This window comes from Xanthomonas maliensis (assembly GCF_009192945.1).
GTDB classification, from domain to species: Bacteria; Pseudomonadota; Gammaproteobacteria; order Xanthomonadales; family Xanthomonadaceae; genus Xanthomonas; species Xanthomonas maliensis.
The window spans coordinates 1-46,293 of the sequence record NZ_NSET01000001.1; the positions used below are offsets into that span (position 1 = coordinate 1).

Below are 46,293 nucleotides of genomic sequence, written 5' to 3' on the forward strand. Positions count from 1 at the left end.
GAGGCGGTGCGTACCAGGCGGCACGCGACAGCCCGACGCATGCACAGGACCGGCGCAACGGCCGCGCGTGGACCTCGATAAGGAACCGCACCGCCTCGCGCTTACGCGCCGGCCCTAGAGTTTTTTTGCGATCAGGTCCTTCATTGCCGCGTTGTCGAGCGCCAACTCGGCGTACATCCGTTTGAGCTTGGCGTTCTCGGACTCGAGCTCCTTGACCCGCCGCAGCTCGGACGCCTCCAAGCCGCCGTACTTGCTCTTCCACTGGTAATAGGTCGCCGTGCTGATGCCGACTTGGCGACAGATGTCTTTGACTGGAACGCCTGCTTCGGCCTGCTTGAGCGTGGCGATGATCTGTGTCTCGGTGAACTTCGATGTGCGCATGGAACCTCCTGACTTGGGAACGATGCCAGAAAGATCTGCTTATGCGGTGTCTGCGGATCGGGGGAGCTTACGGAAGGCTGCAAGCATGCCGGCACAACGAAGGCGAGGAGGCGGTCGTTCCCTCGTCATGCAGGAGCGCACCCTGGACGAGATGCGGCTCCGCGCTATGGTCGAGCGCCCATCGGGCAGACCAGCGCTGTGTCGTCTTCGCGGTCGTCCTGGGAAGGGGCGGTCGGTCCACTTGCCACCGTCAGCTGACCTTCCTTGGCCTCAGTTACAGACTTGGTTTGTTCGGCGATTAGTGCAAATTTATATAATCCCCTGAAGTAATAAGGTAAACCTTGAGGTTATATCCATATCTAGCGGGGAATTATTTTTGTGACTATGGCTGCATTTCAACTGTAATTATTAAATACGTCATCGTCTGCAAGGTCAATCTGGTGCATGCTCACAACGCGACTCGGATCATGCTGTATTCACCGCAACTGCCAAACAGGTCGCATCCCCTTCAAATTTAGAAGATAATCATGACAACACATTCAAAGATTGATTGTTTCCGTAGATCCGTCTTCTGTCTTGTGCTCGTTGCAGCTGCTGGCCTGGCCACATCGGCTAGTGCACAACAGACCCCCATACCCGTACCCGTGACGCTCTACACGGTAAATTACAACCCCAATGTAAGGGCCGTTTATATACAGAACGTCAATAATCCTGGTGGGTGGGCGTGTGTTCCGGTGGGCGCAGCGAAGTCGGATGGGAACTACCAAACCGGCCCCTCCCTCTTATACGGATTCACATATAGCGTGCGTGGATTCGGTACATCCGACTGTAGAGCCGGGAGTGCTTTCCCAAGTTTATATGTGCAGCAGTTTACTGTTCCAAATGCGAATCAGGTTTATATCAATATTAAAAAATCACTTACCGTCACTTATTGATTTGCGGCTGGCTGCCGCTGGTAGGCGCAGCGGCCCGTGTTGTTGTGGGCCGCTGCATTGCCGAAGGGAACGGCGGTAATCAAGCAGAACGCCGCACAAGGTCGCGTAAGTGGGGCTGCGAAGCAGCCGAGCGTGTGTCAGTCAATGCGGGATGTCTTCAAGCGGGGCTGATTTGAGAGGGCGAAGAGGCAATCCACCTTTACGTCATGCAGAGTGCGGTTCCCGGCGACACGCGCTTGAAAGCCTTGGTGGAGCGTCCTTCAGGCAGACTAACGCCGTATCGCCGCGTCGTCGTACTAGACGCTCGGCAACGCCGTGCGGTGATAGCCCTCGTCGGGCGCGAGTGCGCGCAGACCCTTGTGTATCAGCCCACTTGGCAATGGCCTACCGCGAAGACTCGACGGCTCCACGCCATGATCGCCCGAGCAGCGTCCTCTGGGAGCAGCGTGGCGGTATCGAGGCAGAGATGGTGATCCGCTCGGATCGGGACCGTGTAGGGGCATTGCTGCAGGATCGCCGACAGCTGGCTGCAGTTGTCCACCTTCCCGAAGGCGCGTCTGTCGCTGTTTTCGACTCTTTCCAGCAGCTGGCGACGCGGTGCGGTGAGTTGAACGAAGTGCGGCGTCACGCGATGCTCTGCGCAGAGCGCCTTCAGCGCATCGATGTACCAGTCGTCCTCTGGGCCACCGTAGCAGAACGTGGTGATGATGGTGCGGGGCGCGCGTTCAAACAGGAGCGCCAACGCATGCAGCCGGAGTTTGCACGCAAATCGCCTGCGTGCGTCGAAGCCGCTGTCGGCGCCCAGCAGCTCGGTCGCGAGATCGTAGGTCAGGTGATTATGGAACAGGCATGCGGACGTCTGCCTCGCCAGTGCCTTGCCGACGGTCAGTTTGCCGACGGCGGGCGGGCCATAGAGCATCGCCAAGTGTCTGTGGTGGTGGAGCAAGCGCATCCTCGCTTCATTGGGCTGTGCTTGTGGTCCCGGGCGCATAGTAGGTGACATTGAGGGTGTTACGGGTCACGCTGCCCGTGGTGCGCAATCGCGTCACCTCATGCCATGTGTCTTCGTAGGCTCCATCGCGAATGATCACCGTTGCGTTTCCGACGACAGGGAGCACCACGTGGCGTGCGTCATCGTGATTGCCCGGATCAAGAATGCGCAGCAAACCGCCCCACTCATGCTCCCAGTGGGCGTTGAAGTAGATAATCAGGCGAAAGCCCAGGCGTAATGACGCATCGACGTGAGGCAGGTAGTGGGTGTCCTGCCCTCCGCGAAACGCAACGGCCTCCATCGGGAAGTCGCTCAGGTCCGTTCCACAGAAGTGGGACATCGCCGACCTGAAATCTGCCGAGGTGAGTTCCCCGCACATCGCCTGCCAGGCATCCGACAGTGTCGCTGGCTGGTCGACGCCGGGCGTGCCCAAAGGGACGATGGTGCGTCGATAGAAGTGCCCGCCGTTGCGTTGTCGGAAGTTGAAGCCTTCGGTCGGAAACTGATCTGCGAGGCCGTTCGCGACAGTATCGTCTCGCCAGATCTTTCGAAGTTCTCCCCAATGGAACGGCGTGGCATGGCGTGTTCCCCCTGCAATCTGCCCGAGCGCGAAGTATGCCGACGTCATGGTCTTCCCCATCCGAAAAGTGAGCGTCAGTGATGCGATGGCTTCTCTATCGCATTGGTGAATCGTTGCACCAGCTCGTCGATCTCGGCGTCCACGATCGTGAACGGTGGGGCGAGCTTGAGATGTCGATCCGCGGCACCCATGAGCAGGCCGCTCTGGCGCGCATTCTGTTGCGCGCGTCCACAGGCCTCCGGCGACGAAAAGGTGATCGACAGCATCAGGCCCTTTCCTTGCACGCTCACGATATCGCTGGACGACGGTAGGCGCTCACGCAGCGCCTGCAGCAAGCGCGTGCCCTTCGCCTGGACCCGTTCGTAGCAATCCTCGGCATCCAGGTGGTCGAGAATGAACAGGGCGGCACGGCATCCCAGCAGGTTACCGGACTGGGTATGACCATGGCGGAACAGCGGGAGCGGTTGCGTGGCGAAGACATCGGCGATCTTGGCTGTCGTCATGACGGCAGTGATCGGAAAGCCGCCACCGAGACACTTGCTGAAGATCACGATGTCCGGGGTGGCGCCCTGCGAAACCGATTCGCACAGCACACCGGTGCGTCCGATCCCACAATACACTTCGTCGCAGATCAACGGAATGTCGTAAGCCCTGGCGAGCGAGGACAGTGATTGCAGAAATCCGGCGGGGAACTGCCGGGTTCCCGCCATTGCCATCACCGGCTCGACGATGATGGCCGCGATGGTCGGGCCATGCTCGGCCAGCAGCGCTTCCCATGCGGCCATGTCATCGATGGTCTGCGGCAACGGCATCGTCACTGCACAGTTTGCAACAAGCGGCAAGGCGCCTTCGTTGATGAAAGCGCGTCGTGTCGCGAGCATCGCACCGAGCGTGCAGCCATGATACGCACCGTCGATGGCCACGACGCGCGTGCGTTGCGGCTGACCACGACCGCGTTGATACTGCCACGCCATCTTCATGGCGGCTTCGACTCCTTCGCTGCCGCTCCCCACCAGGAACGTATGCACGAGCCCGGCTGGCGCCAATGCGTCGCCCAACCGTTCGGCAAGCGCTTCGGGCAGCAGGGTGCTCGTCCCGATGTTGCACGCGTGCACCAGCGTGTCCAGCTGCCGCTTGACGGCATCGATCAGTGCCGGGTGAGAATGACCGAGGCAGTGGTTGTAGCTGCCGGACATGCCGTCCAGATAGGGCTTGCCCGCATCGTCGTAGAGATAGACCCCTGCGCCGCGCACGATCCGGGGGCGACAATCTTCAAGGTCCAGCGGCGTGTACGGCGGCCAGTACCGGCGCGGGCTAGAGATAGTGTTCATAGGGTGTTCCCTGCAGCGCGGATCTCAGCTGGGCAACGTTGTCGACCGTCGACGCGATCGCCGCTGTTTCCTTCTTTCCGGTTCCCGGTTCCAACCGCACGGCCGATACGCCCAGAAATGCGAGCAGCCCGGCCGACGTGCCCTCGGGGTCGGCGAGCAGTTCTTCGTATTCGATGGAGAGGATGTCGTGATGTCCGAAGCGTTCGCAGAACGCGGCGCGATTGGCGAGGTCGCGATCGATGAAGTCGACCAGTTCTTCGTGCGATACGCGCAGTGTGAGCTGCCCGCGCGTGCGCGTATCGTCCCGGCCGACGTACCAGACCTGGTCCAGCAAGCTTTTCCTGAGCGATACCATGCGCTCGAGGCGACTGCGTCGATCCAGCAGAATGATCTTCAGGTCAGGTAGGGCCGCCAAGGTGTCCCAGACATCGACGCCTCCCCATTCCGAGTCCAGATCGCGAAAGAGCACGAACCCCACCGCCTGCACATACTCGAAGTAAGGACGGAACAGATGTCGCTCGAGGATCTGGTCTGCAGTGGCATCCCGGACGGAATACGGCAGCAAGTGCTGGCCGAACCGATTGAATGCTTCGCCATGCATCTCGATGCAGGGGTGCGAGCCAAGGAGCGTGCGTAACAGGTGCGTGCCGGACCGGGGCGTCGACACGATGGCGAATTTCCGGTATTGCTTCTGCGCCGCGGCGACGGTGTCGTTCAAGCTGCCGCCCACCCATTTGTTGTGCTCCGCTTGGGCGATCTTCGCGCGGATGAGCTCAAACAGCTGTGGCGAACGCTTCGCCAGGCCGAGCAGCGGCGCCATCACCTCGTCGCCACGCAGGCCCTGGCTGCTCCAGCGTTTTCCACCGTTCCGATACTCGCGTACGAACTCGATGACCGTCGAGGTCATGGGCGGTTCGATCGCGTGTTCTGCAAGGTCGCTGCCAATGCGTGCCGCAAGGTCGTGCGTGGGGTGAGACATCCACAAGGCCCATTGGGAAGCAAGCAGCGGCGCCGTTGTCTCAGCCATGGGTGCGGGGCCTGCGGTCATGGTCGTTCGAGCAACGAGGGGCGGGACGCGGTTGCACAGCGCAGGCGCCAGGGGCGGAGAGGAACAGGCCCCGTAACAGAATGCGCGGGTTGACCGGATCGTCGACGTAGGCGCTTCGTCCATGCGACAGCTGGTCATTGCGCATGATCAATGCCTGTCCCTTGCGAAGCAGGAAACTGACGGTGTAGCCGCTCTCCGGCTTGCTGAGATGGGTCAAGAACGCCGCCGCCTCCAGCACCCTCGGATCCACGCGCCGGCAATAGTCCCAGTCCGCCGTCAGGTCCAGAGTAAACCCACCGACCATGGTGCCATCGTCCTCGGCGAGGAAGAGCGGGCCGATATGCTCGTACTGTTGATCCAGGCGCGGGTCGGTCGACCTGCGTCGGAACGCCTTTGGCGCCAGGAGAGATTGGGCGAGATCCGGGTGATGGCGAGCAAGCGCCTGGAACGCCGATAGGCTGTCGAACAGGATTGATTCGCCGCCATGCAGCCCGTGCTGTTTGCAAAGAAGAATGGACGTCTTGATCGTGCCGATGGGCAGGTACGAACCGTCGGTGTGCAAGGCCGCGCTTGACGTGCTGTTGAAGACGCCATGCTGGCCTTCTTTCAGACCGCCGACCTGGTTGATGCCTGACGGCGACATGCCTTCCGCGTGCAGGCGACGGTTGAAGTCGGACTGATACATCGGGCCAAGTTGATAGAGTGCCGACATCCGCTCGAAATCGGATGCATCGAATCGCCATCGGTCGGTAACGATCGCAAATCCATATCGGCCGACGTCCCGCACGACGGCGGTCACATCGTCTGCATCGCGTACCTGTGCAGACCAACCGCTGAAACGGCTTTGCATACAACGCCTCTGATGAGGAAGTAGGTTGATGCTTGGATGCCTGGCAATGAGTCCAGGTCCCGGATTTTCATGACGGGCACGGGATCGCCGCTCAGCGATTCCGAGATTGATACATTTACGTATTTTCTATCGGCGATGCAGCGCTGCGCTTTCTTTCAGGCCAGGCACATCCCGCACCGGGATCGAGACTCTGCCGTCCAACATGCTCTGTGATGCCCGCGGCGAAATGCTGCCGCAATGTGCTCGCATGCACGCGCCTGTCGATGACTTCCATAAGGCGCGAGCCATTATCTGCGCGAAAAATACGTGCAACCGTGATGACGTACGCATCCCGAAACTATGGAAGAGGTTGTCGACACACCTGGCCACGGCTGATGCGCTCCCGGCGCGGGCACCAAGCTTGATCCATCGGCCGGCATTGGCAGGCAATGGCACGTCCGATCCGTGGTCATTCGGCGATGGATTGCCGACCAATCTCCACTGCGCCTTGCGGCGATCTCGTGCACAGCAAGTTCCTCGTGCGCAACGCGGCACAAGCGAAGGAGCGCTGCGATGGAGCGCAGGGGCGATGCGCGCCAGCAGCGGCATCGCCACGTGGTCATGCATCAGTTGGCCAGGCGCTGCCACAGGAAGCTGTATTTGAGCGCTTCCAGGTGCGCTTCCTGCGCATTATCGGCTGCACCGCCGTGGCCGCCTTCGATGTTCTCGTAGAACGTGACGTCCTTGCCGGCATCGATCATCTTGGCGGCCAGCTTGCGGGCATGCCCGGGATGTACGCGATCGTCGCGGGTGGAGGTGGTGAACATCACCGGTGGGTAGGTCTTGTGGGGGTCGAACAGGTGATAGGGCGAGAAGGTGCGGATGAAGGTCCAATCGCTTGTGTCCGGATCGCCGTACTCGCCCATCCACGATGCGCCGGCCAGGAGATGGCTGAAGCGGCGCATGTCCAGTAGCGGCGATTCGACCACCACGGCGCCGAACAGCTGCGGATATTGCATCAGCATGTTGCCGGCCATCAGTCCGCCGTTGCTGCCGCCCTCCACGGCCAGATGCCTGGGCGAGGTGATCTTGCGCGCGACCAGATCCTGCGCCACCGCCGCCATGTCCTCATACGCGGTGTGGCGGTTCTGTTTGAGCGCGGCATCGTGCCAGCGCGGGCCGTACTCGCCGCCGCCGCGGAGATTGGCGACGGCATAGACGCCGCCTTTGTCCAGCCAGCCACGCCCTAGCGCGCCGGAATACCAAGGCGTCATCGAGATTTCGAAGCCACCGTAGCCGTAGATGAGTGTCGGCGCGTTGCCGTCGAGCGAGCGCTGTTGCGGGCGCACCAGAAAATACGGAACGCGGGTGCCGTCCTTGCTGGTAGCAAAGTGCTGTTCGATGGTCTGCGTGCTGGCATCGAAAAAGGCGGGCAGGGTCTTCAACGGCGTCGGCGCGCTGCCGATGTCTACCAGCGACAACGTCGTCGGCGTCAAAAAGTCGCTGGCGAACATCCACACCGCGTCGCTGTCGTCGGCGTCCACCGCGCGGACTGCGACGGTGCCGAATGACGGTGCACCAATGAAGTCGCTGCTTACCCAACCTTGCGGCGATGGTGTGAGGACGCGCACGCGGCTCTTGACGTCGTCCAGCAGGTTCAAGACCAGATGCGAGCGGGTCCAGGACACGTCTTCCAACGACGTGGTGTCGCTTGGCTCGAACAGCACCTCGAACCTGCGCTTGCCGAGCATGTAGTCGTCGAAGCGCGTGGCCAATAAGGTGCCGGCCTTGTAGGTGTTGTCGCCGACGGTCCAGGGATCGCGCAGTTGCAGCGTCAGCCATTCGCGCATGACGACCTTTCTCGCCGAGTCGGGAGCGTCGACCTGGGCCAGCGTGCCGTCCTGCTTGCGCAGGAACATCCGGTTGTCATGCAGCTGCAGCGTGCGCTCGACAAAGTCGCGCTCGAATCCAGGCGTGTCGTCATGCCAGGCCGAGACCGCGACATCGTCGGTCTGGCCTTCGTACACAGTCGTCGCTGCTCGCAACGGTGTGCCGCGCTTCCACAGTTTGACGATGCGCGGATAGCCGGAGCTGGTCAGCGTGCCGGCACCCAAGTCGGTTGTGAGATAAACCGTGTCCTGATCGATCCAGCTCAAGCCGCCCTTCGCCTCGGGCCGGAAGAAGCCATCCTTGACCCACTGTTTGGTGGTCAGGTCGAACTCGCGGGTGACGTCCGCGTCCGCGCCACCGCGCGATAGCGCGATCAGGCAGCGACGGTACTGCGGGCGCAGGCAACTGGCATCGTGCCAGACCCAGCTCTCGCCCTCCGTCTTGTTGAGCGCGTCCAGATCCAGCACGGTGTCCCATGCGGGCGAGGCCTTGCGGTATTCGTCCAACGTGGTGCGGCGCCACACTCCGCGCGGATGCTGCTTGTCCTGCCAGAAGTTGTAGTAATAGTCGCCTTGCTTGGTGACGTAGGGAATGGACGCATCGGAATCCAGCACCTCGCGGATGCTGGATTCCAGTTGTTTAAAGTTCGCAGTGCCGGCCAGGCGTGCTTCCGTCTTGGCGTTCTGTGCTTTGACCCAGGCCAGCGCCTTGGCGCCGCTGACGTCTTCCAACCAGAGATAGGGATCGTGCGTGGCATCGTCATCTTTCGTGGCTGCCCAGGCAACGGCGCCGATCGCGCACAGACCGAGGGCCAGGCAGACCGAAGTGAGCTTGGACATAAAGGAGTTTCTGGCAGGGAACGGGCTGGAGACCGTAGCACGCGATACGCGGCACGCCGCCCGCAGAAGACGCGAATGGCGCGCGGTCGCGTCGCTGCAAGCGAACCGATGCGATGGTTTGCTGCCGCGTCGGCGACGCGCGAATACGCGGAGCTCTCGGTGGGCCACCGCCTCTGCCTCCTTGCCGCGGGTTGCCTGTTATACCTGTGCGCGCCGGGTGTCCGTTCGAGGGCGCTTGGTGTCTGTTCGCCAGCAGCGTCGCAACTGCGCCTAGGCTCAGAGGGCCGAGCCCTGCGGGGACTATTGTTGTCCGAACCGGGCGGCGTTCGCACCCGTTGGTGCTCAGTCGCCCGTCTTCCGATGAAAAGATTCTTGAGGCAGCCCATGAACCGAAATATTAAGCTTGGAAGAGTTCGAGCCATCGTGCCGACTGCGTTGCTCGCAGTGGCAATGGCAGCCAGTTCCTCGGCCAATGCCGCCGACCCTGCGATGGCAACCAGAATCACGAGCAATGTGCTGAAGGCAATGGCTGTATTGGTGCAGGGTAATGGCTTGAGCCAATGCGTGATGGTGCTGTATGAAAGGCCTGTGCTGGGGCCGACTCTGAGGCTGAATACCAGCCAGAATTATCAGCTTTATGCGATGTCCACCACCAACTGTCAGCCTGGTACTGGTTTGGCTGGGCTCCGTGGTTCGATCGGCTTTCAAGGATCCAACTCGGGGACCTTGGACATCACGCTCAATAATTCCGGATTTTCGTACCGCTGACCGCGCCTGTCGGTAGCGCGCTGCTGGCCAGTCTGCGCGGTTAAAACCACAGGTCGCGAACACAGCGACCATCCGATGGCAGGTCATCGAAGCTGTCCAGGCCATCGAAGTGATCGATGGCCAGGTGGGCCACAGCATCCGGCTCGGCCAGCCGGATGTTCACCGCCATCCGGCGACGCCCATCCTGCTCCAGACGCAGGCCACGCCAGCACAGGACGCAGCCGCAGGTTGGGCAGAAGTGGATCTCGAGCACGGGGTTGGCTTTGCCGGCGCGCGCATATGTCTGTGTCGGTCCATGCAAGCGGATGCGTTCGTGCTCGAAGTCGTATGCCCACAGGGTGCCGTAGCGGCGACACAGCGTACAGTTGCACGCCGTGATCGAGCCTGGATCGCCCGATAGCGTCCAGCTCGCGCTTCCGCAGTGGCAAGCGCCGGTGAGCACGTCTGGCGTCATCGCAGCGCCTCCTGTCCTTGCATGATGGCGACAATCTAGCAGGTCGGCGTTGCGATCAGGTCGCGTCCTCACGCCGTGCTGCGCAGCCGCGCATACAGTGACCGGCGAGACCCAATGACGGGCAGTCGTCCGCATTGCGGGCTCATCCATGCGTATCGCCGCGTCTTTGCCTACCGCCGCCATCGAGGAGCCGCCATGTCCATCGACCTGCAGCAGTCCCACGCCGATCTCGCGCGCCGCATGGTGTTGCGCAATGCCTTACTGACCAGTGCGGCGATGATCGCGCCGGGCGTGATGGCCAAGGATGCGCAGCCGCTCAGCGCGCCCCGTGGCAAGGCGGCCGGCGACGGCGCGGCGTTGACGCTGGGCATGGTGGTGTTCGAGGGCTTTCAGCTGCTGGATGTGTTCGGGCCGCTGGACATGTTCGGCAACCTCGGCGGCAAGGTGCGGATCGTCGTGCTGGGCGAACGCAGCGGCGCCGTCGCCAGCAGTGCCGGGCCTGCGGTGATGGCCGAGCATGCCTTGGATGCGGCGCCGGCACTCGACACCCTGATGGTGCCGGGCGGCATGGGGACACGGCGGGAGATCGACAACCCTACGCTCATCGCCGGCATCGCGCGGCTGGCACGCAGCACGACGCATGTCGCCAGCATCTGTACCGGCGCCGCGTTGCTGGCGCGCACCGGCCTGTTGGATGGACGCCGCGCGACCACCAACAAACGCGCCTTCCATTGGGTGACCACGCAGGGACCGAAGGTGGAGTGGGTGAAGCGGGCGCGCTGGGTCGAGGATGGCAATGTATTCACTTCCTCCGGCGTGTCAGCGGGCACCGACATGGCGCTGGCGTTGATCGCCAGAATGTTTGGCCATGCCGACGCCAAGAACGTCGCCGACATCGCCGAATACCGCTGGAACGAGGATGCCAGCGACGATCCGTTCACTGCGGCGATCGATGCGGGTTGAAATACGACGGGGCCGTTTCTAAGGCGTTGCTGGATCAGGCCTCGGCAGCATTGCTTCTGCGCACAGCCCATCCTGCCCCAGGCGAACGCCTGGGCGATCAGACGCGCATCGGATCCGCATAGGGAGCTTGCGCTTGCCTGTCGACGCTGTCCTGGCGATTGGCCTCGGTCAGCAATCGCTCGTAGGACTGCACGCGAATACGCAGACGGATGATGTGCCAGAACATGGCGTATGCAAGTAGCAGCGCGAAGGCCAGCACGCCCTGCGGCAGGCTGATCTTGCTCAACGCGGCCCAATCGCCCCAGTGCCAGTCCTTGAACTGCAGATAGAGCGCAAGCAGGATGGGAACGATGCCCAGCTTTTCCATGCTGCCGGTGACCAAACCCAGGCGCTCGTGCATGCCGGTGCGGAGGTCGCGCATAAAGGCTTCGCGGCGGCGTCGCTGTTCCAATGGAAATTGCCGCAGCGCTGCCACGATGGCCTGATACCGATGAAATTCCTGCTCCATTTGGGTTGCGTGGTCGGCAAACGGGCTGCGAAAACTCGGCCACTCGCGGATGCCCATCAGGACGAACCAGACCAGAAAGCCACTGAGCTCGACGGCGAGCCCGATCAGCGTCACATACAGGCCGGGCTTGCCGTCGAGCAGGCCGCCGACGATCAGCCCGACGCCGGCACCGATCAGCGCGATGATCAAGCTCCAGCGCTCGACCGGGCCGGCGCGTCTCAGTTCGGTTGTTTGGACGTAGTGGCCCATTGCTACGGAGAGCGAGGGAAAGCTCAGGTCGGCAAGCGCTGCCGGTGCGTCAGCCGCGTCGGCGCCGGTTGAGACCATGGGGGGATCGTTGGCGTGCATGAGGGCCTTGGCGGTCGAGCGCGTGACGCGCGGCTGCGGAGCCAGTATTCCGTAGCTGCCGATCCTGCGCCAGCGCCCTGCATGCACGGCAAGGCCCGCCCGTGCTGTGCCGCCCATCACCACGGACGCCGCGACCGACAGCGCCTGCTGCTAGCATGGCGCGTCAAGCAAGGCATCGATCGATCACTATGAGTGTGCAGATACTGATCGCGGGCATGGCGTGGCTGCCGTGGATCGTGTTGTTCCCAGCGACCGTGTTGCTGTGGCGGGACCGCACGCGGACGCTCGGTGTGTGGGCAGTCGGCGTTGGCTATGCGCTGGCTGCGTTGGTCGGGCAACTGTCGGCGCCGTTCGTGTTTTCGCTGGCGGCCTTGCTGGTCGCCGGATGTGCCGTGATGCGGGGCCGTACGCGCGGTGTGCGTATCGCCGGCCATGTGCTGTTCGTGCTGACTGCCATCGCGCTTCGGCGGCATATCGCGCCGGGTTTCGACAATCCGCTGGCGTTGTCCGGCGTGGTGTCTGCCGGCGCGGTGCCGTACAAGGCCTATCTCAATCTCGACAAGACGCTCAGCGCGGTGTGGGTGGTTGCAGCGATCGCATGGCTGGACACCGCCGGGCCGACGCTACGCAGGCTCGGTCGCGGCGCGTTGATTGGGTTGGCGAGCTGTGTGGTGGTGGCGATGCTGGCCTTGAGTGCCGGCGTGGTGCGGGTGGAGCCGAAGCTGCCGGCGATGACCTGGCTGTGGGCCTTGAACAACGTGTTGTTGGTCTGCTTTGCCGAAGAGGTGTTCTTCCGCGGTTATCTGCAGGGCGGGCTGGCGCGTTTGCTTGCCGGCCGTCGTGGCGGCGACTGGATGGCGATCGTGGCGGCGGCGCTGGTGTTCGGGGTGGCGCATGCGGACCAGGGCCCGGCGATGTTGCTATTGAGCGCGATCGCTGGCGTCGGCTACGGCATCGCCTATCGGCGTGCGGGCCTGGTCGGCGCGATCGCGGCGCATGCCATGCTCAATGTGGTGCACTTCCTGCTGCTGACCTATCCCGCGCTGGCCTGAGCAGCGCGCGGCAACATCGCGTGCAGGAAGTCCAGCGACGCCTGCACGACGGTGCCGGCAAGCGGAGTCTTGTGCGGCGAGCCGATCACATGCGCGCCGGCGGCAAACGCCTGAGCCCGCTTGTGTGCCGGCGGGGTTCCCAACGCAGCGAACATGGCCAGCATCGCGGGAACGGAGGCGGTCTGGTCTTCTTCACCGTCCGGGCTGCGGAAATAGCCCAGGAACACTGGGCAGCGCACCTGCGGCCATGGCGGGTTGTCGGCGTTGGCGCGAAAGATCGCACGTAGAGCGCGGAAACCGTCTGGATGCACGGCGTCGGACCAATAGGCCTGCACGGCCGGCGTGCGGGGGCGCGGATCCACCCGCGGCGCATTGCCTTCGCAGGCCTGATCCAGCAGGGCGGGGTCGGCGGCCTGCACGCCAGGGGACCAGGCGACGACCGCGGCGATCGCATCCGGGTGGTTGGCCGCCAGCCACAGACCCAGGGTGGCGCCCAGCGACGAGCCGACGATGATCACTGCCTCGCCCAGGGCGCAGGCCTGCTGCAGTGCTGCTTCGGCCGACGCCTGCAGGCCGGCGCGGCTCAATCCGCGCATCGCATCGGCGGCGCGCTGGCCATGTCCGGGCCACCGATGGACGTAGAGGTTGGCGTCCAGCGCGGCGGCCATCTGTTCGGGAAATGCGCCCGCTTCGCCAGGGCTGGCGGTGAAGCCATGCAGGTACAGCAGGACACGTGGCTGACGTACGCCGGCCGCGTGGCGCCAGTGAAGGCGCGCTGCGTTGCCGGGTTTGAGGTCGTCAGGCGTTTGGATGTCGCCGCTGTGCATGCTGTTGGACGATGGCCAGGAGTTCGTAGGCGTTGATCGGTTTTGCCAGATAGCCGGCGACACCGACGGCGGCCGCGTCGCGGATCGAGTCGCTGCGGGTGTCGGCGGTGAGCACGACGATCGGCGGCAGGCTGTCGGCTGCCTTGGCGACCTCGTGCAAGGCATCCCAGCCGGATTTGCCGGGCATGTGCAGGTCCATGAACACCAGATCCGGCGCGGCCTCGCGAATTCGCTGCAGGGCGGCGTCGCCGTCGGCATGGAAGCTGACGCGATGGCCGGCATGCGAGAGCAGGTTGTCGATCACCACGCGATTGGTCTCCATGTCTTCGAAGACCAGGCAATGCAGGGAAGGTACCGTGTGGCGGTGTTCTTCCAGCGCTTCGCGCAGACCCTGTGCGGTGCGGCTGCCGTCGCTCGCCGCCGCGGCGCTGAAGCGCCAGCGGAAGATGCTGCCGCCGCTGGGGTTGTCGTCCACGCTCAAGCTGCCCTGCATCGCATCGGACACCGAGCGCGCGATGTACAGGCCCAGGCCGACGCCACCCTCGGTGCGGCTGGAGCCGGTGCTGACCTGCTGGAACGGCGCAAAGATCGCCTCCTTTTTGTCGGCGGGGATGCCGATGCCGCTGTCGGCAACGGTGACTGCGATCTCCCAGCGCGCCTCCGCGCGTTGGGCGGCGATCGTCAGCGCGACCTGGCCGCCAGCCGGGGTGAACTTGATCGCGTTGGTGACCAGATTGGTGATCACCTGTTCGATGCGGCCTTCGTCGCCCATCAGGCAGACCGGTGCATCGGCGTCGACATGGAACTCGATGGCCACCCCCTTGGCGGAGGCGGCGTTGGCGCAGATCGCCTGCACCGTACGCATCACGTCCATCAGGTCGAGCGGCCTGTCGGCCAGCAGTAGCCGATTGCCGTCGATGCTGGCCACGTCCAGCACTGCATCGACGCGATGCCGCAACGCGCTGGCATTGGCGCTGACCATTTGCATCAGGTCGCGCTGCTCCTTGCGCAGCGCGCCGGCATCGATCAGCTGCGCGCAGTTGATGATGGCGTTCAACGGCGTACGCAACTCATGGCTCATGGTGCTGATGAAGCGGCTTTGCGATTCGCGCGAGGCCAGCGCCTGGAAGGCGATCTCCTGCATCGCCAGCAGCATGCGCGCCACCATCAACGGCAGGATCACGGTCAGTGCGACCGCATGCACGAAGTAGGCCGGCCGGGACAGCCAATAGCCCTTGGGTGCGGTGAACAACAACACCAGCACGATGCCGATCAGCGCTGGCTTGATCGCCTTCCTGCCATAGCGCGCCACCGCGGCGATGGTGATGAAGGGCAGGAAGGCGTTGAGCCAGATCAGCAGAATGAAGGAGAAGTAGGTCTGGATGCCGATCAACAGCAGATTCATCACGAATCCGGCACCGTCCAGCCAGTCCGCTGCCGGCACGATGCGACGGCGCACGAGCACCATCCACACTACCGAGGCCACCAGGAAGGCGACCGTCCACGGGAACACCGTTACCGCTTCCTTGAGCAGCACCGGCTGCGGCCCATACATCCAGGCACCGCTCCAGACGGTGACGATCAACTGGATCAGCACGCGGCCGACGCAAGCGCGATATTCCAGGAACGACTCGAAGATCTTGACCAGCCGATCGTTCTTGAGTTGCTTGGCGGCGAGGATCAGGCCTGGCGCTTCGAACTGTTCCGTATTGCCCGCCATCTGCGATCAATCCTGCCGTGCGTCTGTGAGGGTCTGGGCGAAGCTGCGTGCCAGTGCGGCAGCGGCGCTGGCCACCGCCTGAAAGCGGCGCGCAATGATGTCGCGATCCACGCCTTGCAGGACATCGGACCGCAGCTGCTCACAGGCCCGCAGCAGTTCCTGCGAGCCGAACGGGACCAGGGTGTTCTTGAGCGTGTGAATCTGGTTCACCATCGTGGTCTGGTCGGCGGCAGGCACGGCGATCGTGCACTCTTGCATGCAGCGATCGATCTCCCGTCGCAAGGCATCGAGGTAGTCGGCGCTGCCGTTGGGGTCGAGGGTGGTCACCAGGTCGAGCATGGAGCCAGGCTCCACCCGCGGCTGTGCATGGGAGGCCACATGCCTGCGCCTGGGCTCGCCAGCGGGGTGCAGCGCATGGTCCGACGATTTGACGCCGATGCCTTGCAGTAGCTTGGTGACGAGCGAGGCCATTGGCCACCCCTGGGCAGACTGAAGCAGCCGGCAGCATAGTAATGCGGATGGGATAGCGGTGTCAGCGCTGCCCGCCGGCTTTGCCGTGAAGACCCCGAAGCCGCTGCCGGATATGCGATGCGCCGCACGCCCGGCGTCGGTGGACAAGGCGGCACCATGCGCCGGCGCAGGTGGCTGCTTGTTCGTCACGGTCGACCACCGCCCGTGTGCGACAGCCGTGGTGCCGGAATGCTTGCCATTTGCTCCAAGACTGTGATGGCCCCTGCATGCCCCTATCGTGGCAAGCAGCAATGGCCTGCGGCAGGCGGTGAACACGCAACCTCGAGCCCGGTTCGCATTCTGCAATGCCAGTGCTCGGCCAGGCGTCCCGACAGCGCATGGTGGCGCTAAGCTTGCGGCACGGCGCGCCCCGGTCGCTGGCTGTCCACGACGCGCATCCAGGACATTGCAGGCCGCCACGCGCGGCTGTGGTCGACCCTGCGTGTGTGGCGCTGGCCACCGACGGCGCTCCCGCACGGCACCGCAGACCGTCGGTGCAGGTGCTGGCCGCGCGTGTCTGTCGCTGTTGCGCGCGCAGACGCAGGGCCGCGCGTCTGTCGATTCCTGTGCCTACGCACCCCCTACCGAGCCATGCCGATGTCTGCCCTCTCTGCGTCATCGTTTGCCTTCCCCGTTCGCCGCTGGCAGTGCCTGGCACTGGCGTTGCTGCTGGTGCTGCCCCCGGTCGTCGCCAAGCCGCCGCTGGATGCGCGAGTGCCGGCGTCGGCGCCACAGCCGCGTGAGCTCGATGACGCCCGCGGCTATCTACCGATCCATCATCCGCTGCGCAGTACCGGCGGCATGGTGGTCAGCCAGAGCCGTCCGGCATCGGAGGTGGGCGTACAGATTCTGCGTGCCGGCGGCAATGCGATCGACGCGGCGGTCGCGGTCGGGCTGGCGGAGGCGGTGACGCTGCCGCGTGCCGGCAATTTGGGCGGGGGCGGTGCCATGGTTATCTACCTGGCCAAGGAGCACCGCACCACCGCTTTCGATTACTACGGCTCGGCGCCGGCAGCGACCACGCCGGGCCTGCTGTTGGGGGCCGACGGCAAACGCGATCGCGAGGCCTCGCGCTCTTGGAAGAGCATTGCCGTGCCGGGGACGGTGGCGGCGTTCGCTGCGGCGCAGCGCCGTTACGGCAAGCTGCGGTGGGCGCAGGTGGTGGCGCCAGCCATTGCGCTGGCCGAGCAGGGCGTGCGCCTGTCCGACGACGAAGCGCGCGTGCTCGACTGGGCCAAGCCTTCGCTGGCGCGGACGCCGGAGACGCGCGCGCAGTTCTTCAAGGCCGATGGCAGCAGTTATGCCGCCGGCGCGCTGCTCAAGCAGCCCGACCTGGCCTGGTCGTTGCGGCAGATCGCAGGCGATGGCGCCGATGCGTTCTACAAGGGCGAGATCGCCAAGCGCATCGTCGCCGCGAGCCAGCAGCATGGCGGCATTCTCACTGCCGAAGACCTGGCCAACTATCAGGTGCGCGAGCTGGCACCGGTGCACTCGAGCTACCGCGGTGTGCCGCTGGCGTTGGCCCCGGAGCCGGCGTCGGGCACGATCCTGGCGGAGCTGTTGAACCTGATCGAGCGCGTGCCGCTGTCGCCGGCCGATGCCGGAAGCGCCAAGGCCTACCATCTGATCGCCGAAGCGACGCGGCTGGCCGACGCCGACCGCAAGGCCTATGCGGGTGGGACGCCACAGGCCGTATCGCGCAGTGCAGGATTGCTGGACAAGGCCTATGCGGCGCGGCGGGCGGCACTGATCTCGCTGGCGCACACGCTGCCCGCGGCGGCGGTCGACGCCGGCGATCCGCGCCCGCATGAAAGCCCGGACACCACCCACTACTCGGTGGTCGATGCCGACGGCAATGCGGTCGCCAATACCTATACGCTGAGCAACAACTTCGGTGCCGGCGTCATCGCGGCGGGCACCGGGATCCTGCTCAATAATTCCATGGTCAACTTCGCCTGGGATGGTCCGGCCGATTCGCCCAATGCGCCGGCACCGGGCAAGCGGCTGGTAAGCACCATCAGCCCCTTCATCGCCTTCAAGGACGGCAAACCGTGGATCGTGGCCGGCACGCCCGGCGCCGAGTCGATCCTGTCGGCGTTGGCGCAGTTTGTGGTGAACGTGGTGGACTTCAAGCTCACTCTCGCCGAAGCGGTGGCGCGCCCGCGTATCAACGCGTATCGCGATGGCGGCATCGCCTATGAGCAAGGTATTTCGCCCGACACGCTGGAGCGTTTGCAGGCGCTGGGCCATGCGCTCGAACCGTCGATCACCCAGACCAGCATTCAAGCCATCGAATTGGCCGCGGATGGATCGGCATTCGGGGCGGCCGATCCGCGTCGCCCCGATTCGGCGGCAGTGGGCGTGCACGAATACCGCTGAGGCGGAGGATGTGTGGGTGGTGGGCGTTGTCCGCGGCGCAGCGACGCCTCAGCGTTGCGCGCCGACGCCCAGCAGCACGATCAACAACGGCAACACCCCGATGGCTGCGCCGATCACGGCCAGGGGCGCATAGCGTTCGTTGTTCAACCGCGACAACACCAGGCAGAGCACACCTATCCCAGCCGCGGCCACGGCGCCGACCAGCAAGCCTGCCACCGCCGCGGCCATGCCGCTCGTATTGGTGCCGACGATGACGCCGACGACCAAGCCCGCGGGAATGGCGAGAAAGGACAGACCGCCGAACAGTGGCGCACGCTGAGGCTGAGGCTGAGGCTGAGGCGCGGGGTCGGGATGTTCCGTGTCCATGCGCTAGTCCGGCAGAAGGGCCTGGTCAGTGTACTGAACTCAGTGGTGCGCTGGGTGTCGGCGCGGACGAGGGCCAGCGCGCGCAGTGGCCGGGACCTGGGGCGTTGCCCATCATGTTGAACAGTCGGCGGCAGGCGTGCGTGGTGGTCCGAGGGGCGCCGGCGCATGACCTTTCTTTGCTGAGAGGAACTGAGAGTGGCCGAGGCCCGGGCGTGGCGTGTGCACGTTCCGCGGCACCCCATGGCAGTGGACAGCATCAGTGATCCATTCCGCAGATCCGCCGCTATCGGCGCAGCCGGCATCAAAAAAGCGCAGCGCCCGCCGCTACCGCAGCGTCTGCCTGCGGGCATTTCCCGCGCTTGGAGAATATGTTGAACACGATCAAGCCCCTGTTGCTCCTCAGTCTGGCCCTGGCAGGTGTTGGCTCGGCGCTGGCCGAGGATGCAGCACCTGCCGCAGCAGCCAGCGGCGGCGCGCGCCTGCGCATTTTCGGCCAGAACGGCGTCGGCATCGTGTTGTACAAGGACGCGGTCTGTAACAAGAAATACAGCGAAAAGATCCGCGCCTCCGGGTCGTTGGGAAGCGCGTTCGGCTCGTTGGTCGGGGCGGTCAAGAATGAATCGATCGGGATTCCGGAAACGCAGAACACCCGCAACCTGCACGACCGCAAGATGATCGGCTCCAAGCCGTTCTACAAGGAATATGCGCTGGAGGCGGGCAAGCCCGTGGTGGTGGAGGCGGGCGCGCATTCGGACCATTGGTCGACCGCGACCGGTTACCACATGGGCTGGAATTGTGGGCCGTTGTTGTCGTCCACCTTCGTGCCCGAAGCCGGTGCCGACTACGAAGTGGCGCTGGACCTGGACTTCCGCCAATCAGTCTGTGTGCTGGCGGTCAATCGCGTCGCCGCCGATGGACAGGTCACGCCGGTAGCGGTATCGCCTGCCGCCAAGGACTGCAACTAGAGCGTGTGATGCATGTTGAGATGAGATGCGTTGGCCGCCAGCGGTGCGGAGCGGATGCTGCGTGGCGCGGATTGCCTTGGCGCCAGCCTGGGCAAGGCGCATACCTTGTCTGAACGCGGCACAGGACGCTTCGCACTCACATTGGACGACTCGCTCTAGGATGGCGGCAGGAGGCATTCCCGCATGGCATCCATACCGTATCCGCCTGGCTCGCCGGCCGCGTCCACCCGCTTGTATGTGCTATTGGCGCGCCAGGCGCGGACCGGCGTGATCTTCCGGCGCGGGCCGAGCAAGCAGGTGCAGCTGATTGGCTGGGATCTCGCACGAGATCGCTTCACGCCTGGCCAGTGGTTCAAGGGCCGCCTGTACGAGCGGCGTTGCGACCTCTCGCCGTCGGGGCGGCTGTTGGTGTATTTCGCGGCCAAGTACAAGGGCGAGTTCGGCACCTGGACGGCGCTGTCGCGCCCACCGTTCCTGACCGCGCTTGCGCTGTGGCCCAAGGGCGATGCCTGGGGCGGCGGCGGCATGTTCGAGAACGAACGCAGCTTGCTGTTGAACCACCGCCCGCAGCCTGGTCGCACGCCGTTTCCGTTGCCGACCGGCTTCGGGCTGCCGCATGACATGCGGGTCAAGCCCTGCGGGCAGTGGTCCGGTGGCGGCGAGGATGAGCCCATCGACAGCCTGCTGCGGCGGCGCGACGGCTGGAAGGAGCGCGATGCCGGTGAGGGCGAGCGTGGCGGGCGACGCAGTGGCGTGCTGTATCGGTTTTCACGTCCGCGGATCTGGGAGAAGCGCGGGCCTCAGGGCTGGCGTTTGCAATCGCTATTGCAGGCCGTAGGTCGAGAAAATGGGGCCTGGTACGCGCTGGACCACCGCGTCTGCGATGGCGATGGCAACGTGTTGGTGGACTTGCCTGGCAGCGACTGGGCCGACTGGGACGACGGCGATCTGGTCGTTGCGCGTGCTGGCTGCCTGTATCGCCTGGCGCAGGCCGATCTGCTCCGCTATCGGCACGACGAGGCCGTGCTACGCCTGTTGCAGGACTTCCGCGACGCGCGCTTTGCAGCGATGGCAGCGCCGGTGGACGCGTTGACGTACTGAGGCCTCGCGCGGACAGTCATGCCGCTGCAGGGAGAGCGTTGCGGGTCCAGGTGGCGCGCAACGCCCGCTCATCCGTCATTGCGATCGAATGCAGCACACCTAAGAGGGCAGGTGACTCATGTGTTTGACCAGCAGTGCATGCAAGACCGGTGGCATCGACAGGTCGCGCCGCCCCGCTTCCCACTGCTGCACGAACGGCTGCAGATAAGTGCGATGCCACGGGCTCAAGCGGCTGCGGGCCTGCAAGCGTTCGCGCAGCCGCGCCACCATGGCGCTGGCAGCCGCCTGCTCGCCCTGCGACTGATACTGGAACACGAAGGCCAGCAACAGGCTGTCCGGACTGTCGAACAACACCTCCGGCGGTACCACACCGTTGGCATCGCCGGCATCGAGCAGTTGCAGCAGGGTGTCTGGGTCGCGGTTGAGCAAGGCCAGAGGGAACTGCGCAGCGAGAAAGCTGAAATAGGCGTCTGCCGCTGTCGGCAATCCCTCGGCCAATCGATTCAGCGTGTGGCTCAGGTGCGTATCGCTAGCGGCTACATCGAGCGCCCAACCGCCGTAGGCGCCGACCGCGCGGCTGGTGCGGAGCTCCGGCGCGAGCCATGCGCTCGCCATCGTGTAGAAATGCACCGCGTGCAGGTGCGTGCTGACCGTCTGCTGTTGCCACGCCAGCAATTGCGCGTGCTGCAGGCCCAGGTGCACGCTCAGCTCGCCAATTGCCGGGTCGTGCTGCAGCCACAGGAGCTGCCGGCTACCGGCATGGTCGCGCATCCAGCACCAGTGGCCGGGCGCATCGCTCGGCAGCTGTGACCAATTGTTGGCTTGCATGGGTGGGGCCAGCCGTTGCAGCACCAGCGACGGAATCAGTGTCTGCAGACGCTGATGTTGCGCCTGTGCCTGGTCGCGGGCGGTGCGCAACGCCTTGGGCGTGCGTTTGGGCTGCAGAAAAAAACGCAGCCCAGCGGTCCGTTCGATAGCGTCGGAGGTGGTGTGGTCGGCCAATCGAGGCAGCGACAGTTCGTCGGCAACGCCGCGTCGGCGCGGCAGTCCACGGCGCGCCGCCAAGCCGCGAATCGCCTGCAGCGGCTCGGAGGCGAGCAGGCCGTCCAGCGTGGGGGCGATCCCGTCCTGCGCGGTGAACACTTCCTCCAGCCAGCCATTGACCAACAAGCCGTACCAATCGGCGAACAGCGACGGCGCCTCGGCATGATCGGCCAACGTCAACATGGCGTGGAAGAGCGTATCCAGCGGCACCTGCGTGTCGATGACGCGGCTTTGGTAGAGCAGGCGGCGCTGGTCGTCCAGCCGCAGATAGACAGCGCCGTGCGCGCCCTCCAGCCAACCCGAGCGCTCGGCTGCCATTGCCTGTGCGCGCATCTGCGGATCGGCGAGCGTTGCGGCCGGCGTCTGCGTCAGCACGCCGTGCCGCAGCAACACATCGATCATGCGCAGCCAAGTCAGGCCAGTGTCGTAGCGGGCCTGCAACTGCAATAGCGCATGGATCAATGCGGCTTGCCGCTCCGGCGGCAGCGCACTGCGATCGATCAGGTGAATACTGGCTTCGATCAGGTCCTCGACCGCATGTTGCGACATCTTGCCTCCCTGCGGCCGTCGATTTTGCTGCCGGCAGCATAGCCACCAGCAGGGGGCGAGCGCATGAAGGCCGGTCGTCGCGCCGAGACCGCGTTGCGCGCCTTGCCCAGGCGGCCAGCCTGGGCCGCCGCGCACACCTTGTGTCCACGCGGCACAGGACGCTTCGCACGCATCTCACAGCACGGAACACGCGCTAGAGCGCGGAGGACACCTTGTCCAAGCGCGCATCCAGCGTATCGTCGCCGGCGTCTACGCCGGCATCGCCGATGCGCTGCTGCCACGCCACTGTGGCGGTGGCCATATCGGCCGGCAGGCCCAATGCTGCGACGGTGAGGGCGACTTCGCGCATTTCCGCCGCGCGGCGACGGCCATGCACGATCATCCGCTCGAGGTTGTAGCTGGCTTGCTCGCGCCAGCCAAGTGCGGTGGCCGAGGCGTCGAGCGATGCCGCCACTTCTGCCTCCACGCCGGCGCGGCGCGCAGCCAGGAAGCATTCGGCGCTCAGCGCCTCGATGCCCTTGACCATCACCGAGCGCAACATCTTGATGGACGATGCCTGCCCGACCGCTGCACCGGCGGCGGTGGGCCGCATGTCCAGCGAGCGCAGCAGCACGATCGCCGCTTCCGTATGCGGGCCGCTGATCAGCAAGGGTACGTGGTGGCGCTTGGGCAGTACCGGTGCCATCACCGCCACGTCCACATAGCGTGCGCCGGCGGCCTCGATCACCTCCGCTGCGGCCTGCTTGGAGTGGGGTGCGCAGGAATTGCAGTCCAGCCACAGCGCGCCGCGGCGCAGAAATGGCGCCGATTGACGGGCAGCGGCCAATGCGCAATCGGCCGTGACCAGGCTGAAGACCGCATCGGCGTCGGCGACGGCGTCGGCCGCGTCCGCACAGCCGGTGACGCTGCGGCTGGCGTAGCGCGCGCGCATTTCTGCTGCACTGTCGAGGTGATCGGTCTTGCAATCGTAGGCGCGGATCCGCGCCGGATCGGCCAAGGACCAGCCATCGAAGAAGGCGCATGCCGCTTCGCCGAAGCCGATGAAGGCCAGTGCAGTGGATGGGGTGGACATGTGGACGCTCCTACGGGGGATGAGGATGCGGCGCATCGCGGGAAACCTGGCCCTCCGCGCAGCGCCTGCAGGGAGATCACTCCAGCACGCCAGCGCGCGCCAGCAAGCAGTGCCGGCGAAGCGGTGTCGTGGGTGGCGAATGCAAGCAATGCGAGAGGGAGAGCAACTCTGCAATCCGTGCAGTGCCCGGTCCTGCATGCGCGGCAACGCGCTGGCCAGGCCTGGTGCCAGAGCATACGGCGCAGGCGATGCGCATACGCGGCGCGGTGCACGCGGCCATTGCCGGAGGGACAGTCCATCGCACGCGGTCTCCATCATCGCTGTGCGCGGATGCCGATGCGATCGCATGCCCTGTCAGCCGACGGTCTGTATCGCGCGAATGAAGGTCATGTGGTCGATGGCCGCCGACGCATTGCGGTGCGCACTGCAAGCGCGCCGGCATCTGCGCATGCTGCGCATCTCACATGCTGTTGTCTGGACGTCTCCTACCCTGTCACGACGTTCGCGCAGAAGGAGGCAACATGGGCCTGTTGGTCGACGGCGTATGGCAGGACCGTTGGTACGACACCGACAAAAGTGGTGGACGATTCGAGCGCTCGCAAGCCAAGTTCCGCAACTGGGTGACCGCCGATGGCAGCCCGGGGCCGCAGGGCGAGGGTGGCTTTGCGGCAGTGCGCGGGCGTTATCACCTGTATGTGTCGCTGGCCTGTCCGTGGGCACACCGCAGCTTGATCTTCCGCCGGCTGAAAGGGCTGGAAGCGATGATCGACGTCTCGGTCGTGCATTGGCAGATGGGCAAGCAGGGCTGGACCTTTGCCGAGGGTCCGGGCGTGGTGGCCGATCCGTTGCACCAAGCGGACTATCTGTACCAGGTGTATCTGCAGGCCGATCCGCACTATTCCGGGCGCGTGACCGTGCCGGTGTTGTGGGATCGCGAGCGCAATACCGTGGTCAGCAACGAATCGGCCGACATCATTCGTATGTTCAACAGCGCCTTCGACGCGATTGGTGCGGCAGAGGGCGATTTTTATCCAGTGGCGTTGCGCGAGCAGATCGATGCGGTGAATGCCCGCGTGTACGACACCGTCAACAACGGCGTCTACAAGGCTGGCTTTGCGACCACCCAGGCCGCCTATGAGGAAGCCGTACAGCCGCTGTTCGAGACGCTGGATTGGCTGGAAGCACGCCTGGCTGGTCAGCGCTACCTCTGCGGTGATCGGCTCACCGAAGCCGACTGGCGCCTGTTTACCACCTTGGTGCGCTTCGATGCCGTTTACGTCGGGCACTTCAAATGCAATCTGCGGCGGATCGCCGACTATCCGCATCTCTCCGGCTTCCTGCGCGAGTTGTACCAATGGCCGGGAATCGCCGACACGGTGAATTTCCAGCACATCAAGGGGCATTACTACCAGAGTCACGCGATGATCAATCCCACCGGCATCGTGCCGCTGGGGCCGTTGCTGGACCTGGAGGCGCCGCATGGGCGCGATCGCTGAGCAATCGACGGTCGGCGCTGGCGGCATCGGCGGGCAGCGCGGTGCGGTGCGGATGCATGTGCCGCTAGGCTATCGATCCTGTCAGCTGACGAGTATCGGCATGCTCAATCATGTCATGGTGGGATCGAACGATATTGCGCGCTCCCGGGCGTTCTACGATGCGGTGCTGGGCGGCGTGCTGGGCGCGCCGGCGCCCTTGGTCAATCAAGCCGGTTCCGGCCACACCCGGCTGTTCTATCGCCACGCCGGCAGCACCTTCTGCGTCAGCGAACCCATCAACGATGCGCCGTCCACCTGCGGCAACGGCACCACGGTCGGCTTTGCCTGCGATTCGCCGGAGCAGGTGCAGGCGTTCCATGCGGCGGCGGTGGCCGCCGGCGGTACCTCCATCGAGGATCCACCGGGACGGCGCGAGAGCACGCTGGGACCGGCCTGGCTGGCCTATGTGCGCGATCCCGACGGTAACAAGCTCTGCGCGATCCATCGCCCAGGCTGAGCCAATCGCCGGCTCGTGGTGACGCGACTGCATTGCGGTCGCGTCTGCCACCTTGGTGCGCGCGGCCTTGTAAGATGGCCGCGGCCGCTCGTGGCCGTTGCCAAGGAATGCATCGATGCGAACCGCATTTTTGTGGGCGTGTGTTCTGCTGTCCCCGGCCGTGCAGGCCACCGATTCGCCACGCGCCTGCCTGCTCGAAGGCAAGTTCACCTTCATGGGGCAGGCCTTGGACATCAAGGATTGCATCCAGAACCGCGGCGAGCCGCATCCGCGTCTGGTGCAGGCCTGCGACGGGATTGCCGCCACCGCCACCGGCATGGGCGCGCCCGCGCCGAAGACCACGTGGCTGGCGGCCTGTCCACCCGCGGCGCAAGGGCGTTGCCAGGGAATGGCAGGGAGCAAGCTGGATGCGTACTACTACAAGCGCAGCGCCCAGGATCTGCCGCAAACCCGCGCCAGTTGTACCGCGATGAAGGGCACCTGGATCGAGGGCGGTTGACCGCGCGTCTTACTGTTTCCGGATGCGAACGACCGGGTGCCCGTCGGCGCAGCTGGCGGGCAGTCGTCGTTTCGGCGCGGCGCAAGGTGGGTGCGCCGGCAGGCGGCAGCGGCAACGGACGCGTTGCATGCGAGGGTGCGGATGCGGACACTGGGCGCATTGACGCAACCCGCAGCCAAACCATGGACACGCCTTCGCTCCCCGTGCTGCCGGCGCTGCAAGCGCTCTATGCGCGGCAGGATCCCCAGCCCACCGGTGCGCCGGCTCCCGGACGACTGCGCGCCAGCATCTGCGTCGAGGTAACCGATGCGGAGGCGGTCGCGCGGATCGAGCAGTGGATGCTGGCAGCGGCCGACCAACTCACCTGCGTGCACAGTACCGGCTGCGGTTGTTGCGTCATCGGTTGGGAGATCGAAGGGCCGCAAGCGCTGCTGGCAACACTGCCGCAAGGACTGTCGGCGCCGGGCTGGGCACGCGATGACGCCGTCGCTGCGCCCATGCCGATATGGCAGCGCGCCTGGCAGGCGTGGCGACGCTGGCGGAACGAACGCGCGTGATGCGCCGTACGCGCGGGGCGTTGGTGGTGGCGTTGCTGGCCATGGGCGGGCTGTTGCTGTGGCGCGCGCGCGATGCCGACGAGCAGACTGCGAACGTGCCCTTGGACACGCAGGCCATCGCGCGCAGGCATGGCGTGGCCGTGCTGACGGGCGCACCGGCAACGCTGACCGTCAGCCCGCACGGCGTGCCGATTGCGCGGCAGCTGCCACAGGTGAGTTTGCTACCGCTCGACGGCGCGGTCCCGCAGGCGACGCTGCAGGGCTTGGACGCGGCGCTCGCGGTCTACCCGCAGGGGGCCTTCGGTCGGCTCTGTCGTGCCATCGTGCTGGTGCGGCAGCTGCGCTTTGCGGGCGCCGAGGGTGGTGGCACTGCCGGTGGGGATTTCATCGTGCTGGCCAGCGACCCGAATCGCTCTGCGCAGAGCAACCGCGTCACTGCCCGGCTGGGCGTGCACCATGAATTCTCCTCGCTGATCTGGCAGCGGCAGCCAGCGATGACGATCCGCTGGCGACTGTTGATGCCGGCGGGCTGGCAACCAGCCCCCACTGCTGCGGAGGCGTTGTCACGTAACGAAGAGGCCGCACCGCCACTGGCCAGCGGGGTGCTCAGTGCCTATGGCGCGACCTCATTGGAGAACGATTTCAACACCTATGCCGAGATCGCGTTCGATGATCCGGCGCGGATGCGGAACTTGGCGCGCATGCCCATCGTGGCCGCCAAGCTGGCCGTGCTGCGTGAGGCCTATGTGGCCACCGATCCTGCGTTTGCCGAGCTGTTCGCGCGTCTGCAGCTCACGCCGCCAGTCCGCTGAGCGCGCGAGGCGGCCGTTGCCAGCTCAGCGTCGCGGCGCGGCAGCGCGCTTTGCGATCAGCGTGGCGGCGCCGACGGTAAGTGCATCCTCGACCGCACCGGTGGATGTCTGCCCGTAGCGCCGCAAGGCACGCATGCGCAGATCGAAGGTCAGGTAGGCGGCGCCGACGGCTGCACCGGCGCCCAGCACGGCGGCCAACGTGCGTTGCCGGCGCGGCGCCAGTGCGGCACCGGCGATGGCGCCACTGGCAATCCGCGCCACCATGCCGGGCAGCACGATCCGATCGGGCGCAGACCGCATCTTGTCGCCAGCCAACTCGCCGCCGGCCAAGGCCAGCATGCCGGCCGACACCACCGGGTTGCCCAGCACGCGGGGCGCGCCGTTATCGGCGGGCAAATGGCCACGACGTGCCGCCTGCGTCACCGCGGCCAGCGGTGTCATTGCCCGCATGCCGGCGACCAGGCCCATCAACACCGAATGCATCAACGCCATCGTTCATCTCCTGCGTCTGGGCGCCCACCGGCGGCGGATGCCTGCGATGTCGCCACCATAGGTCGCTGCGTGTCAGTGCCGCGGCAAGAGTGCAGCCGCTTGTGTTCGCTGATCCGATGCGCGCTCGGTGGCGGGCGGCATTCGCCAGGCGCCGCGGCAGGACAACAGCGCCATCGAGGCCGCAGTGGCCTGCGGCCAACAGCCGACAGCAACGCGCACTCAGCCTGGTGGAACCGCCAGCAATGCCTGCAGACCATGGGTGAAGCCCCGTGGCGCCACGCTGAGATGATCCTCGTCCGCCAGCACCTCCAAGGTGAGCTGCAAGGAGGGATAGCGATGTGCCTGCAGACGTTTTGCCATCTGCTGTGCGTCGGTGACCATGTCGTAGCGCTTGCCGTAGCGGGTCTGCTCGTATTGGCCCACGTACATGTACACCCGCGCCGGCAGATCCGTGCGGCCGGCCGCGGTGGCCTGTTCCTGCGCCACCATTGCATGGGCGCCATACCAGTACGAAGGGCTGCCGAGGATATAGCCGGAGAATAGCTGTGGGGCCGTCAGCAGGATCTGGGTGCCGAGCAAGCCGCCGTAGGAATGCCCCAGGAACAGCCGCCGCTGCTCGTCGGTGCGATAACGCTGGGCAACGAACGGCAGCACCTGCTCGCGCAGATAGGCGATGTAGTCGGCGCTCTTGCCATGGGTCTTGCTGGCCGGCGCGGTGGCACCGGCCTCCGGCGTGGGCGTGTAGTCGCGGCGTCGGCTATCCATGGGCGCATCGCCAATGGCATACGACAGGCCGACCAGGATAACGTCCTCGATCTTCGGCCCTTCGCCGTTCAAGCGCCGCGCGATCTGGCGTACTACCGGGAAGGCGTAGTCGGCATCGGTCAGATAGAGCACCGGATAGCGTCGCTGCGGCGACTCCGCGTAGCCCTGCGGCAGGGCGACGAACACTTGGTAGCGCCGGCCGGACACCGGATCGGGAATATCCCAGACCTGGGTATCGCGCAGCGTGTACGGAGCGCCATTGCCGCTCTGCGCCATCGGGGAGGACGGCGGCACCCGCGCTGGCGCTGCGATCGGCAGTGCCGCGCTCGCTGGTGCAGAGGGGGGATTGCCGCAGCCGCTGAGCGAGGCCGCAGCGACGAGTGCGAGGAACAGCTGTTTCACTGGGAGATTCCTGTGGTGATGAAACGGCTGTTGCGGTTGGTGCGCTGCAGGCCCCGGGCGTTGAGGGCAGGCCGGTCAACGCGCCTCAGCGTGTCTGCTCGCCAGCGTGTCCGTTCGTCGATCGAGCAGGTCCAAGCACCTTGTTTGCCATTGCATCGGCAGCGTTGCGGTGTGCACTGGGCAGCGCTGGTGGTGCTGCCGCAGGATGGCTCACTGCAACAAACCAAGTGGTGTCAGCACCGGTGCGCGCGCCATGTCGTTGGGGTTGGTGCCGGGCAGGCCCTGCGGCACGGCCATGCCTTTGCTGCGATAGAACTCCACCCAATACGGCGCGATCTGCCCGGTCTGCGGGTTCTTGAAGTTCATCGGTTGCAGTGCGAACACATGCCCGGCCCGGAACGCGCGTTCGATGAAGTCCGAGCAGTAGTAGCTGTCTTCGCGCTGCACGTAGGTGGTGTTGTAGGGCTTGCCCAACATGCGGCGCGCTTGCGCGATCGCCTCGGCAATCAGCCGAGGCTGCGGCGCTGTCAGCCGATAGACGTAGATGCGACGCTGCTTGGCCGCGGCATCGGCGAGGAAGGCGCGCAGCGTCTGCTGGCGCGATCCCTGCTCGTCGGCATGCAGGACCACCGGCGTACGGCCTTCGTGCGCGTAGAGCCCGACATGATCGAAGCTGGGTCCTTGCTGGTGTGCGGTGGCATCGTCGATGGCACCGCTCAAGCCGCTGCTGGCGGCGGTGACGAACACGAGATCGCCGTCCTGCAGCTTGAGCGCCAGCGACGGCAGCGGCAGCAAGGCCATAAGCAACAGCATCAGCGACGTGGCGGTGCGCATGGAGATGGCACGATCAGCGGGAATGGCCAGCATTATCGCGGGCGCGCCAGCGACACGCCAGGCGCCTGCTGCCGTCGCCGGCCGCGTTCAGTACCCGATGGCGGTGCAGCCTGCGCCGCCATCGGGACGTCGGCCGTTGCGTGGCCGAGCGGGATCAGTCCTTGGGAAGCGGCTGCATCTGGTACTGCGGTGGCGGCGTGGCGCCGAGCAGGTGTTGCACGAAGTAATCCCAACGGCGACGGGTGACATAGGGCGTCAGCTCGCCGTAGTCGTGCTTTGCGTTGGGCAGCATCAACATGTCGAAGTCCTTGTTGGCCTTGATCAGCGCGTCGACGACCAGCAGCGTGTGATACGGCGGGACGTTGTCGTCCATCGTGCCGTGCACCAGCATCAGCTTGCCCTTGAGCTTGTCCACGTGCATGGCATTGGCTTGATCGTCGTAGTTGGAGCTGCCGTCCTTGTTGACGATCAATTCGCCGTGGTACTTCTCGGCCCAGTCGTCCTCGTAGTTGCGGTTGTCGTGGTTGCCGCTTTCCGACCAGGCGACCTTGAACAGGTCCGGGTAGCGCAGCATCGCGCCGGTCGATGCGTTGCCGCCACCGGAATGGCCCCGGATACCCACGCGGCTGGTATCGAACCATGGATAGCGCTGCCCCAATTCCTTCAAGCCGGCGACCTGGTCGGGCAGGGTGTTGTCGCCCATGTTGGCGTACCAGGTGTCATGGAAGGTCTTGGACCGCCACGGCGTGCCCATGCCGTCGATGGCCACGACAATAAAGCCCAGTTCGGCCAGCGACTGGTTATCGCCATGCCCGGCCAGGAAGCTGCGGCCGCGCACCGAGCCGGTCTGCGGACCCGGGTAGATGTAGTCGATCACCGGATAGCGGCGCGACGGGTCGAAATTGCGCGGCTTGAACATCAGTCCATACAGCGTGGTCTTGCCGTCGCGCGCGGTGACGGTGATCGGCTCCGGCGGCACCCAGCCGGCGGCCTGCAGGCGCGAGATATCGGCGCGGGCGATGGTCTGGCGTGTGCTGCCGTCGGCGGCATCGCGCAGCACCGTCACCGGCGGGGTGACCGAGGTGGAGTAGGTATCGACGAATTGCCGGCCATCCGGCGACAGCGCGATGCTGTGGTCGGCCGCTTCGGGCGTCAGCAACACCGGTGCGCCGCCATCCAGGCTGACTTTCCACAGCTGCTGGTAATACGGGTCCACCCCGGGCACGCGGCCGACGCCGACGAACCAGGCGGTGCGCGTGACCGGATCCACGCGCAACAGCTCGGTGACGTTGCCTTCGCCGGTGGTGATGGGGTGCTTCAGCTTGCCGGTGCTCAGATCGTACAGATACAGCTGGCCCCAATCGCTACGCTCGGAGAACCACACCGCCTCGTTGCTCTCCGGCAGATAGGCCCAGTTGGCGGCGACCTGGCCGCTTTCGTAATACGTCTTGGCGGTCTCGTCGAACACCGTGCGCACCGCGCCGGTGGCCGCATCGGCAATGCGGAACCACACCTGCTTGTGGAAGCGCGAGGTCGAGGCGAACGCCAGCGTCTTGCTGTCGGGCGCCCACTTCACATCGTCCCAGCCGCTGTCGGGCCCGCAGCTGACGTCGTCGCACAGGGTGGAGCGGTGCTGGTCGGGCGGCAGCTGCAAGCGCAGCACGCGACGGCTAGGCACGTCGATGATGACGCGCTCGATCATGGTCACGTCCTTGTCGCCGGCCAGCGGATACTTCCACGCTTCCAGCTTGGGATGGCCGATGCCGCTGCTGACCAGATACATCTCGCCGGTCTTGCGCTGGTCCTGCTGGAAGGTGGCGATCTTGCGCGAGTCCGGCGACCACACCAGGATCGCGCGATCGGTATGCTGCCAACCGGCGTTGTCGGTGGCATAGCCGAAGTCCTTGACGCCATCGCGGGTCAGCTGGGTTTCCTGGCCGCTGGCCAAATCGCGCACCCACAAATTCCAGTCGCGAATGAAGGCCTCGCGGGTCTTGTCCGGTGACAGGACGCCCGGCTCGGGCGCGTCTTTTGCGTATACCTTGCTGCAGCTGGCGCGTTGGTCGCAGACCACCGCAGTGCCGCGGACGTTGAAGCGATAGCGTCCATCGGCCGTGCGCTTGACGCTCGGCGCCAGCGTGCTGGCCTTGAGCGGACGATCGCCGGTCTTGAGCAGACGGTTGAGCGCAGTGGCCAGCGCCGGCTGCTTGAACAACGGCGTGGTCTTGCCGGTGCTGGTGTCCAACTGCAGCACGCGGTCGCCCTTGGCGTCATGGTCGCGGTAGACCACGTGGGTCGGATCGAGCCAGTCGATCCGGGTAGCGGCATGGTCGACCAGCGGTTGCGCTTGGTAGTTGATCAAGCGTTCGGCGCGTGCGTAGTCGGCAGCGGTTACGGTGGTCGACTGCGCGCCGGCAAGCGCCGGGAGGGTGGCCAGGACAGCGGCGGCCAGCATTGGCAGCGACGACGACGGGGTGGGCATGGGCAAGCTCTCCGGAGCGAAAGGAGCGCAACCCCCGGCTGCGCGACCGCCCGATGCTAGCGGCAGCGCAGGCAACGTGCCTCTGCCAGAAGTCCTGGCGTCTGCCGCCGGCCGCCCTATCGGGCCATGCAGCGCTGCCAGCGCGTCTCCACCCGTTGGGCGAACCAGGCGGTGGTCAGTGAGCGGGTGATCTTGGGGCTGTCCAGGCGGATGCCCGGCAGCACCGCACGCGGCAGTGGCTGGCCGGCGTCGCGCTCGGCCAGGGCGAACACCTGCTGGTACAGCGCAGTGTCTGGGAAATCCGCTTCGCTGCCGTGTTCCAGGGCGCGGCGGATCTGGTGCTCGTCCAGTGCCAGCACGCTGGCCAGGGTGCGGACGGCGCGTTCGGTGGCGCCGGCGGCCTCCAGATCGGCGCCCGGCACGAGCAGGTCGCCGTCCAGCGCCAGCGCGATCCCGCTGGCGCGCGACACCGCCGCCTGGAAGGCCGCATTGCGGCTGGCATACCAGCCGGCGTTGAAGTCGGCGAAGCGATACAGCAGCGACGGGTAGTCGGCCGGGTAGCCCAGCAGGTGGCGGGTGCCGAACCACAGCCCGCCGCGGCGGGTGAACACCGCATGGCGAATGCTGTCCTGGGACGGGTACGGGTAGCCATCGGCATGCTGTTCGGCAAAGGCGATGCTCACCTGCATCGGGCCGGCCGTGCGCACCGGGTTGAAGCGCCCGAACAAGCGCACACCCAACGGAACCTTGTCGAGGAATTCCTCGAACAGGAGGCTGAGTTCCTGCTCGGTCCTGGCCGCCTTCAAGCGATCGGCGTAACTGCGTCCATCAGCCGTGCGCAGGGCTAGCGCAGCATCGACCATGAAGCCGGGCACGTGGTAAGCGCTGGCGCGGCGATCGATCTCCTGGCGCGCGATCCGGCCCAGATTCGGCACCGGCGGGTTGGCCTGGTAGGTGGATTCCTGCTCGGTCACCGCCAGCACGGCGCAGATCTGCTCGGGGTCGGTCGCCAGCGCCTGCGAGGACAGCGCGACGTAGACATCGTTGGCCCAGCCGGCGCGATCGGGCAGCGTGGCCGGCAGGCGGCGCAGGATATCGGCCTTCACCACCTCGGCCGGGCGTTGCGGCGGCCGCGGCGCCTGGCTTGCGCAGGCGGCGAGCAGGCTGCAGAGCAGCAGGGCGACGAGGCGAACGCAGGGGCGCGACACGGTGTGTCCGGTGGCGAAGGGAATGGGCAGTGTACGGGCTGCCGTGTCGCGGTCGCCGCACGCGGGTGTCGCCGCGGTGCGCTAGCGGCGAGCGAGCCGTGGATGGGCGGCTGACGCGCCGCGCGGCGACAGCGTGGCCAGCACGCCGTCGAGCGCGCGCTCGGTCTGGAAGCCAGCCTTGCTAAGGCGCCTGGCGACCTCGTTGGGCACGTCGCGCCCGCTGGTCAAGCTGTTGGGGGTGCCGGTGTAGTGGAACAGCCGGCCGCCCGGGCGCAGCACCCGCGCCAAGTGATCGTAGAACTGCTGCGAATAGAGCTCGCCCGCGATGCCGAAGCGCGGCGGGTCGTGCAGGATCGCCTCCACCGCGTCCGACGGCAGATTGGCGATTTGCTGCGACACATCGCCATGGGTCAGTTGCAGCCGGCCCGCCGCGGCGGCGCTGTCGGGGTCCGGTGACCATGGATTGAGCGTGCGCAACCACAGCACATCGGCATTCTTCTCGAACGACAGCAGCTGGCCGACGCCATCGTCCAGGCAGCAGGCGGCGAAGTAGCCCAGCCCGCCGCAGGTGTCGAGCACGCGTTTGCCACGCGGTGCGATCAGGGCGACCTTGCGCCGCGCATCCTCGAATGGCGACAGCCGCGCCGACGGCAGCATCTTGATGCCATCGATCTCGAAGGTGGGCGCGCCCCATTCGGTGGGTACCAGCTTGATCAGCGCACCGCTGTAGCGCGAGACCGGTGCGAAGTCCTCGCCGTCCCAGTAGTACAGCGTGCGATCCTTCAACTTGCCCGGATACGGATAGTCCTGGCCATGCCAACGCCAGGACGCGCTGGCGAGGTCGGCGGTGGCGCTGCTGCGCTGCAGATCCAGCGAGCCGGTCCAGGCGCTGGCGCCGGACGTACGCGCCGAATGCAGCGCCTGGGCGTCGGACTGGGTGAGCAGGGGGCCGGTGTAGTGGGGCACGGAGCGGTCGATGCCGGCATGCCGGGGAGGGCAACCGGCGCAGCGGAGGGCCAGGCATCGTACCCGAGCCTCGCGATGAGGGCACGGCGCGGATGCTGTTTGGCGGTATCGCGGTCGCACCCACGGCGCCATGGACGCGGTCGTGGCATCGTCGCAAGGCTGCCTGCGCGAGCGCGGGTCGCGGCGTGCAGCGCCCGCGTTCGGCAAACATCACGCTTGTCCAAGACGCAGCAACGGTGGCCACCTAACGTCACCCAAAAGTGCGCAGCGTGCGGCGCTGCCGCGCCACCCGCATGGCTGTGCCCGCTGTCCGACGCTTGCGGTTTCGCTGTACGCGTCTGCACCGCATACTTGCCCGGGCGCATCGCCCCCCTTTCCTTCCGATGCGCGCCTACCGTGGAGAGTCGGCATGCTCAAGGGTGTGTTGTTGGGGTTTGCCTGCTATGCGGCCTATTCGATCAGCGATGCCTTCGTGAAACTGCTCGAAGGCGGCCTGCCGGCCTACGAGGTGTTGTGCCTGGGCGCAGTGCTGATGCTGGTGGCGGTGCCGTTCCTGAAGAAACCGGACGACCGATTGCGCGAATTGGTGATGGCCAGGCAGCCGGCCATCTGGCTGCTGCGTGCGCTCACCGCCGCCATCGGCAACCTGACCTCGGTGATCGCCTTCACCACTTTGCCGATGGCCGAAGCCTTCGCGTTGATCTTCCTGATGCCGATCTTCGTCACCGTGTTATCGGTGTTGTTCCTGAAGGAAGAAGTGCGCTGGCGGCGCTGGACGGCGGTGATCGTCGGCTTCATCGGCGTGCTGGTGGTGCTGCGTCCGGGCTTCCGTCATCTCAGCCATGGCCATGTGGCGGCGATCGTCTGCGGTCTGGTCGGGGCGATCTCGGTGATCGCCTTGCGCATGGCCGGCCATAGCGAAAAGCGCCTGACCCTGTACGGTGCCGGCGTGATCGGCCCATTGGTGATGGGCGCGATCCTGATGCTACCGACCTTCGTCTGGCCGTCGCTCGCGCAATGGGGCCTGCTGGCGGGCTATGGCTTGCTGGCGGGCCTGGCGGCGATCTGCATGATGTACGCCACGCGGATGGCGCCGGTCAGCGCCGTGGCGCCGACCCAGTACAGCCAGATGCTGTGGGCGATCGCCTTCGGCTACCTGCTGTTCCATGATCACCTGGACTGGCCGATGGCGATCGGCATCGCGCTGATCCTGGGTGCCGGCCTGTTCACGCTGGTGCGCGAAGAGCAGGTCTCGCGCTGGTGGCGCCGCACCAAGATCGTTTGAGGCCGATTGCAGCGCTTGGCGCGCGGTATCGCCGGCCTCGACGATGTTGCCCCGCCACGCGCATGCGCGGCAGACCTTACGAATGCCGGATCCTGCGACTCACCATCATGGCTCACCCGTGGGCTCTGTCGGCGGCGCAAGCCAGGGCTGCACGATGCGCGCGTACTCGCCACTGGCCTTGCTCAGGTGCAGCCACTGGTCGACGTAGGCCTTCCAGGCCGCATCGTCGCGCGGCAGCAGGAAGGCTTTTTCGCCGTATTGCAGCGGCTGGTCGGGCGCCACCGCGCACAGGCCAGGCAGTCGCGCCTGTTGGAACCGGGCCTCGGAGGCATCGGTGATCATCACATCGGCGCGCCGCGCCAGCAGCTCCTGGAAGATGGTGGTGTTGTCGGCAAACAGGCGCAGCTGCGCATGCGGCAGCAGGCGGCGCACGAAGGCTTCATTGGTGCCGCCAGGCGGCTCGATCACCCGCACCTCGGGGCGATCGAGCTGATCGATCCGGCGGTAGCGCTCCTGTTCGGCGCAGCGCACCAGCGGCACCTTGCCATCGACCTCCAGCACCGCACTGAAGCTGGCCTGGCGTTGCCGCTGCAGGCTGACCGATACGCCGCCGACTGCCAGGTCGCAGCGATCGGCCAGCAGATCGGGCAGCAGCCGCGGCCAACGGGTCTGTACGAAGACGACGCGTGCGTCCAGGCTGGCGGCAAGCGACTGGGCGAGTGCGATATCGCTGCCCTCGAAGCTGCCGTCGGCACGCCGAATCGAATATGGCCGATAGTCGCCGGTGGTGCAGACGCGCAGCACGCCCTGCTTGGCGATCGCATCCAATCGCGAGGCAACAGCAGCGGCATGAACACTGCCGCACAGGAACACGCTGACACACAGGACGCCAATCCGCATCGCAACAGCCTCGGCCAAGAGCGCCCATGATAGCGGGCCGCCGACCGCGTCGATGCCGGCGTCAACGCGGTGTCACGGCGGCAGCGGATCGGCTCACGGCGATGTAGCAGGGCAGCGCCTAGCGTCGAAGCTCCCTCACCATGGGAGCGTTCCGATGATTCTGTATTCGCTCAATGCCGAACCGCGGCCGCTGGCAAGCGGCCTGTTCCTGCATGGCACGCCTGGCCCCAGCCGCGATGACGACATGCCCGACACGCGCAAGCCACCGCAGCGCGGTGGGCTGAACGAAGAAGTCGGCGACCTGGAGGAGGGCGACGACGAGCAGGCCTTGCCCGGTCGCGCCGGCGGTGGACTGGCCGGCGGCTGAGTCAGTCGAGGTGATGGCCGTCGCTGCCGTAGCCAGCGGTTAGCGGCGACGGACAAGTCCTCCCGTGCGAATCGCACCGCGCTGCAAGGTGCAGGCAACGCGCGCCAGCGCCGTCGATGCGTGGGGTGCGCGCCCGATTGCGCTGCTTACGGAAACTGCACATGCCCGGGCTCGAAATACGCGGGTTGGCTGCCATCCTCCGGCAATCGCGGCAAGGTATCGGTCACGACCTTGCCGCGGATATCGGTGAGTCGCAGCGTCAACGGCTGGTTGCCCAGTTGTTCGCCGAGGAAATGGTTGTAGTCCATCTTCTGCAGGTTTTTCCAGCGACTGCCTTGCTTGACCTCCATCTTCATCACCGGGTACGCATGATTGCGCACTTGAATGGCGGCCCAGTAGCGTGAACTGCCTTCCTTGATGCGGTACTGCACGTTGCCGCTCACCGGCCCGCGCACGATGGTCCAGCTGACCGGGATGCGCCCCTGCACCGTATCGCCGATGGCTGCAAATGCATTGGGCGACAGATCCAGGCCACCGGACGCAGCATTCGGATACAGGTCCGTCACGTAGACGGTGGTGGTGCCCTTGGGGCCGGTCACCTGCAGATACGCACCCGCCAGCGCTGCCTTGACGCCGCCGTAGTTCAATTGCACTGGATTGAGCGCCGTGATGAAGGCCGTACTCGGGATGGGATCGAGCAACAGTGCCCCACCGGAATAGCCGGAGCTGGTGTAGGTCGCCGTGCCACTGAAGGTGCTGCTCCAGCCAGAAGCCTTGCCGGTGCCGCCAGCGCTGGTCGGGGTGGCGGTCGCTGTGGCGGGCGGTGCCTTGGCCACGCCCCAGGCACGCTGCAGGATCTGCAGCTTGTCCGCGCGCAGGCGACCGTCGGCGGCAAGCAGGCCGCCATTGTTCGCGGTGGCCACCTCCCAGCTCCCCAGGAACGCGCTGCGCAGGCCGCTGCCAGCCAGATAGGCGCTCAAGTCCTGTTGCCATGCGACGTCGCGCGGATCGCCGTCGCCCAGGCCGCCGCCCAGGCTGACCGGCACCACCGCGTGACCGCGCGCCATCTGGCCAAAGTCGCGCTGCCACCGCGTCGGCGAGCCGCCGGCAATGTCGCCGTTTGCCAAGGAGTCCGTCGCCGCGCGATCCGGTCCGGACAACTTGGGAAGCAGCAGCAATTGCCTGGCTGGAATGCGCGCCGCCGTGCATGCCAGCGGCTGCAGATTGCTGCCGGCAGTATGGTGCGCCCCGTCGCTACACACCGCGTTGTCGCCCACGCCTTCCACGCCGACCAACCAATGCGGCGCTTGCGCCGCCACGACCGCCGCCGCACGCGCAGCAATCCGGCTCCAGTCGGTGTCCACCGGGCCTGCCGCCCAGTGTGCGTTGCCATAGCCGCTGCTACCCAGATCGACGCCGATCACCCCGCTGCGGTTGCCGTAGCGGCGTGCCAGCTGCGCCAGGCCCGTCATCCACCCATCCACGTCCGCACCCAGCCGCGGTGGCGCATCGTCGCAATCGGCCTGGGCGTAGGCCAGCAACACCTGCATGCCATGTCGCGTGCTCGCAGCGATGACGGCGTCCAGCACTTGCGTTGCATTGAGGCCGCTCAGGTGCGCGTCGCCCTGCACAGCCGACGCATCCACCGCGGCGCCCTGCAGCGTCGCCGCGCAGATCGGCAGCCGCACGGCATTGACCTGCGCCTGCTGCAGCGTATCCAGCAGCGACTCCAGCGACGTATATTCCAGACCGCTGGCGACATGCGTGGGGCGATCGAATCCCGGCCAGGTGACCCCGCGCAGTTGCTGCGCCTGGCCGTTGCCGTCCACGAGGCGTCCTTGGGTGTCCACCTGTAACGCCAAGGCCAAGGAGGGCGCCAGCAAGGTGGCTGCCAGCAATAACCGCAGAGGTCCACGCATGGGTATCTCCTGACTGTCTGATTTGCACAGCAAGCCAGCGATCCCTCGGTCGATCCGTGCGCACCGTCTAAGACTGGTCGCCGCCACTGGCATGTGTGAGCAGAACTGTGAAATCCAGCGCTGACATGATGTGCTGTCGCCGATGGCTTGGGTGCTGGGTGGCGCTATGTAGACGTTGTTCCGGGTGGCTCTGATCCTGCTGGTATCAAGCGAAGCGGTGGGGCCAATCGGCTGCGGTTCCGCAGCGCGCCTAAATCGCTGAAAAGGGGCGTCAGCGAGTCAGTCATGGAGGTTCGTCCTGCTGCAATCGCAGGAGGGGCGCCGCTGTCGCTCGTCTATGCTCAAAATCCAAGATGGCAGCGACCGCTACTTCCTGTAAAGGACGCGATTGCATAGCCCGCGACCCAGCACAAGGGAAGCAGGCCTAGCGCCGAGCAAAAAAGCGCTCATCCCACGCGAGCTTCTTTCCTGCGAAGGAGAGTGCGACTGTCAATGCAGCACTCAGTCCGATCAGGCAGAGGATCAGCGGGTGTAGGCCAATCGCGATGGCGATACACATAAAAAATGGCCCAGGACCATGCATCCGGCCCTCCTGGTGTGCAGTACGCTGTGTAATAGCCGCACAACCCCGCATAGCTGCAGATGGCTGAGTAGAGGGAGAACGCAAAGATTTGCATCGATTCGTCTCACGTTCTACGGACTGGGCATTGAGAAGCTGCCTGTGTCGTCAATGCGCGTCGGTGACGTACTGCATGTAGTCGTTGTAGCCGGCAAGCTTGGCATTGATCGGGCCAGCGTGGACGTGCCCGCTTGTTTCGATGGTTCGCACTCTGGCGCTGGAATGTAAAGCAGAGATCGGTCCAAGGAATGGCTATCTAGGCTTTGGGGCATTGAGTGATGCGAGCATCGCATCCCAGAGCGCGAACATCTCGTGCTCGGACGGAGGGGATCGAACGCCCGAGTTGTCGCCAATATCCAGGCCGATTGCCATGCCAGATCCATGGTCGACTTCACTTTGCCAGCGGAATCTGTACGCGATCGCTCCGCTCTTCAGCTCTTTTCGCCAGACAAGTTCTTGGCCCGATATGCCAGCCAACGCTCGATGACCGCTCCGTAATACGTCGAAGGACTTTGGAAATGCGGGATCAGCAGCAGCCCCTGGGTCTGCCAGGGCGACGTCCTGGGCTGCTCCCTTTTCCCGCTTTAGCTCATGATCGATGTCGGCTGCTACGTCGTTTGGGGTGTCACTGCCCTCGATCACACCAAGCCAAAAGCTGGATGACGGCCAATTCTTCAGCTCCCCGGTCACATTGACGGAAACGGACGGCGGTGGGTCCTTGATGTAGGCGCCGTCTATGCAAAAGGCTGAAGTCTCCATGCTCGATCGGCCGGGCCTTATGCGAATGGCAAGCTTGGGTAGCGCCTGTAGCTCTGCGCGCTCCTCATTGGCGACCTCTCCGCTCAACTGATAGCCCCGAGGTCCAAGCCAGTAATACGCCTCGGCTTTGTAGATATGGGTACTGACCTCAGAGTCACGAAAGAGCATCAAGGAGAGATTGTCGCCAAACCTTTGGAAGTCGCTCAGTCGATGTCCTTCTGTTTCGTGCGGCATCGATGCTAGCTGTGCTTTGCGCAGCTCGATCTCATCGTCGAAGGCCTTCCGGTCCGGTGACTGATCGCGGGCGATCGCGAATAGATCGGCTGTCTGGGTCCACTGCAGTGTCGCTTCGGCGGGAAGGCCGATGGTGACGCGTCCGATGCAATGGGGCCGCAGTGGAGGCTTGTTCTGCTTTGGGTCAACCGGCGCGGTATTTTTGCCGCATGCAGCCAGGAGCGCGAGCGCAATCAGGGCTGCGATAGAAATCTTCATCCGCTTGTCGAAAGCGCTGCCAAAACGGCGCCGCGGACAACGACGGCCGTTGGTGGCATCAAGAAATCGCTGAGCTTGCGGCGACATGCAATCTCCACTGCCCGGTTGCCCGGACCGCAGCGGGATCGCTGCCGGCTGATGGGCGCAATGCGCACGGTGGCGGGTCGCGCTTGCCCTCAATACAAGTTGGGGCCCATGGGAGGGATGATCTTCTTCACGCCTTCCTCGACCGCGCCGCGCATTGCGCGGCCTGCGGCATCGGTTGCGTCGTCGATCACTTCGCCGATGGCGTTCTGGGCGCGTTCCTTGACATTGCTTACGGCCTGTTGGGCGGATTCGGCCGCATTTTTGATGCCGTCCCCGAGCTCCTCGGCGTACTTGTCCATCAGGTAAAGCGCTTCATCCCTGAACTGCAGGGTCTCGTGATCGCGGTCGAAGATACGGCGATACTGGCCGGGGCCGTTGGCTTCGCGCCGCGTCGCGGTTCCCAGCAAATTTCGGACGATCCAGCCGTTGACACCGGCATTGTCGCGCAGATCCGCGGCGTCCTTGTCCGACATCAGCGGGATCGTTGCGGGGTTGCTGTCGTCGTTGGGCTTGGGGTTTTGGGCTAGCACGCGTTTTTCGAACTGGTTGAGTTCATAGCGCTCGGCCATGGCGCGCGCCTGTAGCGCGCCGCGGTAATTGCGGGATGCTTCGGCCAATTCGGCAGCCTTGAGCAAGCGGGTGTGTTGCTCGTTCTTCTTGCGGATTTCGTTGGCAAAGACGTTCTTGTCGAACTGCGAGACCGGGCCCAGCAGCCAGAAGCCTGCGTGCGAGTCGTGGACATATTCATCGAAGAAGCGGTCCACTTCCGCAGGGATCGCAGCGGTGTCATCGATGGCGGCCAACAGATCGCGCTGGGTGCGGCTCGCCATTGCTGGCAGCGTGACCTCATTCGGGAAGCCGTCCAAGTAGATCGTCACCGGGGTGGGCTGACTCGCGGCGCGTGCATGCTTGATGTCGGTCTGCCAATCCGTATTGCCTTCCATCAGGTCGGTGCGATCCTGAGTGTTGGCGTGCTGGTAGCTCTGCATCGCCTGGAACTTGGCGACCTCGGTCCTGGACGCACGCCAGCGCCAGTAGCGCTGCATCTGTTGTTCCATGCGGTTTTCCATCACCCCGCGCTTGGTGCCGGACAGGTTTTCGCCCTTTTCGTTGGGCGGGGACCATTCGAGATAGGCGGCGAAGGCCTTCTCCAGCGAGGGATCGATTTTGTAGTCGTCCTTGGTCTGTTCGACCATTTCATCAAAAGGTCGAAGCTTCACGCCGTTGTTCGAAGCCTCGAAATACATGTCGTTCAAAGGGATCTGCGACATCAGGCTCGATCGCCCACCACGGGCCTTGCCTTGATCGCCCGGCGAGTAGCCGCCGCCGATATCGGAGTGGGCGCCGGGGTAGACATACTCCTTGGAGCGCGCCGGCCAGCTGCCGCCGGCACGCATGGTGGAAAGCGGGAACGAGCGGCGGATCTCGTGACCGGCCACGTAGTGCAGCGCGCCCTCCACCTCGGGGATGCGCATGGTCTTGTTGGCCCAGTCGAACAACCCGTTGCCGAACGGGGCGGAGTCGGCCAGCAGCACCGATGCCACGGTGTCGTAGATGCCCAGAAAACGCAGGTTGACCTGGGCCGAGCCCACCTTGCCGCGGGTGGCCAGCGTGAGCCAGTTGCTGAAGGTGCGCGCTTCGGCGGCGCCGCGCGAAAAGCCGAACACGGACAAATGCAGCTTGGTGATCGTGGGGCGCTTGTCGGCGGTTGCTTTGGTCAGCCGCTGATCGATATCGCGGAAGATGGATATCATCTTGCCGTCGCCAAGGCGATACCATGTGCTCAGCCCAGTAAATACGCCGGTAACCAGGTCCTTGGTTTCTGCTTCGTCCAAGAGGTCGAAGTTGTTGACCGACGTATGCACTGCGTTATAGAGCTGGATCAAGGCCCAGTGGATGCGATTCTCGCCGCCTTTTGCCATGCTTTTCCCGGTCGCGTCTTCGCCGTCTTCGCCGATCTCCGGAAATTTCGTGCCGACCCCAGGAACATAGAAACGGAAGTACTCGGTTCTATCTTCCTTGTGGGCGTCATACAAGCTGACGATATTCGAATGGCCCTTAGAAGGCCGGTCGCGCTTCATATTGTTGTTGGTGCCATCGAAGAAGATGGCGACATGGATCTCGCGGGTGCAGCTCAGTCCGTCGGCCGCCGCCGTGCATGCCTTGCCGGCGCGCTGGCTCAACTCGCGTGGCGTCGGTTTGCGCGTGCTGCGGGAAAAGCTCTTGGGGACTTCGGTCTTGCCGTCGGCCACCGCGCCATACTTATCGTTGTCCCAATGGTCGTTGGGGTCGGCGGTCGGGAGCCATTCGTAGGCGGAGGACCAGGTCTTGGCCAGATAGGGCTGTTGCGGCGTCGGGCGGAAGTACAGGATCTGGTCGCCATTCGCCAGGACCAGGGCAGTCATGGTCACCCGCTCCTTGGTCTGGAAGAGCCAGGCCTCGACCGAGCCATCCTGCTGGCGCTTGACCGCATACCATCCTGGTTTGAAGTCGGTCATCGCTGCTGCTCCGGTTCGGTCTGTGCGGACGCTGCTTCGGGCAATTTGGGTGGTCTTGGGGGCCAGCCTTCGGGTTTCACCGGCGCATCAGGTCCTTTATAGCCTTCCGAGCCGGCGCCGCCATTCCAGATCAATAGCCGCACCTGGCCACCCGGAAGGAAGTGGACATTGAGGCGCGTGCCGGGCTTATCGTAAGGCTCGATAGGAACGACCTTCTCATGCCACACCGGCTCCGATCGAATACCCGGAATGCCACTCGATGTTGTCCATTTCACCGTTGCGGTCAGTCCAGGACGCCACTGGCGTGGATAGCTGACGCAACAAACGAAGCTGCCGCCACCACCATAGGGATACGAATTTCCACCCCATTCTCCGTTGATATAGAGCTCATGGATGTAATCCTCCGTATGGTTGTACGGACTGATTTTTGCCTCGGCGGTCGTCGAGGCAGGCTCGGCCTTGCAGGCCGTCAATAGCGAGGCAAGGGCAAGCGCAAACAGCAATTGCGCAAAGATGCGCCATGTAACAGTGCTGGTTTGCGGCCTATCGTGAGCGTGCATGGTCTCTCTCGGATGCGATGGCGTTGTCCAGGGCGTCGCTGTGGAATTCATGGGGGTTTGCCTGCTTGTTCACTGGCTTGAACGGGACGCGTGGGTGGCCAGTTATCGGGTTTGACTGGGGCATCGGGTCCTTTATAGCCTTTCGAGCCGGCCGATCCATTCCAGATCAACAGTCGTACCTGTCCTTGCGGGAGGAAATGGACGTTGAGGGTGGTGCCGGGATGGTCATAAGGCTCGATAGGAACCACTTTCTCGTGCCAGATCGGTTCTGACCGAATGCCGGGAATACCGCTCGACGTTGTCCATTTCACCGTCGCCGTCAGCCCAGGATGCCGTTGACGTGGATAGGCGACGCAACAGACGAAGCTGCCGCCTCCGCCGTAGGGGCGCGAGTTGCCGCCCCATTCTCCATCGACATAGAGCTGATGGATGTAGTCTTCCGTATGATTGTACGGACTGATCTTCGCCTCCGCGGTGGCAGAGGCAGGCTCGGCCTTGCAGGCGCTCAACAACGAAGCCAGGGCCAGCGTCATCAGGACGTACGCGATGGTTCGCCTCGTCTGCGCCGACATTGCCCAGGGCGTCAGGCGGATCATGGGGCGCTATCGCCTTGCTCACTGGCTTGCGCGGTGCGCCGTGGCGGCCAGTTATCGGGTTTGACCGGGGCATCGGGCCCTTTGTAGCCCTCCGAGCCGGCACCTCCATCCCAGATCAACAGTCGCACCTGACCACCCGGAAGAAAGTGGACATTGAGTCGTGTACCTGGCCGATCGTAAGGCTCTATAGGAACGACCTTCTCATGCCACACCGGTTTCGATCGAATGCCCGGGATGCCGCTCGATGTCGTCCACTTCACCGTTGCCGTCAGTCCCGGATGCCATTGGCGCGGATAGGCGACGCAACAGACGAAACTGCCGCCGCCGCCGTAGGGACGCGAGTTGCCACCCCACTCTCCATCGATATAGAGCTGATGGATGTAATCCTCGGTGTGGTTGTAGGGGCTGATCTTCGCGTTGGCTGTCGTGTCTTCCGGGGACGGATGGCAAGCCGCAAGCCCAAACGTCAGCAAGGCAAAGGCGAGGATGGGCAGGCGGTGTGCAAGATGTTTCATTGGACTGCCAGGTCTGCGGCAGGGTCGCGCGGCTGCGGTGCATTGGCCTCGAGTTGGTCCCAGATCTCGGGGCCCCACAGGGGCATGCGCGCGGCCAGGGTGTAGTCGCCTGCGAGGACGCCGGCCCAGGTATCGGCCAGGCAGGGGAGCTGGTGAAAGTCTTCGCCACAGCTCAGGCTCAGCACGGCGAACTGCAGGCGACTTGCGATGTCATGGATGCGGTAGGCCGCTGCGGTCTGCAGGAAGCCGCACAGTCGCGTATGAAACTGGCCACGGCCTTGCGTGGGCACCAGGCTGGGCGTTTGTTCCAGCAGCAGAAAGAACACCGCATCCGCGTCGGAGGCGGAACGGAGCGCGCGGAATTGCGCCGCGGTCAGGCGGATGTGGTCGTTGCGATCAGCCGGCGTGTCGCTCGGTTGCGGCTGCCAACGCCGGTATTCTGCGTGTCTGCCAATCCAGCTCCATTCGCGCACGGTAGCTTGAACACGTGCGGTCTGCGCAGGGTCCAGTGCCGCCAACAAGGTGGGCAAGACGCGAGTGTCGGCAAACCGGCAGTGCAAGGGTTGCTTGCGGTCTTCCAGCGCGATCCTGCCGAGATAGTCGGCCAGCGCCTGCAGGGCGACGATGGGTGCAGTAGTACCCACGAAGCTCAGCGCGGCCGTGCCGGCGGTCCGGGCAAGCAGGATCTGCACTTGCGCATGCAAGAGCGCGGGTTCGCTTTCCAGCGCCACCAACCACACGCCTTGTTCGGCGAAGGCCGACAGCGGGGAGCCGGCATAAGCGTTATGCGACTGCCAGCCGCTACGCTGCAGGCGTGCGTGGATCGTCGGCGCATCCAGCAGCGCCATATCCAGCACGGCCCACGCGGGCAGGTGCGCGCAAACAGCTGCTGCAAGCGCGTTCTGCTGTGCAGCGTCCGGACGGTCGTAGGCAAAGGCGAGGTCACCGCTCACAGGCCGCCCCTATTGCAGGACAGCAAACGGCGCGCCGGCCTTGGCCGCCTTCAGCATGCATTCGACGCAGACCGACTGTGGGAACAGCGGCAATGGCGCGCTTTGCTGCGTCGGCCCCACAAACGACTTCTTGCTGGCATGCACGGCGATATTGCCCGGGCAGGCAATCGTGATGTTGCCGCCTTCGATGGTCAGGCTGGCGCCGCCGGCGGTGGCCAGGTGGACGGTCTTTCCGGCGGCCAGTTCCAGTTGGGCGTCGGCGCGGACCAGCTGCGGGACCTGGT

General features: G+C 65.0%; 42 protein-coding genes and 1 pseudogene. 13 read left to right on the plus strand and 30 right to left on the minus strand.

The features are described 5' to 3' along the window. The 7 genes and pseudogenes from CKY51_RS00005 to CKY51_RS00035 all read right to left on the minus strand — a co-directional run. Window positions 1-381 (minus strand): annotated as a pseudogene (locus CKY51_RS00005) (transposase); the annotation flags it as partial. Between the two features lie 1,299 nt (window positions 382-1,680). Beyond that, a complete protein-coding gene (locus CKY51_RS00010; protein ID WP_031340632.1) occupies window positions 1,681-2,268 on the minus strand; it encodes an AAA family ATPase in 588 nt (195 codons plus the stop codon). A gap of 7 nt (window positions 2,269-2,275) precedes the next feature. Beyond that, window positions 2,276-2,935 (minus strand): 2OG-Fe(II) oxygenase, encoded by a 660-nt coding sequence (locus tag CKY51_RS00015; protein ID WP_152248699.1) that lies wholly within the window; start codon window positions 2,933-2,935, stop codon window positions 2,276-2,278. Between the two features lie 26 nt (window positions 2,936-2,961). Next, entirely contained in the window at window positions 2,962-4,140 is a 1,179-nt protein-coding gene (locus CKY51_RS00020; RefSeq protein WP_152248714.1) for an aminotransferase family protein, read from the minus strand. Between the two features lie 61 nt (window positions 4,141-4,201). After that, window positions 4,202-5,245 (minus strand): sulfotransferase family protein, encoded by a 1,044-nt coding sequence (locus CKY51_RS00025; RefSeq protein ID WP_152248700.1) that lies wholly within the window; start codon window positions 5,243-5,245, stop codon window positions 4,202-4,204. After that, a complete protein-coding gene (locus CKY51_RS00030) occupies window positions 5,238-6,116 on the minus strand; it encodes a TauD/TfdA family dioxygenase (RefSeq protein WP_152248701.1) in 879 nt (292 codons plus the stop codon). The genes CKY51_RS00025 and CKY51_RS00030 overlap by 8 nt, the downstream gene beginning before the upstream one ends. Before the next feature lie 605 nt (window positions 6,117-6,721). Further along, window positions 6,722-8,824, minus strand: coding sequence for a prolyl oligopeptidase family serine peptidase (locus CKY51_RS00035; protein ID WP_022974010.1), 2,103 nt, complete (start codon window positions 8,822-8,824; stop codon window positions 6,722-6,724). Between the two features lie 384 nt (window positions 8,825-9,208). Here CKY51_RS00035 and CKY51_RS00040 point away from each other — a divergent pair, with 384 nt between their 5' ends. Next, entirely contained in the window at window positions 9,209-9,592 is a 384-nt protein-coding gene (locus CKY51_RS00040; RefSeq protein WP_152248702.1) for a hypothetical protein, read from the plus strand. Window positions 9,593-9,632: 40 nt separating this feature from the next. On the opposite strand, the gene CKY51_RS00045 is transcribed toward CKY51_RS00040, so the two are convergent. Further along, a complete protein-coding gene (locus CKY51_RS00045; RefSeq protein ID WP_022974011.1) occupies window positions 9,633-10,046 on the minus strand; it encodes a GFA family protein in 414 nt (137 codons plus the stop codon). A gap of 195 nt (window positions 10,047-10,241) precedes the next feature. On the opposite strand from CKY51_RS00045, the gene CKY51_RS00050 reads away from it, so the two are divergent. Continuing rightward, window positions 10,242-11,009: a DJ-1/PfpI family protein gene (locus tag CKY51_RS00050; protein ID WP_022974012.1), complete on the plus strand. Its 768-nt coding sequence runs from the start codon at window positions 10,242-10,244 to the stop codon at window positions 11,007-11,009. Window positions 11,010-11,106: 97 nt separating this feature from the next. Here CKY51_RS00050 and CKY51_RS00055 read toward each other — a convergent pair whose 3' ends face one another. Then, a complete protein-coding gene (locus tag CKY51_RS00055) occupies window positions 11,107-11,982 on the minus strand; it encodes a hypothetical protein (protein ID WP_238319579.1) in 876 nt (291 codons plus the stop codon). 71 nt (window positions 11,983-12,053) lie between these two features. Between CKY51_RS00055 and CKY51_RS00060 the strand changes: the two genes are divergently transcribed. After that, on the plus strand, window positions 12,054-12,917 hold the full coding sequence (locus tag CKY51_RS00060; protein WP_063124284.1) for a CPBP family intramembrane glutamic endopeptidase: 864 nt from the start codon (window positions 12,054-12,056) through the stop codon (window positions 12,915-12,917). Here the strand turns inward: CKY51_RS00060 and CKY51_RS00065 are convergent. From CKY51_RS00065 to CKY51_RS00075, 3 genes are read right to left on the minus strand one after another with little or no spacing between them, the layout of a single operon-like run. Then, window positions 12,899-13,744 (minus strand): alpha/beta hydrolase, encoded by an 846-nt coding sequence (locus CKY51_RS00065; RefSeq protein ID WP_022974014.1) that lies wholly within the window; start codon window positions 13,742-13,744, stop codon window positions 12,899-12,901. The genes CKY51_RS00060 and CKY51_RS00065 overlap by 19 nt on opposite strands. Further along, window positions 13,716-15,464, minus strand: coding sequence for an ATP-binding response regulator (locus CKY51_RS00070; protein WP_152248703.1), 1,749 nt, complete (start codon window positions 15,462-15,464; stop codon window positions 13,716-13,718). Before CKY51_RS00070 ends, CKY51_RS00065 begins: the two co-directional genes overlap by 29 nt. Before the next feature lie 6 nt (window positions 15,465-15,470). Further along, complete coding sequence (locus tag CKY51_RS00075) at window positions 15,471-16,082, minus strand: hypothetical protein (RefSeq protein ID WP_152248704.1); 612 nt, start codon at window positions 16,080-16,082, stop codon at window positions 15,471-15,473. A gap of 489 nt (window positions 16,083-16,571) precedes the next feature. On the opposite strand from CKY51_RS00075, the gene ggt reads away from it, so the two are divergent. Next, window positions 16,572-18,353 carry a gamma-glutamyltransferase gene (gene ggt, locus CKY51_RS00080; RefSeq protein ID WP_031340643.1) on the plus strand — a complete coding sequence of 594 codons (1,782 nt, stop codon included), beginning with the start codon at window positions 16,572-16,574 and terminating at the stop codon, window positions 18,351-18,353. Window positions 18,354-18,401: 48 nt separating this feature from the next. On the opposite strand, the gene CKY51_RS00085 is transcribed toward ggt, so the two are convergent. Next, on the minus strand, window positions 18,402-18,719 hold the full coding sequence (locus CKY51_RS00085) for a hypothetical protein (protein WP_022974018.1): 318 nt from the start codon (window positions 18,717-18,719) through the stop codon (window positions 18,402-18,404). A 368-nt stretch (window positions 18,720-19,087) separates the two neighbouring features. Here CKY51_RS00085 and CKY51_RS00090 point away from each other — a divergent pair, with 368 nt between their 5' ends. Next, a complete protein-coding gene (locus tag CKY51_RS00090) occupies window positions 19,088-19,684 on the plus strand; it encodes a hypothetical protein (protein ID WP_022974019.1) in 597 nt (198 codons plus the stop codon). 183 nt (window positions 19,685-19,867) lie between these two features. After that, complete coding sequence (locus tag CKY51_RS00095) at window positions 19,868-20,785, plus strand: hypothetical protein (protein WP_022974021.1); 918 nt, start codon at window positions 19,868-19,870, stop codon at window positions 20,783-20,785. Between the two features lie 99 nt (window positions 20,786-20,884). Here CKY51_RS00095 and CKY51_RS00100 read toward each other — a convergent pair whose 3' ends face one another. Together CKY51_RS00100 and CKY51_RS00110 are read right to left on the minus strand one after the other, a co-directional pair. Next, window positions 20,885-22,378, minus strand: coding sequence for a hypothetical protein (locus CKY51_RS00100; protein ID WP_022974022.1), 1,494 nt, complete (start codon window positions 22,376-22,378; stop codon window positions 20,885-20,887). 193 nt (window positions 22,379-22,571) lie between these two features. Then, window positions 22,572-23,450 (minus strand): DUF1932 domain-containing protein, encoded by an 879-nt coding sequence (locus CKY51_RS00110; RefSeq protein WP_022974023.1) that lies wholly within the window; start codon window positions 23,448-23,450, stop codon window positions 22,572-22,574. Window positions 23,451-23,971: 521 nt separating this feature from the next. On the opposite strand from CKY51_RS00110, the gene CKY51_RS00115 reads away from it, so the two are divergent. The 5 genes from CKY51_RS00115 (at window position 23,972) to CKY51_RS00135 (ending at window position 27,310) form a co-directional block, all read left to right on the plus strand. After that, complete coding sequence (locus CKY51_RS00115) at window positions 23,972-24,946, plus strand: glutathione S-transferase family protein (protein WP_022974024.1); 975 nt, start codon at window positions 23,972-23,974, stop codon at window positions 24,944-24,946. 100 nt (window positions 24,947-25,046) lie between these two features. After that, window positions 25,047-25,442: a VOC family protein gene (locus tag CKY51_RS00120; RefSeq protein WP_031340645.1), complete on the plus strand. Its 396-nt coding sequence runs from the start codon at window positions 25,047-25,049 to the stop codon at window positions 25,440-25,442. 115 nt (window positions 25,443-25,557) lie between these two features. Then, window positions 25,558-25,941 (plus strand): hypothetical protein, encoded by a 384-nt coding sequence (locus CKY51_RS00125; protein WP_152248705.1) that lies wholly within the window; start codon window positions 25,558-25,560, stop codon window positions 25,939-25,941. A 182-nt stretch (window positions 25,942-26,123) separates the two neighbouring features. After that, complete coding sequence (locus tag CKY51_RS00130) at window positions 26,124-26,498, plus strand: hypothetical protein (RefSeq protein ID WP_031340648.1); 375 nt, start codon at window positions 26,124-26,126, stop codon at window positions 26,496-26,498. Continuing rightward, window positions 26,498-27,310: a hypothetical protein gene (locus tag CKY51_RS00135; protein ID WP_152248706.1), complete on the plus strand. Its 813-nt coding sequence runs from the start codon at window positions 26,498-26,500 to the stop codon at window positions 27,308-27,310. The genes CKY51_RS00130 and CKY51_RS00135 overlap by 1 nt, the downstream gene beginning before the upstream one ends. A gap of 24 nt (window positions 27,311-27,334) precedes the next feature. Here CKY51_RS00135 and CKY51_RS00140 read toward each other — a convergent pair whose 3' ends face one another. From CKY51_RS00140 to CKY51_RS00165, 6 genes are all read right to left on the minus strand, one after another. Beyond that, complete coding sequence (locus CKY51_RS00140; RefSeq protein ID WP_031340650.1) at window positions 27,335-27,802, minus strand: DUF4126 family protein; 468 nt, start codon at window positions 27,800-27,802, stop codon at window positions 27,335-27,337. A 219-nt stretch (window positions 27,803-28,021) separates the two neighbouring features. Beyond that, a complete protein-coding gene (locus tag CKY51_RS00145; protein ID WP_425479905.1) occupies window positions 28,022-28,969 on the minus strand; it encodes an alpha/beta hydrolase in 948 nt (315 codons plus the stop codon). Window positions 28,970-29,179: 210 nt separating this feature from the next. After that, window positions 29,180-29,803, minus strand: a complete 624-nt coding sequence (locus CKY51_RS00150; RefSeq protein ID WP_031340654.1) for a YiiX/YebB-like N1pC/P60 family cysteine hydrolase — start codon at window positions 29,801-29,803, stop codon at window positions 29,180-29,182. 154 nt (window positions 29,804-29,957) lie between these two features. After that, on the minus strand, window positions 29,958-32,285 hold the full coding sequence (locus CKY51_RS00155; RefSeq protein WP_022974032.1) for a S9 family peptidase: 2,328 nt from the start codon (window positions 32,283-32,285) through the stop codon (window positions 29,958-29,960). Between the two features lie 116 nt (window positions 32,286-32,401). Beyond that, window positions 32,402-33,493 carry a DUF1615 domain-containing protein gene (locus CKY51_RS00160; RefSeq protein ID WP_022974033.1) on the minus strand — a complete coding sequence of 364 codons (1,092 nt, stop codon included), beginning with the start codon at window positions 33,491-33,493 and terminating at the stop codon, window positions 32,402-32,404. An 81-nt stretch (window positions 33,494-33,574) separates the two neighbouring features. Continuing rightward, a complete protein-coding gene (locus CKY51_RS00165; protein ID WP_425479906.1) occupies window positions 33,575-34,471 on the minus strand; it encodes a class I SAM-dependent methyltransferase in 897 nt (298 codons plus the stop codon). A gap of 397 nt (window positions 34,472-34,868) precedes the next feature. Between CKY51_RS00165 and CKY51_RS00170 the strand changes: the two genes are divergently transcribed. Beyond that, window positions 34,869-35,744: a DMT family transporter gene (locus tag CKY51_RS00170; protein WP_022974036.1), complete on the plus strand. Its 876-nt coding sequence runs from the start codon at window positions 34,869-34,871 to the stop codon at window positions 35,742-35,744. Between the two features lie 105 nt (window positions 35,745-35,849). On the opposite strand, the gene CKY51_RS00175 is transcribed toward CKY51_RS00170, so the two are convergent. After that, window positions 35,850-36,644 carry a transporter substrate-binding domain-containing protein gene (locus tag CKY51_RS00175; RefSeq protein ID WP_022974037.1) on the minus strand — a complete coding sequence of 265 codons (795 nt, stop codon included), beginning with the start codon at window positions 36,642-36,644 and terminating at the stop codon, window positions 35,850-35,852. A 154-nt stretch (window positions 36,645-36,798) separates the two neighbouring features. On the opposite strand from CKY51_RS00175, the gene CKY51_RS00180 reads away from it, so the two are divergent. Beyond that, window positions 36,799-37,011: a hypothetical protein gene (locus tag CKY51_RS00180; RefSeq protein ID WP_022974038.1), complete on the plus strand. Its 213-nt coding sequence runs from the start codon at window positions 36,799-36,801 to the stop codon at window positions 37,009-37,011. A 146-nt stretch (window positions 37,012-37,157) separates the two neighbouring features. On the opposite strand, the gene CKY51_RS00185 is transcribed toward CKY51_RS00180, so the two are convergent. From CKY51_RS00185 to CKY51_RS00220, 8 genes are all read right to left on the minus strand, one after another. Continuing rightward, on the minus strand, window positions 37,158-38,930 hold the full coding sequence (locus tag CKY51_RS00185; protein WP_031340658.1) for an expansin EXLX1 family cellulose-binding protein: 1,773 nt from the start codon (window positions 38,928-38,930) through the stop codon (window positions 37,158-37,160). Between the two features lie 871 nt (window positions 38,931-39,801). Further along, complete coding sequence (locus CKY51_RS00190; RefSeq protein WP_152248708.1) at window positions 39,802-40,887, minus strand: T6SS immunity protein Tli4 family protein; 1,086 nt, start codon at window positions 40,885-40,887, stop codon at window positions 39,802-39,804. A gap of 89 nt (window positions 40,888-40,976) precedes the next feature. Next, window positions 40,977-43,385 carry a T6SS phospholipase effector Tle1-like catalytic domain-containing protein gene (locus CKY51_RS00195; RefSeq protein WP_152248709.1) on the minus strand — a complete coding sequence of 803 codons (2,409 nt, stop codon included), beginning with the start codon at window positions 43,383-43,385 and terminating at the stop codon, window positions 40,977-40,979. Then, window positions 43,382-43,945, minus strand: a complete 564-nt coding sequence (locus tag CKY51_RS00200) for a DUF3304 domain-containing protein (RefSeq protein ID WP_152248710.1) — start codon at window positions 43,943-43,945, stop codon at window positions 43,382-43,384. The genes CKY51_RS00195 and CKY51_RS00200 overlap by 4 nt, the downstream gene beginning before the upstream one ends. 47 nt (window positions 43,946-43,992) lie before the next feature. Next, a complete protein-coding gene (locus CKY51_RS00205) occupies window positions 43,993-44,517 on the minus strand; it encodes a DUF3304 domain-containing protein (RefSeq protein WP_170292279.1) in 525 nt (174 codons plus the stop codon). Between the two features lie 20 nt (window positions 44,518-44,537). After that, on the minus strand, window positions 44,538-45,056 hold the full coding sequence (locus tag CKY51_RS00210; RefSeq protein ID WP_152248712.1) for a DUF3304 domain-containing protein: 519 nt from the start codon (window positions 45,054-45,056) through the stop codon (window positions 44,538-44,540). Beyond that, window positions 45,053-46,009 carry a DUF4123 domain-containing protein gene (locus tag CKY51_RS00215; protein ID WP_022974041.1) on the minus strand — a complete coding sequence of 319 codons (957 nt, stop codon included), beginning with the start codon at window positions 46,007-46,009 and terminating at the stop codon, window positions 45,053-45,055. Before CKY51_RS00215 ends, CKY51_RS00210 begins: the two co-directional genes overlap by 4 nt. Window positions 46,010-46,018: 9 nt before the next feature. Next, window positions 46,019-46,293 (minus strand): DUF2345 domain-containing protein (locus CKY51_RS00220; RefSeq protein ID WP_152248713.1); only part of this gene is annotated, 275 nt, incomplete at its 5' end.

Coding starts and splice junctions, on each gene's coding strand:
- CKY51_RS00040 (WP_152248702.1), top strand. CDS start 9,209: ATGAACCGAAATATTAAGCTTGGAAGAGTTCGAGCCATCGTGCCGACT.
- CKY51_RS00060 (WP_063124284.1), top strand. CDS start 12,054: ATGAGTGTGCAGATACTGATCGCGGGCATGGCGTGGCTGCCGTGGATC.
- CKY51_RS00180 (WP_022974038.1), top strand. CDS start 36,799: ATGATTCTGTATTCGCTCAATGCCGAACCGCGGCCGCTGGCAAGCGGC.
- CKY51_RS00120 (WP_031340645.1), top strand. CDS start 25,047: ATGCTCAATCATGTCATGGTGGGATCGAACGATATTGCGCGCTCCCGG.
- CKY51_RS00200 (WP_152248710.1), bottom strand. CDS start 43,945: ATGCACGCTCACGATAGGCCGCAAACCAGCACTGTTACATGGCGCATC.
- CKY51_RS00155 (WP_022974032.1), bottom strand. CDS start 32,285: ATGCCCACCCCGTCGTCGTCGCTGCCAATGCTGGCCGCCGCTGTCCTG.
- CKY51_RS00140 (WP_031340650.1), bottom strand. CDS start 27,802: ATGGCGTTGATGCATTCGGTGTTGATGGGCCTGGTCGCCGGCATGCGG.
- ggt (WP_031340643.1), top strand. CDS start 16,572: ATGTCTGCCCTCTCTGCGTCATCGTTTGCCTTCCCCGTTCGCCGCTGG.
- CKY51_RS00115 (WP_022974024.1), top strand. CDS start 23,972: ATGGGCCTGTTGGTCGACGGCGTATGGCAGGACCGTTGGTACGACACC.
- CKY51_RS00210 (WP_152248712.1), bottom strand. CDS start 45,056: ATGAAACATCTTGCACACCGCCTGCCCATCCTCGCCTTTGCCTTGCTG.
- CKY51_RS00150 (WP_031340654.1), bottom strand. CDS start 29,803: ATGCGCACCGCCACGTCGCTGATGCTGTTGCTTATGGCCTTGCTGCCG.
- CKY51_RS00045 (WP_022974011.1), bottom strand. CDS start 10,046: ATGACGCCAGACGTGCTCACCGGCGCTTGCCACTGCGGAAGCGCGAGC.
- CKY51_RS00035 (WP_022974010.1), bottom strand. CDS start 8,824: ATGTCCAAGCTCACTTCGGTCTGCCTGGCCCTCGGTCTGTGCGCGATC.
- CKY51_RS00195 (WP_152248709.1), bottom strand. CDS start 43,385: ATGACCGACTTCAAACCAGGATGGTATGCGGTCAAGCGCCAGCAGGAT.
- CKY51_RS00095 (WP_022974021.1), top strand. CDS start 19,868: ATGGCATCCATACCGTATCCGCCTGGCTCGCCGGCCGCGTCCACCCGC.
- CKY51_RS00175 (WP_022974037.1), bottom strand. CDS start 36,644: ATGCGGATTGGCGTCCTGTGTGTCAGCGTGTTCCTGTGCGGCAGTGTT.
- CKY51_RS00070 (WP_152248703.1), bottom strand. CDS start 15,464: ATGGCGGGCAATACGGAACAGTTCGAAGCGCCAGGCCTGATCCTCGCC.
- CKY51_RS00135 (WP_152248706.1), top strand. CDS start 26,498: ATGCGCCGTACGCGCGGGGCGTTGGTGGTGGCGTTGCTGGCCATGGGC.
- CKY51_RS00110 (WP_022974023.1), bottom strand. CDS start 23,450: ATGTCCACCCCATCCACTGCACTGGCCTTCATCGGCTTCGGCGAAGCG.
- CKY51_RS00170 (WP_022974036.1), top strand. CDS start 34,869: ATGCTCAAGGGTGTGTTGTTGGGGTTTGCCTGCTATGCGGCCTATTCG.
- CKY51_RS00015 (WP_152248699.1), bottom strand. CDS start 2,935: ATGACGTCGGCATACTTCGCGCTCGGGCAGATTGCAGGGGGAACACGC.
- CKY51_RS00010 (WP_031340632.1), bottom strand. CDS start 2,268: ATGCGCTTGCTCCACCACCACAGACACTTGGCGATGCTCTATGGCCCG.
- CKY51_RS00030 (WP_152248701.1), bottom strand. CDS start 6,116: ATGCAAAGCCGTTTCAGCGGTTGGTCTGCACAGGTACGCGATGCAGAC.
- CKY51_RS00050 (WP_022974012.1), top strand. CDS start 10,242: ATGTCCATCGACCTGCAGCAGTCCCACGCCGATCTCGCGCGCCGCATG.
- CKY51_RS00025 (WP_152248700.1), bottom strand. CDS start 5,245: ATGGCTGAGACAACGGCGCCGCTGCTTGCTTCCCAATGGGCCTTGTGG.
- CKY51_RS00190 (WP_152248708.1), bottom strand. CDS start 40,887: ATGTCGCCGCAAGCTCAGCGATTTCTTGATGCCACCAACGGCCGTCGT.
- CKY51_RS00130 (WP_031340648.1), top strand. CDS start 26,124: ATGGACACGCCTTCGCTCCCCGTGCTGCCGGCGCTGCAAGCGCTCTAT.
- CKY51_RS00205 (WP_170292279.1), bottom strand. CDS start 44,517: ATGTCGGCGCAGACGAGGCGAACCATCGCGTACGTCCTGATGACGCTG.
- CKY51_RS00185 (WP_031340658.1), bottom strand. CDS start 38,930: ATGCGTGGACCTCTGCGGTTATTGCTGGCAGCCACCTTGCTGGCGCCC.
- CKY51_RS00085 (WP_022974018.1), bottom strand. CDS start 18,719: ATGGACACGGAACATCCCGACCCCGCGCCTCAGCCTCAGCCTCAGCCT.
- CKY51_RS00065 (WP_022974014.1), bottom strand. CDS start 13,744: ATGCACAGCGGCGACATCCAAACGCCTGACGACCTCAAACCCGGCAAC.
- CKY51_RS00125 (WP_152248705.1), top strand. CDS start 25,558: ATGCGAACCGCATTTTTGTGGGCGTGTGTTCTGCTGTCCCCGGCCGTG.
- CKY51_RS00090 (WP_022974019.1), top strand. CDS start 19,088: ATGTTGAACACGATCAAGCCCCTGTTGCTCCTCAGTCTGGCCCTGGCA.
- CKY51_RS00055 (WP_238319579.1), bottom strand. CDS start 11,982: ATGGGCGGCACAGCACGGGCGGGCCTTGCCGTGCATGCAGGGCGCTGG.
- CKY51_RS00100 (WP_022974022.1), bottom strand. CDS start 22,378: ATGTCGCAACATGCGGTCGAGGACCTGATCGAAGCCAGTATTCACCTG.